General features: G+C 37.9%; 48 protein-coding genes and 1 other annotated feature (1 of these 49 only partly in view). Of the genes, 38 read left to right on the top strand and 10 right to left on the bottom strand.

What is annotated here, in order from left to right; translation table 11 throughout:
* The 14 genes from ACFVT8_RS11440 to ileS form a co-directional block, all read left to right on the top strand.
* Window positions 1–378: the 3' portion of a DUF881 domain-containing protein gene (locus ACFVT8_RS11440; protein ID WP_387079829.1), read on the top strand. Its footprint begins 342 nt before the window's first position; 378 of the gene's 720 nt are visible here — the last part of the coding sequence; its start codon lies beyond the left edge, outside the window; its stop codon occupies window positions 376–378.
* Between the two features lie 3 nt (window positions 379–381).
* Window positions 382–753 (top strand): small basic family protein, encoded by a 372-nt coding sequence (locus ACFVT8_RS11435; RefSeq protein ID WP_323645284.1) that lies wholly within the window; start codon window positions 382–384, stop codon window positions 751–753.
* Window positions 754–849: 96 nt separating this feature from the next.
* Complete coding sequence (gene ftsA / locus ACFVT8_RS11430; RefSeq protein WP_387079831.1) at window positions 850–2,133, top strand: cell division protein FtsA; 1,284 nt, start codon at window positions 850–852, stop codon at window positions 2,131–2,133.
* Window positions 2,134–2,415: 282 nt separating this feature from the next.
* Window positions 2,416–3,573, top strand: coding sequence for a cell division protein FtsZ (ftsZ, locus tag ACFVT8_RS11425; protein ID WP_387079833.1), 1,158 nt, complete (start codon window positions 2,416–2,418; stop codon window positions 3,571–3,573).
* 544 nt (window positions 3,574–4,117) lie between these two features.
* Window positions 4,118–4,951, top strand: a complete 834-nt coding sequence (locus tag ACFVT8_RS11420; protein WP_387079835.1) for a sigma-E processing peptidase SpoIIGA — start codon at window positions 4,118–4,120, stop codon at window positions 4,949–4,951.
* A 13-nt stretch (window positions 4,952–4,964) separates the two neighbouring features.
* Window positions 4,965–5,672, top strand: coding sequence for an RNA polymerase sporulation sigma factor SigE (gene sigE, locus ACFVT8_RS11415; RefSeq protein ID WP_049668349.1), 708 nt, complete (start codon window positions 4,965–4,967; stop codon window positions 5,670–5,672).
* 114 nt (window positions 5,673–5,786) lie between these two features.
* A complete protein-coding gene (sigG, locus tag ACFVT8_RS11410) occupies window positions 5,787–6,560 on the top strand; it encodes an RNA polymerase sporulation sigma factor SigG (protein ID WP_049668350.1) in 774 nt (257 codons plus the stop codon).
* Between the two features lie 733 nt (window positions 6,561–7,293).
* Complete coding sequence (locus ACFVT8_RS11405; RefSeq protein WP_053594630.1) at window positions 7,294–7,530, top strand: PRC-barrel domain-containing protein; 237 nt, start codon at window positions 7,294–7,296, stop codon at window positions 7,528–7,530.
* A 153-nt stretch (window positions 7,531–7,683) separates the two neighbouring features.
* The gene (locus ACFVT8_RS11400; protein ID WP_387079838.1) at window positions 7,684–8,388 is read left to right on the top strand and encodes a YggS family pyridoxal phosphate-dependent enzyme; all 705 of its coding nucleotides are present in this window, start codon (window positions 7,684–7,686) and stop codon (window positions 8,386–8,388) included.
* A complete protein-coding gene (locus ACFVT8_RS11395; protein ID WP_134019084.1) occupies window positions 8,372–8,869 on the top strand; it encodes a cell division protein SepF in 498 nt (165 codons plus the stop codon). Before ACFVT8_RS11400 ends, ACFVT8_RS11395 begins: the two co-directional genes overlap by 17 nt.
* Window positions 8,870–8,889: 20 nt before the next feature.
* Complete coding sequence (locus tag ACFVT8_RS11390) at window positions 8,890–9,171, top strand: YggT family protein (protein ID WP_387079840.1); 282 nt, start codon at window positions 8,890–8,892, stop codon at window positions 9,169–9,171.
* A 158-nt stretch (window positions 9,172–9,329) separates the two neighbouring features.
* Window positions 9,330–10,118, top strand: a complete 789-nt coding sequence (locus ACFVT8_RS11385; RefSeq protein ID WP_387079842.1) for a YlmH family RNA-binding protein — start codon at window positions 9,330–9,332, stop codon at window positions 10,116–10,118.
* A 95-nt stretch (window positions 10,119–10,213) separates the two neighbouring features.
* Window positions 10,214–10,738 carry a DivIVA domain-containing protein gene (locus ACFVT8_RS11380; RefSeq protein WP_053483381.1) on the top strand — a complete coding sequence of 175 codons (525 nt, stop codon included), beginning with the start codon at window positions 10,214–10,216 and terminating at the stop codon, window positions 10,736–10,738.
* Between the two features lie 98 nt (window positions 10,739–10,836).
* Window positions 10,837–11,056 (top strand) — a binding site (T-box leader).
* A gap of 272 nt (window positions 11,057–11,328) precedes the next feature.
* Entirely contained in the window at window positions 11,329–14,097 is a 2,769-nt protein-coding gene (gene ileS, locus ACFVT8_RS11375; RefSeq protein WP_387079845.1) for an isoleucine--tRNA ligase, read from the top strand.
* 154 nt (window positions 14,098–14,251) lie between these two features.
* Here ileS and ACFVT8_RS11370 read toward each other — a convergent pair whose 3' ends face one another.
* On the bottom strand, window positions 14,252–15,430 hold the full coding sequence (locus ACFVT8_RS11370; protein WP_387079847.1) for an AraC family transcriptional regulator: 1,179 nt from the start codon (window positions 15,428–15,430) through the stop codon (window positions 14,252–14,254).
* A gap of 236 nt (window positions 15,431–15,666) precedes the next feature.
* Between ACFVT8_RS11370 and ACFVT8_RS11365 the strand changes: the two genes are divergently transcribed.
* From ACFVT8_RS11365 to pyrE, 14 genes are all read left to right on the top strand, one after another.
* A complete protein-coding gene (locus tag ACFVT8_RS11365; RefSeq protein ID WP_387079848.1) occupies window positions 15,667–16,002 on the top strand; it encodes a hypothetical protein in 336 nt (111 codons plus the stop codon).
* A gap of 23 nt (window positions 16,003–16,025) precedes the next feature.
* Window positions 16,026–17,594 carry a sodium/solute symporter gene (locus ACFVT8_RS11360; protein ID WP_387079850.1) on the top strand — a complete coding sequence of 523 codons (1,569 nt, stop codon included), beginning with the start codon at window positions 16,026–16,028 and terminating at the stop codon, window positions 17,592–17,594.
* Window positions 17,595–18,236: 642 nt separating this feature from the next.
* Window positions 18,237–18,713: a signal peptidase II gene (gene lspA, locus ACFVT8_RS11355; RefSeq protein WP_387079852.1), complete on the top strand. Its 477-nt coding sequence runs from the start codon at window positions 18,237–18,239 to the stop codon at window positions 18,711–18,713.
* The gene (locus ACFVT8_RS11350; protein WP_387079853.1) at window positions 18,713–19,624 is read left to right on the top strand and encodes an RluA family pseudouridine synthase; all 912 of its coding nucleotides are present in this window, start codon (window positions 18,713–18,715) and stop codon (window positions 19,622–19,624) included. Before lspA ends, ACFVT8_RS11350 begins: the two co-directional genes overlap by 1 nt.
* 240 nt (window positions 19,625–19,864) lie before the next feature.
* The gene (gene pyrR, locus ACFVT8_RS11345) at window positions 19,865–20,407 is read left to right on the top strand and encodes a bifunctional pyr operon transcriptional regulator/uracil phosphoribosyltransferase PyrR (RefSeq protein ID WP_387079855.1); all 543 of its coding nucleotides are present in this window, start codon (window positions 19,865–19,867) and stop codon (window positions 20,405–20,407) included.
* Window positions 20,408–20,427: 20 nt separating this feature from the next.
* On the top strand, window positions 20,428–21,738 hold the full coding sequence (locus tag ACFVT8_RS11340) for a solute carrier family 23 protein (RefSeq protein ID WP_387079856.1): 1,311 nt from the start codon (window positions 20,428–20,430) through the stop codon (window positions 21,736–21,738).
* Between the two features lie 323 nt (window positions 21,739–22,061).
* Complete coding sequence (locus ACFVT8_RS11335) at window positions 22,062–22,940, top strand: aspartate carbamoyltransferase catalytic subunit (protein WP_387079858.1); 879 nt, start codon at window positions 22,062–22,064, stop codon at window positions 22,938–22,940.
* A gap of 1 nt (window position 22,941) precedes the next feature.
* On the top strand, window positions 22,942–24,219 hold the full coding sequence (locus tag ACFVT8_RS11330; protein WP_387079859.1) for a dihydroorotase: 1,278 nt from the start codon (window positions 22,942–22,944) through the stop codon (window positions 24,217–24,219).
* Window positions 24,219–25,319, top strand: a complete 1,101-nt coding sequence (locus tag ACFVT8_RS11325; RefSeq protein ID WP_387079860.1) for a carbamoyl phosphate synthase small subunit — start codon at window positions 24,219–24,221, stop codon at window positions 25,317–25,319. Before ACFVT8_RS11330 ends, ACFVT8_RS11325 begins: the two co-directional genes overlap by 1 nt.
* Complete coding sequence (gene carB / locus ACFVT8_RS11320; protein WP_387079862.1) at window positions 25,312–28,509, top strand: carbamoyl-phosphate synthase large subunit; 3,198 nt, start codon at window positions 25,312–25,314, stop codon at window positions 28,507–28,509. Before ACFVT8_RS11325 ends, carB begins: the two co-directional genes overlap by 8 nt.
* A 1-nt stretch (window position 28,510) precedes the next feature.
* The gene (locus tag ACFVT8_RS11315; protein WP_387079863.1) at window positions 28,511–29,284 is read left to right on the top strand and encodes a dihydroorotate dehydrogenase electron transfer subunit; all 774 of its coding nucleotides are present in this window, start codon (window positions 28,511–28,513) and stop codon (window positions 29,282–29,284) included.
* Window positions 29,281–30,195, top strand: a complete 915-nt coding sequence (locus ACFVT8_RS11310; protein ID WP_387079865.1) for a dihydroorotate dehydrogenase — start codon at window positions 29,281–29,283, stop codon at window positions 30,193–30,195. Before ACFVT8_RS11315 ends, ACFVT8_RS11310 begins: the two co-directional genes overlap by 4 nt.
* Entirely contained in the window at window positions 30,192–30,896 is a 705-nt protein-coding gene (pyrF, locus tag ACFVT8_RS11305; RefSeq protein ID WP_387079867.1) for an orotidine-5'-phosphate decarboxylase, read from the top strand. The genes ACFVT8_RS11310 and pyrF overlap by 4 nt, the downstream gene beginning before the upstream one ends.
* Before the next feature lie 2 nt (window positions 30,897–30,898).
* A complete protein-coding gene (pyrE, locus tag ACFVT8_RS11300) occupies window positions 30,899–31,528 on the top strand; it encodes an orotate phosphoribosyltransferase (protein ID WP_387079868.1) in 630 nt (209 codons plus the stop codon).
* A gap of 634 nt (window positions 31,529–32,162) precedes the next feature.
* Here pyrE and ACFVT8_RS11295 read toward each other — a convergent pair.
* Entirely contained in the window at window positions 32,163–33,692 is a 1,530-nt protein-coding gene (locus tag ACFVT8_RS11295) for a cardiolipin synthase (protein WP_387079870.1), read from the bottom strand.
* 891 nt (window positions 33,693–34,583) lie between these two features.
* Here ACFVT8_RS11295 and ACFVT8_RS11290 point away from each other — a divergent pair.
* Genes ACFVT8_RS11290 through ACFVT8_RS11270 form a run of 5 tightly spaced genes read left to right on the top strand, consistent with a single transcriptional unit; the run spans window position 34,584 to window position 40,262 of the window.
* Complete coding sequence (locus ACFVT8_RS11290) at window positions 34,584–35,597, top strand: ABC transporter ATP-binding protein (RefSeq protein ID WP_387079872.1); 1,014 nt, start codon at window positions 34,584–34,586, stop codon at window positions 35,595–35,597.
* Window positions 35,594–36,529 (top strand): ATP-binding cassette domain-containing protein, encoded by a 936-nt coding sequence (locus ACFVT8_RS11285; protein WP_387079873.1) that lies wholly within the window; start codon window positions 35,594–35,596, stop codon window positions 36,527–36,529. The genes ACFVT8_RS11290 and ACFVT8_RS11285 overlap by 4 nt, the downstream gene beginning before the upstream one ends.
* 1 nt (window position 36,530) lies before the next feature.
* Window positions 36,531–37,493 carry an oligopeptide ABC transporter permease gene (gene opp4B / locus ACFVT8_RS11280; RefSeq protein WP_387079875.1) on the top strand — a complete coding sequence of 321 codons (963 nt, stop codon included), beginning with the start codon at window positions 36,531–36,533 and terminating at the stop codon, window positions 37,491–37,493.
* 36 nt (window positions 37,494–37,529) lie between these two features.
* Entirely contained in the window at window positions 37,530–38,429 is a 900-nt protein-coding gene (locus ACFVT8_RS11275; protein ID WP_387079877.1) for an ABC transporter permease, read from the top strand.
* Between the two features lie 15 nt (window positions 38,430–38,444).
* The gene (locus ACFVT8_RS11270; protein ID WP_387079878.1) at window positions 38,445–40,262 is read left to right on the top strand and encodes an oligopeptide ABC transporter substrate-binding protein; all 1,818 of its coding nucleotides are present in this window, start codon (window positions 38,445–38,447) and stop codon (window positions 40,260–40,262) included.
* Window positions 40,263–40,450: 188 nt separating this feature from the next.
* On the opposite strand, the gene ACFVT8_RS11265 is transcribed toward ACFVT8_RS11270, so the two are convergent.
* The 8 genes from ACFVT8_RS11265 to ACFVT8_RS11230 all read right to left on the bottom strand — a co-directional run bounded on the left by ACFVT8_RS11265 (window position 40,451) and on the right by ACFVT8_RS11230 (window position 51,113).
* Window positions 40,451–40,582, bottom strand: coding sequence for a hypothetical protein (locus ACFVT8_RS11265; RefSeq protein WP_387079880.1), 132 nt, complete (start codon window positions 40,580–40,582; stop codon window positions 40,451–40,453).
* Window positions 40,583–40,873: 291 nt separating this feature from the next.
* Entirely contained in the window at window positions 40,874–41,800 is a 927-nt protein-coding gene (locus tag ACFVT8_RS11260; protein ID WP_387079881.1) for an ABC transporter ATP-binding protein, read from the bottom strand.
* Window positions 41,793–42,848: an ABC transporter ATP-binding protein gene (locus ACFVT8_RS11255; RefSeq protein WP_387079883.1), complete on the bottom strand. Its 1,056-nt coding sequence runs from the start codon at window positions 42,846–42,848 to the stop codon at window positions 41,793–41,795. Before ACFVT8_RS11255 ends, ACFVT8_RS11260 begins: the two co-directional genes overlap by 8 nt.
* Before the next feature lie 13 nt (window positions 42,849–42,861).
* On the bottom strand, window positions 42,862–43,782 hold the full coding sequence (locus ACFVT8_RS11250) for an ABC transporter permease (protein ID WP_387079884.1): 921 nt from the start codon (window positions 43,780–43,782) through the stop codon (window positions 42,862–42,864).
* Window positions 43,782–44,711, bottom strand: coding sequence for an ABC transporter permease (locus ACFVT8_RS11245; protein ID WP_387079885.1), 930 nt, complete (start codon window positions 44,709–44,711; stop codon window positions 43,782–43,784). Before ACFVT8_RS11245 ends, ACFVT8_RS11250 begins: the two co-directional genes overlap by 1 nt.
* A 130-nt stretch (window positions 44,712–44,841) precedes the next feature.
* The gene (locus ACFVT8_RS11240; RefSeq protein WP_387079888.1) at window positions 44,842–46,491 is read right to left on the bottom strand and encodes a peptide ABC transporter substrate-binding protein; all 1,650 of its coding nucleotides are present in this window, start codon (window positions 46,489–46,491) and stop codon (window positions 44,842–44,844) included.
* A gap of 1,012 nt (window positions 46,492–47,503) precedes the next feature.
* Complete coding sequence (locus ACFVT8_RS11235; protein ID WP_387079890.1) at window positions 47,504–49,189, bottom strand: methyl-accepting chemotaxis protein; 1,686 nt, start codon at window positions 49,187–49,189, stop codon at window positions 47,504–47,506.
* A 226-nt stretch (window positions 49,190–49,415) separates the two neighbouring features.
* Window positions 49,416–51,113, bottom strand: a complete 1,698-nt coding sequence (locus tag ACFVT8_RS11230; protein ID WP_387081473.1) for an Rqc2 family fibronectin-binding protein — start codon at window positions 51,111–51,113, stop codon at window positions 49,416–49,418.
* A gap of 1,036 nt (window positions 51,114–52,149) precedes the next feature.
* On the opposite strand from ACFVT8_RS11230, the gene ACFVT8_RS11225 reads away from it, so the two are divergent.
* The 5 genes from ACFVT8_RS11225 to priA all read left to right on the top strand — a co-directional run bounded on the left by ACFVT8_RS11225 (window position 52,150) and on the right by priA (window position 57,457).
* Window positions 52,150–53,025, top strand: coding sequence for a YicC/YloC family endoribonuclease (locus ACFVT8_RS11225; RefSeq protein ID WP_387079892.1), 876 nt, complete (start codon window positions 52,150–52,152; stop codon window positions 53,023–53,025).
* A gap of 43 nt (window positions 53,026–53,068) precedes the next feature.
* Entirely contained in the window at window positions 53,069–53,686 is a 618-nt protein-coding gene (gmk, locus tag ACFVT8_RS11220) for a guanylate kinase (protein WP_387079894.1), read from the top strand.
* 4 nt (window positions 53,687–53,690) lie between these two features.
* On the top strand, window positions 53,691–53,918 hold the full coding sequence (rpoZ, locus tag ACFVT8_RS11215; protein WP_053483349.1) for a DNA-directed RNA polymerase subunit omega: 228 nt from the start codon (window positions 53,691–53,693) through the stop codon (window positions 53,916–53,918).
* A gap of 117 nt (window positions 53,919–54,035) precedes the next feature.
* Entirely contained in the window at window positions 54,036–55,046 is a 1,011-nt protein-coding gene (coaBC, locus tag ACFVT8_RS11210; protein WP_387079897.1) for a bifunctional phosphopantothenoylcysteine decarboxylase/phosphopantothenate--cysteine ligase CoaBC, read from the top strand.
* The gene (gene priA, locus ACFVT8_RS11205) at window positions 55,043–57,457 is read left to right on the top strand and encodes a primosomal protein N' (protein WP_387079899.1); all 2,415 of its coding nucleotides are present in this window, start codon (window positions 55,043–55,045) and stop codon (window positions 57,455–57,457) included. Before coaBC ends, priA begins: the two co-directional genes overlap by 4 nt.
* The last annotated feature ends 214 nt before the right edge of the window (window positions 57,458–57,671 follow it).

Here is a 57,671-nt window from a genome sequence, read left to right as displayed (position 1 = left end):
ATGGGGTATGAAATCAAAGAAATTTCACCTGATTTACTAACCCAATTACTAAATACTCTGTTTAAAAACAATGCAGCAAGTGTCTCGATAGATGGAAATCGCGTTGTCCAGACGACAGCCATTCGAGACATAAATGGAAAGACTACAGTGAACAGTGTACCACTGTCTTCACCACCCTTTGAAATTTACGTTGGGACAAGCTCTTTTAAGGAAGCTCAAAAAATGTACAATTCGTTACAAGCCTCAACATTTATCGATTCCTTTTATTTGGATAACTTTAATTTAATAATTGAGGAACCAACTGAGCATTTAACAATCCCAGCATTTGATCAGCCATTGACAAATGATTATTTAACAGAGGTGGAAAAAGGAGAATAATATATGTGGCTACCATTTTTAGGTTTGATATTTGGACTTGCCCTTGGCTTGTTAACAAATATCCAAATACCCTCTATATATGAAAATTATCTGTCAATAGCTGTTTTGGCAGCCTTAGATACATTATTTGGTGGTATTCGTGCTCAATTACAGCAAGTATATGACGATAAAGTATTTGTATCAGGATTCTTTTTTAATATAATTTTGGCAGCGGGATTAGCCTTTTTAGGTGTGTATTTAGGGATAGATTTGTATTTAGCGGCAATTTTTGCTTTTGGAGTACGTTTATTCCAGAATATAGCAATAATTAGGCGTATTTTACTAACTAGGTTAGATGAGAAACGTCACAAAAGGAACAAAAATTCCATAGAATGAGAGAAAAATTGAGCAAAATGCTCGATTTGCTTAGACATTAAGCCGAATTTACAATAGAATGAGAATAAGAGCATTTTTTCAAGGAGGTGCAGTGAATTGAATCAGCAAGATTTATATATTTCTCTTGATATAGGATCATCCTCTATCAAGGTATTAATAGGTGAAATGAGCGACGGTCAATTACATGTAATTGGAGTCGGAAATGTAAAATCTAATGGAGTTCGAAAAGGTGCAATTGTTGATATTGATGCAACAGTTCAATCGATTCGAAAAGCAATAGATCAAGCTGAACGAATGACAGGATATCAAATAAATGAAGTCGTTTTAGGGGTTCCGGCTAACCAGACGATGTTACAGCTAGTTAAAGGTGTTGTCGCTGTAAATAGTGAAAATAGAGAAATTACAGATGATGATTTAGATAGAGTGGTAGAATCTGCACAAGTCATGTCAATACCTCCTGAACGTGAATTAGTAAATATTATTCCTAGACAATTTATTGTGGATAATTTAGATGAGATTAAAGATCCACGAGGTATGATTGGTATTCGTTTAGAAATGGATGCCACAATGATCACAACTTCTAAAACACTTTTACACAATGTTCTACGCTGTGTAGAACGTGCAGGTCTAAGTATTCGAGAAATATACTTACAACCATTAGCAGCAGGTTTTTTTGCATTAACGGAGGATGAAAAAAACCAAGGTACCGCTTTCGTTGATTTAGGAGGCGGCTCAACTACTATCACAGTATTTGAAGAGGGACTGTTAACGCATACGGGTGTCATTCCTGTTGGTGGCGATCATATCACAAAAGATATTTCAATCGTCTTAAAAACACCAACAGAACAGGCAGAACAAATTAAACATCAATTTGGACATGCCTATTATGATGATGCATCAGATGATGAACTCTTCGAAGTACCGATTGTAGGGACAGATTCAACAGATCAGTACAGCCAACGCTTTATTTCAGAAATTATTGGCGCTCGTTTGGAAGAATTATTTGAGTTAGTTATCGACGAGTTAGCCCGTCTAGGTGTTAGGGATTTACCAGGCGGTGTTGTTTTGACAGGTGGCGTTGCAAAGCTTGATGGTATTGCTCAACTGGCACGTCAGATTCTGCAAACGCGTGTTAGAATATATACACCTGACTATATTGGCGTTAGAGAGCCTTCATTTACGACGGCAGTTGGACTTATTCGTTACGCCTATTTAGAAGATGATTTTTATGGAAAAAGTATTAATACGCAGCCTATTGAATATGCAGTTGTAGGATCTCCTGCAGCCACACCTAAAAAGCAAGAATATGCTGCACCTTCAGAATCAAAAGGAAGCGTAATCGGAAGAGCAAAAAAATTATTTGATAAGTTTTTTGATTAACTTCTTTCAGCAGAAGTCCTTTGTACCGAAAGCGTAGCGACAGGTACAGAAGTCTCCCACCTCTATAGGTGGTAAGAGATGAATGCGGATTTAAGCTACTTTTCAGCAGATGTCCAAACACCTGCTGAAAGAAGTTAATGCCTCCGGCGGATGTCACGGAATCGGAAAGGAGTTCTTTGTGCCAGCACAAAGCCGATTCCGGACGCAATTATACCGAGGCATAATTGATCTTGAATGCGTAATGAATGATACAGAGTCGAGTTACCGTGGGAGGAAAAAGAAATGTTAGAATTTGATACAAGTGTTGATCAACTTGCAGTAATAAAAGTCATTGGTGTTGGTGGCGGCGGTAACAACGCTGTCAATCGAATGATAGAACATGGTGTACAAGGTGTTGACTTTATCGCAGTAAACACAGATGCACAGGCGCTAAATTTATCAAAAGCAGAAATAAAGCTACAAATTGGTACAAAACTTACACGTGGGTTAGGTGCAGGTGCTAATCCTGAAGTAGGGAAAAAAGCTGCAGAAGAGAGCCGCGAACAATTAGAAGAAGTTCTACGTGGTGCAGATATGGTATTCGTTACAGCTGGAATGGGTGGAGGAACTGGTACTGGTGCCGCACCAGTTATCGCGCAAATTGCTCGCGATTTAGGAGCTCTTACAGTCGGTGTTGTAACGCGTCCATTTACGTTTGAGGGTCGCAAACGACAAACACAAGCTATCGGTGGTATTGGTGGCATGAAGGAGTCTGTTGATACTCTAATCGTCATTCCAAACGACAAGCTATTACAAATTGTCGATAAATCTACGCCAATGCTAGAGGCATTCCGTGAAGCAGATAATGTTTTACGACAAGGTGTACAAGGTATCTCAGATTTAATTGCAACGCCAGGTCTTATTAACTTAGACTTTGCAGACGTAAAAACAATTATGTCTAACAAAGGTTCAGCGTTAATGGGTATTGGTATTGCTACAGGTGAAAACCGTGCTGCTGAAGCAGCTAAGAAAGCTATTTCAAGTCCTTTACTTGAATCATCAATTGATGGCGCTAAAGGTGTTCTTATGAATATTACTGGTGGCTCAAATCTTAGCTTATTTGAAGTACAAGAGGCTGCAGATATTGTAGCATCGGCATCAGATGAAGAAGTAAATATGATTTTCGGTTCTGTTATTAACGAGAATCTAAAGGATGAAATTATTGTGACAGTAATTGCGACTGGTTTCTCAGAGGAAGCTCTACAGCAACAGCGTAATGTTACAAGACCGACGTTAAATGCAAATAGAAATGCTGCACCGCAACAGCAGGCTCCAATTCGTGAGCAACGTCAAGATGTGCACGTACAGCAAGAGCAACCACGTCAAAATCAACAAAATTATGCGCAGGATGACATGCTTGAGGTACCAGCATTTTTACGTAACCGTAAAAATCGCGGATAAATCAGCATCCGAACTTCTAAAAAGCTCGTATTTTACATTATGTGAAATACGAGCTTTTTATGTTGTTAATATGTCAGACTGTCCTATTAAATAGAGTAGGCTTTTTTGCAAAACGAGGGGGTGATTTCCGTTCCTCTATCGCTGATCCCAAAGGAGTCGCTCAGTCTCTACTCCAATCAACTAATTCACATGACATCCCTTTTAACAAAATGACATCCAACTTTTTAGTTTTATTGAAACACTTTTAGGAATTATCACCAAACTTTTTAAATTTATCGATAAACTATCACGTTTTATCACCCAACTTTTAATTTTTATCGACATCCACCTTCAAAAGAAAAAAAGGATTCACATCCCATCCACATTTAAAACACTACAACAATCAAAAAAATTCCCTTAATAATTTTCAGAGTCAAAAAATTTATTATGTTCAAATGTGTAAGGAAAAGATGTATTTTGTCAAAACATTTTAATGAATTGATGCGATTGTTTGACAATATTTGTGGGAGTAACATGCTAACTTTGTATATAGGAGGCGGCTGTTATGTATGGAGAATGGCTGGTGCTCATTAATACACTTTTTAATCTAGCGATACTCAAGTTTACGGCAAAAGTAACAGGGGTTTTTGTAAAGAACACAAGATTATTAATGAGTTCTATTTGTAGTAGTTTTGTAGCTGTAATAGGTGGTCAAATGCTGTTGACGACGGTACTGAGCTTTATCTTATTAATCGGGATAGCTTTTCGCTTCAAGATTCGAAGTTTTCAAAAACAAGGACCGATTGTTTTAACAGCAACAATCATTATTGGTGGATTATTAACAGCATTACAACCGTATTTAAAGAATCTTTCTGTTGTCCATTTTATAATCATTTGCCTACTATTAGCTGTTGGTAATCTAGTTGCTTTTTATAAGCAATGGGGGTTTGTAAAGCTTGAGCGGTTAAGTGGTCAGTTTGTGTTTGCTACTACGTTAAAAATCTTTGATGTAAAAATACCACTCTCTGCATTCGTAGATACGGGGAATCAAGCGATTGAGCCACTTTCAGGAAAACCTGTTCACTTTGTCTCTTATGCAGCATTACGGCCGCATTTACCTGCAGCATTTTGCAAATCATTGTTAGAATGGCAAGAAACTGATCCGTATAATGTATCCATGTTTTCAGAAGATTATCAGCGTTATATTCGATTTATTCATGTCAATACAGTGCAACAGCAATCGGTTGTACTAGGTTTCCGCTTTGAAGAGTGGCATATAAAGGGGGAGCACTCACAAGTGAAAACGAATGAATATATCGTTTTAACAAAAAAAGCTAAAAATTTTCCACACAGCACAGCAGCAATTTTACATTTTTCAGCGCTTTCAAATAACTCATAGAGGGGGAGAACTATTGCTTCTTAGGCTACTTGCTAGCTTGAAAAAATTTTGGAGTAAGTTTCGGAGTCGTGAAACGTACTATATAGGGGGAAATGATTCATTGCCAGTGCCATTAAGTCGAGAAGAAGAAGTTACAGTCATTGCATCCTTTATGAATGGTGATTTACGAGCTAGAGATACACTAATTGAACGTAATTTACGTCTTGTTGTTTATATTGCTAGACGTTTTGATAATACGGGAACGCCGATTGAGGATTTAATAAGTATTGGCTCTATCGGTTTAATTAAGGCGATTGAAACGTTCAATACTGATAAAAATATTAAACTTGCCACATACGCATCACGTTGTATTGAAAATGAGATTTTGATGCACTTACGTAAAACAAGTCGCATGAAGGGTGAAGTTTCATTAGATGAACCATTAAACTCCGATGCTGATGGAAACGAGTTGTTATTGTCTGATATTTTAGGAACTGAAGAGCATATTATTTTAGACAATGTAGAGAAGAAAATTGAGCGTCAACATATGTTCCATGCCATTAATTTACTAGGTGCGCGTGAACGATATATTATGGAATGTCGTTTTGGTCTCAATGGAAAAATTGAAATGACTCAAAAAGAGGTTGCTGATCATTTAGGTATTTCGCAATCATATATTTCCCGATTAGAAAAGAAAATTATTCAAGATTTACGTGAAAATCTGAATCAGCCAATATCTTAGAGAGGGAAATTTGCCCTACCTAAAATTGGTTGCAGCTTTTGTGCATATTCTCGTTTCTCTCGGACAAACTGATGTAACGGTTTAGTCAGAGAATAACATCCGGAGGAATCGAATATGCGAACTAAAGTAGATCTTTGCGGCTTAGATACATCGACTTTGCCAATTTTAAAGCACGAGGAAATGAAGGAACTCTTCATTCGTTTACAAGCTGGAGAAACTGAGATTAGGGAAGAGCTTGTAATGTGCAATTTAAGGTTAGTGCTTAGTATTGTCGGTAGATTTGCCTACAGGGGTGAGCAGGCAGATGATTTATTTCAGGTAGGCTGTATTGGCCTCATGAAAGCCATTGATCATTTTGATTTGAAGCATAATGTACGATTTTCAACATACGCTGTACCGATGATCATTGGTGAAATTCGTCGCCATCTGCGTGATCATCATGCATTACGTGTTTCTCGTTCTCTAAGAGATATTGCGTATAAGGCGATGCAGGCAAAAGAGCAATGGATAACCGATAATTTACGAGAACCAACGATTGAAGAAATCGCTGAAATGATTGACATGAAAAAGGAAGATGTTTTATTTGCTTTAGATGCCATTCAAGATCCAGTGTCCTTACAAGAACCCATTTATTCAGACGGTGGAGACGCTGTTTATATGATGGACCAATTACGTGATGATGATGTATCGGAAGATCAATGGGTTGCCTACGTGTCAGTAAAGGAAAGTTTACAAAAGTTAGATGATCGTCAACAAATGATTGTTGCAAAGCGTTTTTATTACGGTGAGACACAAACAGAAATTGCAAAAGAATTGGGGATTTCTCAAGCGCAAATTTCTCGTCTAGAAAAAAATGCAATTGAAACAATGCAGAAAGATTATAAGTAAAAACACAATGCGCACCCGAATCTCGGTGCGCATTTTATTTATAAAAAAATGCGTTCCAGCCTACCTGTTTCCTGTGGGCGAGCGTCGAGCCGCTTCCTACAGAATAGAGAATGTGTTATTGATATCTGCTGTGGCTTTGATTACGCATTTAAATATTTATAGTGATGTTATGCTTTCGCATATTATCACTATAAATTAGAGAGTGACGAGCTAGAAGATACATACTAAATGAATTAGTTGATTGTAGTGGAGACTGAGCGACTCCTTGGGGATTAGCGATAGAAGAACGAAGGCTAAAAACATCACGTCCTGTGATAACGCCTTCGTGACCAACATCGGTGCTGTTGCTGTCGCTACGTTGCACTACGCTTTCGCACAGACAAAAACACTTTGCTGACGCTGCATTAACACTACGCTTTCGCTCAAAAAACATCTGTTGGCCCGAGACCCTGCAGCGCAGCGAAGCGGCTCATCGGACGCCCCCAGGAAGCTCTGCTCTGAGCGAAAGCGTAGCGTAAGCAACAAATGTTTTCTGTAGCGAAAGCAAAGCGATCAGTCGGAACGGAAATCAACCACACGTTTTGCCAAAGAGCCAAATTAAATTTAACTATGACAGTTTTACACTTAATCATTTCATTTTCATTTAACCAACAATAAACACATAAATATAAAGAGAAAACATAGTTTGTTGAGATAAAACGATGTTGAAAGTAATTGATTTAGGAGGGATAAAATGCGTTTCTCAATGTTACAGCAAAAAGAAGTTATTGAAGCAGGCAATGGACGCTTTTTAGGATTTGTGGTAGATGCAGAGGTATCCAAAGAAACAGGCTATGTAACGGCCTTTATGATTGCAGAGCCCCGTAAATATCTTGGCCTTTTTCGCGGGGAAGAATCTGTTAGGAAAGTGTATATGAAAGATGTACTTGTAGTTGGAAAGGATGTCATTTTAGTAAAAGCTTTATCCTAAAGAGCAAAATTTCAATGCATATTGGAAATATAAGGAGATTTTAATGCGTTGGTAAGGTAAATTGTACTTTCACATAGGTCAGGCTATTCATTGATAATTCAAGCATTGCTTGTTACAATAAAAGAAACTATTGTTGTAAAGTTGGGAAAAACAGTGACAAAAATCATAGCGAATTTGAAGAAAATTAATGAACTTATACAAACAGCAAAAAAACGTGCAAATCGTGAAGTAGAGAAAGTCCAAATTATTGCAGTGACAAAAGAAGTTTCTGTAGAAAGAACACAAGAAGCAATTGATGCGGGGCTTATTCATTTAGGAGAGAACCGTCCTGAAGGCTTAAATCGTAAAATCGAGGCGATTAAAGCTGATGTACATTGGCATTATATCGGGTCTTTACAAACACGTAAGGTCAAACAAGTTATTAACAGTATTGATTATTTACATGCATTAGATCGTTTGAGTTTAGCACAAGAAATTGAAAAACGAGCAGACAAACCTGTCAAATGTTTTGTACAAGTTAATGTATCAGGCGAAGAATCAAAACATGGTTTATCGATTGAAGAAGTCCTGCCTTTTATTGAATCATTAAAGAGTTTTACAAAAATTCAAGTTGTTGGTTTAATGACAATGGCACCAAATACAGATGAGGATACAATTATTCGCTCTGTTTTTAAGCAATTAAAACAATGTCAACAGCAAATAGCCGAGCAAGGATTCGCACACGCACCTTGTACCGAGTTATCAATGGGCATGTCTAATGACTTTGAAATTGCGGTAGAAGAAGGGGCTACATTTGTTCGAGTTGGAACGGCTCTTGTTGGAAATGAAAGAGGGGAACAGGATGAGCATGAAAAATAAAATTAAAAATTTCTTTTATCTAGAGGAAGAACTAGAAGAAGAAATCACGCAAGCTCCTATTCAACAGCAACAACCCGTACAACAACAGCAACAGATTCAATCTGTGAAGCCTAAAAAAGTTATGAAGGAGCGAAAGGCACCGGTTCAGGAAATTTTTCCGCAGAGTACAACACCTACAAACAACATTGTAAGTTTGCAAGCAGCGATGAATTCAAAAGGTGCAAAAGTTGTATTAGTTGAACCAAGAGTTTATGCCGAAGCTCAGGACATTGCTGAACACTTAAAAAATAAGCGTGCAACGATCGTCAATTTACAACGTATTGAGCGAGAGCAAGGTGTACGGATAATTGATTTTTTAAGTGGCACAGTTTATGCACTTGCCGGTGATATTCAAAGAATCGGTAAAGATATTTTCCTATGCACACCTGAGAATGTAGAAGTGTCTGGCGAAATTTCGAATTTTATTTTAGACGATAATTAATAGCGAGGATTGTAGTTTATATGACTTTTTATTTAATTTTGAAGTATGTGTCAATAGCATTTTATGTCTATTCATTAATGTTAGTCGCATATGTTTTAATGTCTTGGGTGCCAGCTGTCCAAAACTCATCAGTTGGACGCTTATTAGCAAAAGTATGCGAACCTTATCTTGCCATCTTTAGAAAATTCATTCCGCCAATTGGCATGATTGATATTTCACCTATCGTAGCAATATTTCTCCTTAATTATATTCAAAAAGGTCTATTTATTGTAATTTTAAAAATATACGATATGATGCTATAAAAGAAATCCTCACGAACGGTGAGGATTTTTTATTTATTGGGAAAACTAAATTTAAAACGGAAATCAACACCACGTTATGGTTAAAAGCCTATTTTTATAAACCCTTAAAATACCAATGAAATTGAACTAGTAAAAGAGAGATAATAGAGGTGAGTTATATGGAGCATTTAATACAGCATTTTAGGAAAGATGAACAGCCATTTATTGAACAGGTTGTGGGCTGGCAGCATGAGGTAGAGGATCGATATGCTCCAAAGCTTACTGATTTCCTAGATCCTAGACAGCGCTTTATTGTTGCGTCGATAATTGGACAGTATGACACTTTAAAAATAGCTAGTGCTGGGCTCTTTGAGGGTGCAGAAAGACAACGCATGCTTATTTACCCTACTTATTATGAGCCTATGGAGGAAGATTTTCAGCTTACAGTATTTACAATTCAATATCCTGTAAAATTTGTCCAACTACGACATCCAGATGTTCTTGGAGCTTTATTGTCTTTAGGATTGGATCGTGGCAAATTCGGTGATATTCGTGTAAGCGACCATCTAGTACAGTTTGTAGTAGCGAATGAGGTAGCGGAATATGTACGCTTACATTTAACAGGTATCGGCAAAGTAAAGGTACATGTAGAATCGATTAAAGAGACGGAGCCATTGCTTCAAAATGAGGAAGAGTGGCTAGAAGAATCTCACACTGTTTCTTCTATGCGTTTAGATGTTATTATCTCCACTGTTTTACACATTTCTCGTCAGAAGGCTCAAGCATTAATTACAGGTAAAAAGGTACGTGTTAATTGGACTGAACGGGATACAGTTGCTTTTGAATTACAAGAAGGAGATATTCTATCTGTACGCGGAAGCGGTCGAATTAAAATTATAATGACTGAAGGCCGTACAAAAAAAGATAAAATTCGTTTGCAAATCGGTCGATTGACCCAAAAAAGCTGAAAATCAAGTAAATTTCATTAATTTTTACTGCTAAGTTGTTGGAACAATTGTATAATAGAAAGTACGAATGTACATGTAAAGGAGAGAAGGATCGTATGCCATTATCACCTATTGATATACATAATAAGGAGTTTACTAAATCTTTCAGAGGTTATGCTGAAGATGAAGTAAATGAATTTTTAGATCAAATTATTAAAGACTATGAAATTTTGTTACGTGAAAAAAAGGAAGTAGACAGACAACTAGAAATTTCCTTAGAACAAGCGAGACATTTTAACTCATTAGAAGAAACGTTACAAAAATCAATTGTTGTTGCACAAGAGGCAGCTGACGAAGTGCGAAGAAATTCTCAAAAAGAGGCTAAACTCATTGTAAAGGAAGCAGAAAAAAATGCTGATCGTATTATCAATGAGGCTTTAACAAAGGCTCGAAAAGTGACAATTGAAATTGATGAGTTGAAAAAGCAATCAAAGGTATTCCGTAATCGCTTTAAAATGCTTGTAGAGGCACAGCTGGATTTACTAAATGCAGACGATTGGGACCATTTGTTACAATATGATATTGACCTTACTGAAATTCAAACATCCGTTGAAGAAGCACAGGAAGCCGATCAAGTTTAATCGCTGTTATTAGGCATTTCAACACAATAAGTGAAGCTTGACGTGATTGTTTGATTTTCATATACTATGTTAATAGTAATTATTTTGAACACATATGCAAATAGGCAGAGACGAAGACAGTATTTGTTAGGCGTAGTTAAGCGATTTGGGGATAGTGTGAGCCCAAACAAGCAAATAACAATGAACATCACTTCGGAGCTAAATAACTGAATGAAGTAAGTTATTTCGTGACGCACAACGTTAACGTGCTTTAAGTGGTAGTACAATTTTGTACTACAATTAGGGTGGTACCGCGAGTATAAGCTTCTCGTCCCTTTGAGGGATTGAGAGGCTTTTTTTATGTTCAAAAGGAGGAAGGCTTCCATTTTTATTTGTGTTGCTTATACTTTCGTTGTTGAAATGTATTGATTTTGCCAATAACTAGAACTTAGGGATGGCATTTCTCAAAACGTATGCCGTGAATAATACTCCCAAGAAAGCATCCAGTCGTAACGCCCTACGTTAAGGTGATGAGTCTAATAACTGTCGTATGTGAATGAGCGCCTAAGTGCATATGTTTTTTGTTTGTAAACATAAAGGAGGAATTAAAAATGGTTGAGTACAAAGATACTTTATTAATGCCAAAAACAGATTTCCCAATGCGTGGAAACTTACCGGCAAATGAACCGAAGATGCAAGAAAAATGGAATGAAATGGACATTAATAAATTACAGATGGAGCGTACAGAAGGACGCCCAGAGTATGTGTTACACGATGGCCCTCCATATGCAAATGGTGATATCCATATCGGGCATGCTTTAAATAAAGTACTGAAAGATATGATTACACGTCATCGCTCTATGACTGGCTACCATGTAAACTATATCCCAGGTTGGGATACACATGGTTTACCAATTGAGCAAGCACTGACGAATAAAGGTGTAAAGCGCAAAGAAATGTCTGTTGCTGAATTCCGTAAATTATGTGAAGAGTATGCTTACGAGCAAATCGACAACCAACGTACACAATTCCGCCGTTTAGGTGTTCGTGGTGATTGGGAAAATCCATATATTACTTTAAAGCCTGAATTTGAAGCTCGTCAAATTGAAGTTTTCGGAAAGATGGCTGAAAAAGGCTATATTTATAAAGGTTTAAAACCAGTTTATTGGTCTCCATCATCTGAATCTGCACTTGCAGAAGCAGAGATCGAATATAAAGATATTAAATCGCCTTCTATTTATGTAAGCTTTGCGATTAAAGATGCTAAAGATGTTGTCCCAGCAGATGCTAAAATTATCATTTGGACAACAACACCTTGGACAATTCCAGCGAACTTAGGTATTTCTGTAAACCCAGAGTTTATCTATGTGGTTGTTGCAGTTGCCGATAAAAAATTCATCGTTGCCAAAGAATTATTAGAAACAGTTGCTAACGAACTTGAATGGGAATCGTATGAAGTTGTTCAAGAAGTTAAAGGTGAAGCATTAGATCGAATTGTTGCACAGCATCCATTCTATGACCGTGAATCTCTTGTGATGGTTGGAGAGCACGTAACTGCTGAAGCGGGTACTGGTTGTGTTCATACAGCTCCAGGACACGGGGAAGATGACTATCATATTAGTAAGCAATATGGTCTACCAATTCTTAGCCCTGTCGATAATAGCGGTTGCTATACAGATGAAGCACCTGGTTTTGAAGGTGTATTCTACAATGATGCAAACAAATTAATCACAGAAAAGTTAAAAGAAGTAGGCGCATTAGAAAAGCTTAACTTCTTTACACACTCTTATCCACATGACTGGCGTACGAAAAAACCAGTTATTTATCGTGCAACACCACAATGGTTTGCGTCAATCGATGCATTCCGTGATGAGTTACTAGACGCAGTAAAATCAACGACATTTACACCTGCTTGGGGTGAAACTCGTCTTTATAATATGATTCGTGACCGTGGAGACTGGGTAATTTCACGTCAACGCGCATGGGGTGTGCCAATTCCAATTTTCTATGCTGAAAATGGTGAGCCAATTATTACACCAGAAACAATCGCTCATATCTCTGCATTATTCCGTGAACATGGGTCAAATATTTGGTTCCAAAAAACAGCAAAAGAATTATTACCTGAAGGCTTCACACATGTAGGTAGCCCGAACGGTGAATTTACAAAAGAAAACGATATTATGGACGTTTGGTTTGACTCAGGTTCTTCTCACCAAGGTGTGTTAGTAGAACGTGGTATGAAATATCCAGCTGATTTATATTTAGAGGGCTCTGACCAACATCGTGGATGGTTCAACTCATCATTAATTACTTCTGTAGCTATTAATGGCTATGCACCATATAAGGGACTATTAACACATGGTTTCGTACTAGATGGTGAAGGTCGTAAGATGAGTAAATCTTTAGGGAATGTAATTATCCCGAAAAAGGTTATGGATCAATACGGGGCAGATATTCTTCGTTTATGGGTTGCTTCTGTAGATTATACAGCTGACGTTCGTATCTCAATGGATATGTTGAAGCAAGTATCTGAAGTTTATCGAAAAATCCGTAACACATTCCGTTTCTTACACGGAAATGTAGCTGATTTCGATGCAACGAAAGATCGAGTAGCATATGAGGACCTTCGTGAAATGGATCAGTACGTTTATATGCGCCTACAAGATGTTTTAAAAACAGTAAGTGCTGCATATGATCGCTATGATTTCGCAGCTGTTTATCATGCAGTGAATAACTTTGTTGCAGTAGAATTATCTTCATTCTATCTAGATATTGCAAAAGATGTTGTGTACATTGAAGGCCACGACAACAAAGATCGCCGTGCGATGCAAACAGTTATTTATGACACATTAATGACATTAGTAAAAGTAATGTCACCTATTATCCCTCATACAAGTGATGAGATGTGGTCTTACTTACATGCTCAAGGTGTTGTAGAAGAGGTATCTGTACAATTAGCAGACTTCCCAGAGGTAGATGAACATGAAAACTTCGAAAGTCTACGTACAAAATGGGTGAAAATTATTGATGTTCGTGACGATATTTTAAAAGCATTAGAGGAAGCTCGTAATGCAAAAACAATCGGTAAATCACTTGAAGCGAAAGTGACTGTTTATGCGAAAGAAGATGTGGCGGCATTATTAAATGATGCAAGCATTAATTTTGCACAGCTTTCAATCGTATCTGCTTTTGAAGTAGCATCAATTGAAGCTGCACCTGCCGATGCTTTAGCTCTAGAACATGCATCGATTGTTGTAGAAAAAGCAACAGGTGAAAAATGTGAGCGTTGCTGGTCTATTTCTGAAACAGTCGGCTCAAATGAAGCACATCCAACAGTGTGTGCGCGTTGTGCAGAAGTTGTAGAAAAGTATTACGTTTAAAAACAAATAGTATATAAGAATCTGCATTCTATATAATTAATAACGCAAGTCTCCTTAGTATGGGGGGCTTGCTTTTTTTACTTTGTCATTGAGGTCTAGCAGATTCTTTTTTGTAATGGAGTGACTTGAATGCTTCATTTACGTGTGTTCTGAACTACTTAAAAAATATTTCTTGCGTATTGCGGTAGTCTGTTGGCGATATGCCGACATATTTCTTAAAGGTAAGGCTGAAATAATTAGGTGTGTTAAAGCCACAGATGAAGGAGATTTTTTCGATGGTGTAATCGTATTTTCGCAAATACGGTAGTGACTTGATGATACGTGTAAAGGCTACATAATCCACGAAATTGCGACCAGTCTCTTTTTTAAACAATCTGCTAAAATGAGTAGCACTAAAGTTGATATATTTTGCAACATCACTGATCGTCAGTTGTTCATCATAATGCTCCTCGATATATTGGATAGCCTTTTGGAGCTGTTCTTGCTTTGTTAAATCTTCATAAAATCGTATATGAATACTATGAACTGGCGGTTTCCTCCGTGCCTTTCGAGCTTGGCTATAGGATTCCTTGACTTGCATGGCGTCCTGAAAAACTCCACCAATCCCCATAAAAAGGTGGATACAATAATCTTTTTTTAACACTTCAATGACCTCAAGTAAACAAGCTTCCCCCTCAGACCAATGCTTAAATGACGTGTATTCATTAGGAATGCGTATAAGCAACAGCAAATAACGTTCAAAATGTAAGAAGGATAGAGGTGCTTTATTAGCAAAATTTTGGTGAAATACATTTGTTATAACACTGCTTGCATTATGGGTGATAGGTCCATCTTCATTTACATCTATATAGCCCTGGATTAAAAAGACGATATTTGGGATGCAATGCCTCGATAAGAAAGATGATGACTGGATTATTTCCTGCTCGCTTTCAACCTCTCCTCGTATAAGCCGTTTTAAAAAAGCTTCTCGGAAAGGTGAAGTATGGTCTTCCGTAATTTGCTGCGATAACTCAAGCATTGTAAGAGTACTTGCCTGTTTTTCTTTGTAGGATGTATATAGCTTTTTAACAATTCTTAGAAATTTTGCTTTCTGTAATGGCTTTATAAGAAGTGCGGGCAAATTTAGTTCAATTGCGATACCAGTTGAGTAGGTAAGGTGTTCTGCAACAATAGGGATAATTATACTATTAGGATAATTTCTTTTTAGACGATTTATCTTTACCCAGTCAAATAAATGGTTGATTTCATAGACAATGATGGCAGAAGTCTCTGTTTTGGGTTCTTCACAGTTAATAAAGGTATTAGGTAAAAATTCCTCTAACCAGTAGTCCATTTGTTGTTTTTCATTTGAATTTTTAATGTACCAAACAATATTTAATATGCTAACATCTCCTTTCTATTGAAAATGGAAAATGATAAAAATATTTTAACTTAAAATAGCATTTTTTTGTACTAATACAGCAATATTTTGTAACTATTTTAAAGATTAAATAGAATAGAATAATTGTAGTGAATAATAATTTGAAATTTCAGACAATTGTTCACTGATATAGAAAGGGGAGCTGAAATATGGCGGAAGTAGGGAGTCATGATTATGAATACGTGGAAGCTGGAACTGTAGATGTGAAGGATCTTCCACCGCTAGATGCAACTACTAACAAAATTATGAAAGATGAGTTTACTACAGGTTTTAGCTTAACGGTATTTTATTTCATTTTAATTTTTAGTATTCCAGTTATGAACTGGTTCGCTCCGGAGCTTGCTTTCAAGAAAATTTGGGGTGGTATGACAGTTACATGGTTTGTGACAACCGTCGTTATGATGTTAATGGCCTTTATTATTGCGTATGTGCATACAGCATTGTACGAAAAACGCCTAAAGAAATACGAAGTACTAAATAAGTAGTTTTAGCTAAGGGGGTATGTAGAATGATGAAAGCTCTATTAGAACCGAAGATGTTAATGACAATTGCATTAATGGGAACAATTGTATACATTACGTATTTAACGAAAAGAAATGCAACGGCATCCGATTTTTTTGTTGGGGGACGAAGTTTTGGATGGTTTACAAATGGTTCTGCAATTGGAGGGGACTATTTAAGCGCTGCTACATTTCTTGGGATAGCTGGTTTAACTTTTCAATTAGGGTATGACGGCGCTTATTATGCATTTTGCTTTTCCATTGGATTAACGTTGTTAGCTATTTTTGTGGCGGGTCCGTTAAGACGTTTTGGAGCATTTACCGTTGCAGATTTTTTAGCCTATCGTTTTCATAGTAGACGAGCTCGGCTAGTAGCAGTAGCTGTGGTTTTAGCGATTTCTGGTTTTTATGCAGCGCCACAATTATTAGGGGCTGCCCAAATTTTAAGTATGTTTTTTGGGACTTCATATGAATTCGGCATCATCTTTACTTGTATTGTAATGGTTTTCTATGTAGGGATAGGCGGTATGAAAGGAACAACAATCAACCAAGCTTTAGAGCTTTGGATTCGCCTAGGTGCGTTTGTTGTTATGTTGATTGCAGCGATGTATAGTGGTTTGCATTACGATAAAATTTTAGCGGCTATTAATTCATTCAACGGTCCGATTACAGGAACCTCACCATATGCACTAGATGGAAATGATGTTAATTTTGATGGTGCGGCATGGACAGGAACAGGCTTTTACTTCCCGACATTTTGGCAAACCATTAGTATGACAATAGGTTTAGCATTAGGTACAATAGGTCTCCCACATATATTATTAAGATTTTATACGAATCCAAGTGCTAAGGCGGCTCGTAAATCAGCATTGATGGCGATTGGGATTGCCAGTACATTTTTCTTATTAGCTGTATTTTTAGGTGTTGTAGGTCGTTCTATTTTTATTTCAGGTACAGCAAGTGATGAAGTAATGCGTGATCTGGTGCTTGGCGGAAACAATATGGTTATTCCTACAACAGCACTGGCACTAGGAGGTAAATGGCTTCTTGGACTAGTCATAGCAGGTGCATTTGCGGCCATATTCTCGAATTTATCAGGGTTATTTATCACAAGCTCAGGTGCATTAGCCCATGATTTATATGCAAGCATAATGAAAAAGGATATTACAGAAAAACAACGAGTAATTGCAGGGAAAGTAGCAATTGTTTTATTAGGTATTTTATATGGAGCATTGGGCTTACTAGTTAAGGATGCATCCATAGGACATTTAGTGGCGCTAGCCTTTACTGTTGCGGCGAGTACCTTTACACCAATATTTATTTTAGGTATTTGGTGGAGAGGCATGACAGAAAAAGGAGCAATTGCAGGTTTACTCATTGGTCTGGGCGTATCTATGTGGATGATTTTTCTACCAGGAACATTACCAAGCTTCTTACAATTTAAAATCCCAGGCATAGTGACAGTACCAGTAGGCTTCTTATCCGTTGTTATTGTGTCATTATTAGATCGAAAAGTACCCGCAGATGTTAATGATTTCATGAAGCGTGTGCATTCAAAAGAGTCTGAAACAGCCTAAATTTCTGCATCTGTATAACATTGAATAAAAATTGAAAAGCTATTGCCATTACTTATGATGTGATGGCAATAGCTTTTTTTGAGGAACGAAAGCGGCGGAAAGAAGAATCAAAGCGACGGATAGTAAGGTTAGAGCGACTGATAGAAGAGCCAAAGCGACGGATGAAAATCAGAGCGACGGGAAGAAGAGTCAGAGTGACGGATAGTAGAGTCGAAGCGGATAGAATCGTCAAAGTCGTGGATAGAGTAGCCAAAGTCGTGGATAGAGCAGTCAAAGGCGTGGATAGAACCGACAAAGCGACGGAAAGAAGAGTCAAAACGACGGATAGTAAGGTCAAAGCGACGGAAAGAAGAGCCGAAGTGACGGATAGAAAGGTCAGAACGACGGAAAGAAGAGCCGAAGCGGATAGAATCGTCAAAGTCGTGGATAGAACCGACAAAACGATGGAAAGAAAGGCCAAAATGACGGATAGGAGGTCCTGACCGACGGAAGACTCAGTGAACGCCCTCAAGAAAGCGTCAAATCGGAGCAGAAATCTACCCTACATAAAGTGTTGATCTATATTTTCATGCTATATTAGTTATTCTGAGATGGGCTGTTATGGTAGAATAGGTTAGATGTTGAGCGAACGGAGGAGTGTCTGTGTATAAATATTATGGATTGGCCGCATTCGTGATTATTTTAGATCAATGGACAAAATGGCTAATTGTGAAAAATATGGAGTTTGGTGAAAGAATTTCAGTATGGGATCCGTGGTTTGGGATATTGTCTCATCGAAATAGAGGAGCAGCATGGGGAATGTTAGAAGGACAAATGTGGTTATTTAGCATTGTCACGATAGGCGTTATTTGTGCCATCCTTTACTTTTATCATAAAGAGGCTAAGGGTAAACCTATTTTTCAAGTTGGCTTAATGTTTTTATTAGGTGGAGCAGTAGGTAATTTTATTGACCGTATCTTTAGAGGTGAAGTGGTCGATTTTGTAAATGTCTTAATTCCAGTAATTAATTATGATTTCCCAATCTTCAATATTGCGGATGCGGCTTTAACGTGTGCGGTAGTAATATTAATGATTGGCTTAATCGTTGAAGATAAAAAAGGAAAGAAACAGGTGAAATAATGACGCAAGTATCATATACAATGGAAGAACAACAACAGGGGGAGCGTATTGATAAGGCGCTTTCAAGTGTGCAATCAGAGTGGTCGCGAACACAAATTGGTAATTGGATTACCGAGGGTATTGTCAAAGTAAATGGAGAGACTGTAAAGGCGAAGTATAAGGTGAAAGTAGGGGATGTTGTAGAAATTGACGTACCCGAAGCAGAGCCATTAGATGTCATTGCTGAAAATTTAGATCTTGATATTGTTTATGAAGATGCAGATGTCCTTGTTGTGAATAAACCAAAGGGCATGGTTGTCCATCCAGCACCTGGACATATGACAGGTACGCTTGTAAACGGCTTAATGTATCATTGTCAGGATCTATCAGGTATTAATGGCGTTATGCGACCAGGAATTGTTCACCGTATCGATAAAGATACATCAGGATTATTAATGGTTGCTAAAAATGATGCAGCTCATGAATCGTTAGTGAATCAGCTAGTCAATAAAACAGTCACACGTAAATATACTGCGCTAGTTCACGGGCATATTGCACATGATAAAGGAACAATTGATGCACCGATTGGACGCGATCAAAAAGATCGTCAAAAACAAGCGGTTGTCGATAAAGGGAAGCATGCAGTAACTCACTTCCAAGTTATCGAACGCTTTGGCGAATACACTCTTGTAGAATGTCGCTTAGAAACAGGACGAACTCATCAAATTCGTGTGCATATGAATTATATTGGGTTCCCACTTGTTGGTGATCCAAAATATGGACCAAAAAAGACTATAGACTTTGGTGGACAAGTATTACACGCAGGTGTATTAGGCTTCGATCATCCTACTTTAGGTGAATATTTGCAGTTCGAAGCACCAATTCCTGCTGATTATGAACAATTATTAAATGATTTAAGAAATAGGCATTGACGTATAGTAAAAGAAGGTCTATACTAACGAAAGTGAATGAACAACTTAACTAAATATTCACCTTTAATGACAGTCCAGAGAGGCTGAGAAGGTACATGTGAATGTGTTGCGAAAATTTGTGCTGCAAATTTTTTTAACATACTATTTAAACACGTATATAACCCTCTCAGGCCATTCGCCTTGAGAGGTTTTTTTATGGACACATGACCAACAATAAGTAAAAGAGAGGAGGAAACTTACATGGCACAAAATGAGCTATTAGATGGCCCATCTATGGCAAGAGCGTTAACACGCATTGCACACGAAATTATTGAACGCAATAAAGGAATCGATGAATGTATTTTAGTTGGTATTAAAACACGAGGTGCCTTTCTTGCAAGACGCCTAGCAGAACGAATTGAAAAAATTGAAGGTAAACCAATCCGTACGGGGGAGCTAGACATCACCCTCTATCGAGATGATTTAACGACAAAGCATGATAATGAACAGGCACACGTTGAGCAAGTAGATATTGATGACGTGGTCGTTAATCAAAAAATTATTTTAGTCGATGATGTACTTTACACAGGGCGGACAGTACGCGCAGCACTTGATGCAGTAATGGATTTAGGGCGACCTGCACAAATTCAACTTGCAGTCCTGATCGATAGAGGACATAGAGAACTACCAATAAGAGCTGATTATGTCGGTAAAAATGTACCAACATCTGGGACAGAGCGTATTATCGTAAATTTACAAGAGGTAGACGGAGAAGATTGCGTCATCATTTTTAAAGAAGACTAACTATAAAGTGAGGAAACATTATGTCAAATGCAGTATTAGATATTAAGGATAAACCGACCCCAGTCCAACTAGTGACATTAAGTTTCCAGCACATGTTTGCCATGTTTGGGTCCACGATCTTAGTTCCTCAGTTGGTAGGTCTTAGTCCAGCGATTGCCCTTTTAACAAGTGGAATTGCTACACTGTTCTTCTTATTAATTACGAAATTTCAGGTACCAGCATATTTAGGTTCATCCTTTGCTTTTATTGCACCGATTTTACTGGCAGCAGGTGGTTTAAATAAAGATGGTTCAAGTGTAAATCCAGGTCATGCGATGATTGGTGCTATGGCAGTCGGGATTACATATGGTATCGTATCCCTAATCATCTGGAAAAGCGGCTATAAATGGATTATGAAAATATTACCGCCGATTGTAGTAGGACCTGTCATTATGGTAATTGGTCTTGGATTATCAGGGACAGCGGTAAATATGGCGATGAATGTAGATGATAAATATAGCTTTTTACACTTCTCGGCAGCGTTAGTGACATTATTTACAGCGATTATTTTCACGATTTTCTTTAGAGGTATTTTAAGCACAATGCCAATCTTAATTGGCTTAATCGTAGGATATATTTACTCAATGATGATCGGGATTGTAGATTATTCACCAATTGCCGAAGCAAAATTCTTTGCAAAGCCTGAGTTTCTAATCCCAGGTGTTCACTATAACTTTGAAATCACATCAAAACTACTCCTAACAATGGTGCCAATCGTTATCGTAACTATTTCAGAGCATATCGGTCACCAGTTAGTATTAGGTAAAGTTGTAAATCGAGATTATATTAAAGAGCCAGGCTTGCACCGTTCACTTTTAGGTGATGGAATTGGAACATTTATTAGTGCATTAATCGGTGGTCCACCGAAAACAACTTACGGTGAAAATATTGGTGTCCTTGCTATCACACGTGTCTACAGTGTGTATGTCATTGCAGGCGCAGCAGTCGTAGCAATTTTACTTTCATTCTTCGGGAAAGCAATGGCAGTTATTGCAACGATTCCAACAGCTGTACTTGGTGGGGTTTCCATCTTACTCTTTGGTATCATCGCAGCAAGTGGATTACGAATGTTAGTTGATAATCATATCGACTTTGGGAATAGTCGCAACTTGGTCATTGCCTCAGTTATTTTAGTCATTGGCATCGGTGGTGCGAAGTTCGTTATTTCAGAATCACTAAGTATCGAAGGTATGGCATTAGCAGCGATTATCGGTGTTCTTTTAAATGCCATCCTACCGGGTAAAAAAGAAGCGGAAATACCAGTACCGTACAAGCAAAATAAAGATTCATAGAAGTACCTTTTAATGAATTGTCCAGAGAGGCAAAGAAAGGGAAGTTGTAGATAAGCGAGTAGTAGGAATATATCCTGCTGTAGTTTGTCACGCCTCCTTATGCCTCGTTGATGACATCAACGGGGCTTTTATTATCTTCATTCATCCCACTCTTGAAGGTGAGATGAATGAAGATGAAGCCTCCGGCGGATGTCACGGATTTTGAAAGGAATGAATTGTGCTCGCACAATTCAAAATCCGGACGCTATTACGCCAAGGCGAAATTGATTTTTGCGAACGTTATACATAAACGTTCATGAAACACAACCCAGTGGAGGTACATGATGAAGAACTTATTATCGATGGAACATTTAACAAATGAAGAAATTAACCACATTCTAGATCGTGCGCAAGCTTTTGAGAATGGTGAAGCATCATCATTATCTCGCCCATACAACGTAGCAAATTTATTTTTTGAACCAAGTACGCGCACGAAAACAAGCTTTGAAATGGCTGAGCGTAAAGTAGGCTGTATTGTTATCCCTTTTGACGGTAGCTTTTCGAGCGTCTCTAAAGGAGAGACATTGTACGATACGGTAAAGACGTTAGAAATGATTGGTATGGATGCAGTAGTCATTCGCGCAAAGGAAGATGCGTATTACAATGAACTACTTGAAGGCATCAATGTATCCATTATTAATGGAGGTGACGGTACTGGTCAGCATCCGTCGCAATCATTATTAGATCTTTATACAATCAGAAAAGAGTTTGGTTCTTTTGAAGGGTTGAATGTGACAATCGCTGGAGATATAAGCCATAGCCGTGTAGCGAAATCGAATGCGTTAGCGTTACGGCGCTTAGGGGCAAATGTTCATTTCCTTTGTCCAGAAGAGTGGGCAGGCAGTTACGAAGCGCATCATTCTTGGGATGATCTAATCGAAATAAGCGATGTGATTATGTTACTTCGTGTGCAGCATGAACGTCATAAGGTAAATAAAAGCTTCTCAAAAGAGAGCTATCATCAAGAGTACGGTTTAACAATTGAACGTGAGAAACAAATGAAGGAAAAGGCAATTATTATGCATCCAGCACCGGTCAATCGTGATGTAGAAATTGCTTCAGAGTTAGTAGAATGCGAGCGTTCTAGAATTTTCGAGCAGGTTCGTAATGGTGTCTATACAAGGATGGCTATTGTTGAAACAATTTTAAAGGGGAGAGAGTAACATGACAAAGGTTCTTCAAAATGTACAAATGCTAAATGAACAAGGCGAGCTACAAACAGTAAATATCGCTATGACGGATGGCAAAATTACTGCGATAGGTCAAAACGTTAATGTAGCAGACGCAGAAATGATCGAAGGAAATGGGTTAGTTGTTGCACCAGGCTTTGTCGATGTACATACACATTTACGTGAGCCGGGCTTTGAACATAAAGAAACAATCGCTACAGGGTCAGCATCAGCTGCAAAAGGTGGCTTCACAACGATTTGTGCGATGCCAAATACAAAACCAGTGCCAGATTCAGTAGAAAATATGCAGTTGATTAACGGTCTTATTAAAGAAAGTGCAGTTATTCGAGTACTTCCATATGGTTCATTAACAAAAGATATCTCAGGTGAGGTTCGTACAAGTATTGAAGAGTTAAAAGCACATGGGGCTGTCGCATTTTCAGACGATGGTGTTGGTATCCAGCTTGCGTCAACAATGTATGAGCAAATGAAGGTTGCCGCACAGCACAATATGGTAGTTGTTGCACACTGCGAAGATAACTCGTTAATCTACGACGGTGTGATGCATGAAGGGAAGCGTAATCAAGAGCTTGGTTTACCAGGAATTCCATCGATTTGTGAATCCGTTCAAATTGCGCGCGATGTTCTATTAGCAGAAGCAGCTGGAGCACGCTACCACGTATGTCACGTATCAACAAAGGAATCTGTACGTGCAGTACGTGACGCGAAAGCAGCAGGTATTCGTGTCACTGCAGAAGTTTGTCCACACCATTTATTACTTGAAGAAATGGATATTCCATCAGATGATGCAAACTGGAAAATGAATCCCCCGCTACGTGGAGCAGATGATAAAGACTCACTTCACGCAGCTATGCTAGACGGCACGATCGATTGTATCGCTACAGATCATGCTCCACATACAGTAGAAGAAAAATGCTGTGGTATGGTTGGTGCTCCATTTGGCATTGTAGGCTTCGAAACAGCGTTCCCACTGCTTTACACACAGTTTGTAGAAACAGGCAAATGGACATTAAAACAGTTGATTGACTGGATGACTGTCAAGGCAGCACAAATTTTTGATTTACCATATGGAACATTAGAAGTTGGCGCTTCGGCAGATATGATTTTAATTGATTTAAATAAAGAGCAAACAATTGATGCAGAAGGCTTTGTATCAAAAGGACGCAATACACCATTCAATGGTTGGGTTGCAAAAGGTTGGCCAGTGCTAACAATTTTTGAAGGCAATATCGTATACCAGGAGGCAGAGTAATGAAAAAACGTTTACTTATTTTAGAAGATGGCACAGTATTTACAGGTACAGCGTTCGGTAGTGAGAGAGCTTCACAAGGTGAGGTTGTATTCACGACAGGGATGACAGGTTATCAGGAAACAATTTCAGATCCTTCTTTCTACGGACAAATCGTAACGTTAACTTACCCTTTAATCGGTAATTACGGTATTAACCGTGATGATTTTGAATCGATCACACCTGCTATTCGTGGATTTGTAGTTCGTGAATTAGCAAAAACACCTTCAAACTTCCGTTGTGATTTAACAGTAGATGAGTACTTAACTTCAAAGGATATCCCGGGCATTGAAGGAATTGATACACGAAAATTAACACGCATTATTCGCAGTAAAGGTTCAGTAAAAGCTATTTTAACAGCGGCTGATGAAGAAGTGAATGTGGATGAGGTTGTAGCAAAATTACAGGCAACACCAGCGATTACACATCATGTTCGTGAAGTATCACCGAAAGCAGCTTACCCATCACCAGGTCGTGGCAAACGAGTAGTATTAATTGATTACGGTATGAAGCACGGTATTCTTCGTGAGTTAAACAAACGTGATTGCGATGTGCTTGTTGTCCCTTACAATACACCGGCAGAAGAAATTCTAGCGTGGCATCCAGATGGAATTATGCTGTCAAACGGTCCAGGTAACCCTGAAGACGTAGTTGAAGGCATTGAAACTGTACGTAATTTAATCGGAAAAGTGCCAATGTTCGGTATTTGCTTAGGTCACCAAATCTTCTCGCTAGCATGTGGTGCACAAAGCTTTAAATTACCATTCGGTCACCGAGGTGGTAACCATCCGGTAAAAGATTTACGCACTGGTCGCACAGACTTGACATCTCAAAACCATGGTTATGCGATCGATATCGATTCGTTAAAAGATACAGATTTAGAAATAACACATATCGCATTAAATGATGGTACTTGTGAGGGTGTACGTCACAAGAAATATCCAATCTTCACGGTGCAATATCACCCAGAAGCATCACCGGGTCCAGAGGATTCAAATCACCTATTTGATGAATTTATCGAAATGATGGAAGTAGAAGCAGGGAAGGGGAAACAACATGCCTAAACGTACAGATATTGAAACTATTTTAGTAATCGGATCAGGTCCAATCGTTATCGGACAAGCAGCAGAATTTGACTATGCGGGAACACAAGCTTGTCTTTCATTAAAAGAAGAAGGCTATCGCGTTATCTTAATAAACTCAAACCCTGCAACAATTATGACAGATACAGAAATTGCCGACAAAGTATATATTGAGCCAATTACACTTGAGTTCGTATCACGAATTCTACGTAAAGAGCGTCCAGATGCAATCCTACCAACACTTGGTGGTCAAACTGGCTTAAACATGGCCATTGAATTAGATAAATCAGGAATTTTAGATGAGCTTGATATTGAAATTCTTGGAACAAAATTAGAAGCAATCCATAAAGCAGAAGACCGCGATTTATTCCGTAATTTAATGTATGAGCTAGGTGCTCCAGTACCTGAATCAGATATTATTCATAACTTAGACGAGGCGAAAAACTTTGTAGCGAAAATTGGCTACCCAGTAATCGTTCGTCCTGCCTTCACACTTGGTGGTACAGGCGGCGGTATTTGCTACAACGATCAAGATCTAGAGGAGATCGTTACATCAGGTCTAAAATATTCACCAGTAACCCAATGTTTACTAGAAAAATCAATCGCTGGTTATAAAGAAATCGAATATGAAGTAATGCGTGATGCTGCCGACAACGCTATCGTTGTATGTAACATGGAAAACGTTGACCCAGTTGGTATTCATACTGGTGACTCTATCGTAGTGGCACCTACTCAAACACTTTCAGACCGAGAAAACCAAATGCTGCGTAATATTTCATTAGATATTATCCGAGCACTAAAAATTGAAGGTGGCTGTAACGTACAGTTAGCCCTTGATCCATACAGCTTTAATTACTATGTGATCGAAGTAAACCCTCGTGTATCACGTTCGTCAGCGTTAGCATCAAAAGCAACAGGTTATCCAATTGCAAAGCTAGCAGCAAAAATCGCAGTTGGTTTAACATTAGATGAAATCAAAAACCCTGTAACTGGTTCTACGTATGCTTGCTTTGAGCCAGCATTAGACTACATCGTGGCGAAAATTCCACGTTGGCCGTTCGATAAATTCGAATCAGCAAAACGTAATCTTGGTACACAAATGAAAGCGACTGGTGAAGTAATGGCACTTGGTCGTACATTTGAGGAAGCTATGCTAAAAGCAGTGCGCTCTCTTGAAACAGGTCAAGTTCACTTAGAGCTAAAACATGCTGAAGCGAACTCTGATTCTTGGATTGAAAAACGTATTCGCAAAGCAGGTGACGAGCGTCTATTCTTCATCGGTGAAGCACTTCGTCGCGGTGTAACAATTGAGCAAATCCATGAATGGTCTGCAATTGATTTATTCTTCTTAAATAAATTCAAAAACATCGTAGATATGGAACAAACACTTACTGACCATAAAAACGATAAAGATGTGTTACGTACAGCAAAACGTCTAGGCTTTGCAGATAAGAAAATTGCCGAGCTTTGGGAAACAACTCCAGAAGAAGTATATGCGTATCGTAAAGAAAACGGCATTATCCCAGTATATAAAATGGTTGATACATGTGCAGCGGAGTTTGAATCTGAAACACCATACTTCTATGGCACATATGAAGATGAAAACGAATCGATTAAATCAGATAAGCCGTCAGTTGTTGTACTTGGTTCTGGTCCAATCCGCATTGGTCAAGGGGTTGAATTCGACTACGCAACAGTACACTCAGTATGGGCAATTCAAGAAGCGGGCTACGAAGCGATTATTATTAACTCGAATCCAGAGACAGTATCCACTGACTTCTCGATTTCAGATAAATTATACTTCGAGCCATTAACAATCGAAGACGTTATGCATATTATCGACCTTGAGCAACCAATTGGAGTAGTTGTACAATTCGGTGGTCAAACAGCTATTAATCTAGCTGATAAATTAGCTGCCAATGGCGTGAAAATTTTAGGTACATCGCTTGAAGATATCGACCGTGCTGAAAACCGAGATAAATTTGAGCAAGCATTACGTGACCTGGACATTCCACAGCCACAAGGTGAAACAGCTGTATCTACGGAGGAAGCTCTTGCTATTAGTGAACGCCTAGGGTTCCCTGTACTAGTTCGTCCTTCATACGTGCTAGGTGGACGTGCGATGGAAATCGTCTACAACCAAGAAGAATTAAAACACTATATGGAGAACGCAGTAGAAGCCTCTCCGGATCACCCAGTATTAGTAGACCGCTACTTAACTGGTCAAGAAATTGAAGTAGATGCCATTTGTGATGGTGAAAATGTCTTAATTCCAGGTATTATGGAGCATATCGAACGTGCAGGGGTTCACTCTGGTGACTCGATCTCTGTATATCCGCCACAAAAATTAACACAAGCGCAAAAAGATACGCTAGTGGATTATACAACTCGCCTTGCAAAAGGTCTTGGTATCGTAGGCTTAATGAACATTCAATATGTAATTTCACAAGGTGAAGTATTTGTCATCGAGGTTAACCCTCGTTCATCTCGTACAGTACCGTTCTTAAGTAAAATTACAAACATTCCGATGGCAAATATTGCAACGAAAGCGATTCTTGGTAAATCAATCGTAGAACAAGGCTATCCAACCGGTTTAGCGCCAGAGCAAAAAGGTGTCTTCGTTAAAGTACCAGTATTCTCATTCGCTAAATTACGTCGTGTTGACATTACACTAGGGCCTGAAATGAAATCAACAGGTGAAGTAATGGGTAAAGATGCAACTTTAGAAAAAGCACTTTACAAAGGCTTAGTTGCAGCAGGTATGGAAATTCGTACAGAAGGAACAGTATTGTTCACTGTGTCCGATAAAGATAAAGAGGAAGCAATTGAACTTGCAAAACGCTTCTCAACAGTAGGCTATCGTATTGTTGCAACTGAAGGTACAGCTAAAGCGTTTGAAGCTGCAGGCGTACGCACAGATATAGTTGGCAAAATCGGTGCAAAAGGTGAAACATTAATCGATTTAATTCAAAACGGTGAGGCACAGCTTGTTGTCAACACTTTAACGAAAGGCAAGCAACCGGCACGTGATGGCTTCAGAATTCGCCGTGAGTCTGTAGAAAATGGTGTACCTTGCTTAACTTCACTAGACACAGCGGAAGCGATGGTTCGAGTTATTGAATCAATGACATTCACAGCAGAACAAATGCCAAAAGCGGAGGTAGTACATTAATATGATTCGTCAAGAGAAAATGACGGTCGTCTCTCAAAAGCAAATTGCGACAAACATTTTCGAATTGACACTTCGTGGAGAACTGGTTCAGGATATGACACCTGGCCAGTTTGTCCATGTAAAGGTGTCAGATTCATTGGAGCCGCTTTTACGTCGACCAATAAGTATTGCAAACATAGATAAAGACAACAACGAGTTTACAATGATTTACCGTGCGGAGGGTCGCGGAACAAACGTGTTAGCGACAAATCGTGAAGGGCAGCTTGTCAATGTACTTGGTCCAATCGGTAATGGGTTCCCTGTTGAAGCAGTAAAAGAGGGAGGCACAGCTCTACTAGTTGGTGGGGGAATCGGAGTACCTCCATTACATGAGCTTTCCAAGCAATTAAATGCACGTGGTGTTAAAACAATTCATGTGCTAGGCTTTCAATCGGAAGATGTATGTTTCTATGAGGAAGAATTCAGTGCCCTTGGTGAAACACATTATGTAACGGTTGACGGTTCTAAAGGAACAAAGGGCTTTGTCACAAATGTTTTAGAGTCACGAGCACCAGAATTCGATGTCTTTTATTCTTGTGGTCCACTACCTATGTTAAAAGCGCTTGAAGGCTTTTATCCAGAAAAAGAAGGTTATTTATCATTTGAAGAGCGTATGGGCTGCGGTATCGGTGCTTGTTTCGCATGTGTATGTAAAACAACAGATCAAGTAGCAAAAGACTATGTCAAAGTATGCTCTGACGGTCCAGTTTTCCCGAAAGGTACGGTGGCATTATGAGTCGTTTAAACATGCAATTACCAGGCTTAGAGTTAAAAAATCCAATAATGCCAGCATCCGGCTGCTTTGGCTTTGGACGCGAATATGCACAGCTTTATGATTTATCAAAGCTTGGCGCTATTATGATTAAAGCTACGACTGTGGAAACACGTCCCGGCAATCCAACTCCACGTGTAGCAGAAACAGCAGCAGGGATGTTGAATGCAATTGGTTTACAAAATCCAGGTATTGAAAAAGTAATGAATGAAGAATTGAAGTTCTTAGAAAAGTATGATGTACCAATCATTGCAAATGTTGCTGGTACGGAAACAGAAGATTACGTAGAAGTAGCACGACGTATTTCAACTGCAGGAAATGTGAAAGCATTAGAGCTTAACATTTCTTGTCCGAACGTTAAATGTGGTGGTATTCAATTTGGTACAGACCCAGCTACGGCACGTGAGCTAGTTGCAGCTGTCAAAGCTGTTTCAGAAGTGCCTGTATACGTGAAATTATCGCCTAATGTAACGAATATCGTAGAAATCGCACAAGCTGTTGAAGCGGGTGGTGCAGATGGCATTACAATGATTAATACACTAATCGGTATGCGTTTAGACGAGCGTACAGGTAAACCAGTGATTGCTAACGGTACAGGCGGCTTATCTGGTCCTGCCGTAAAGCCAGTAGCAATTCGCATGGTCTATGAAGTGTATAAGGCTGTCAATATTCCGATAATTGGGATGGGTGGCGTGACAGAAGCTCAGGATGTTATCGACTTTATGTCGGCTGGTGCATCTGCAGTTGCTGTTGGAACAGCAAACTTTGTCGATCACTTCGTTTGTCCAACTATTATTGATGAACTACCAGCAAAGCTCGATAAATTAGGGGTAGAGCATATTTCAGAAATTATCGGAAGGAGCCATCGTTCATGAATACAAAACCAATACTTGCACTAGATTTTCCTGGAGAAGCAGAAGTATTTAACTTTCTAAAGCACTTTAATGAGCCTCTTTTCGTGAAAATTGGTATGGAATTATATATGCAGGAAGGTCCGGATATTGTACGTAAGGTAAAAGATCTAGGTCATGATATTTTTCTAGATTTAAAATTACACGATATTCCTAATACAGTTGGCTCTGCTATGAAAGGCTTAGCAAAATTAGGGGTAGATTTAGTCAACGTTCATGCGGCTGGTGGACGTCCAATGATGGAGGCAGCGCTTGAGGGGCTTGAAGCGGGTACTCCAGCAGGACGTGAACGTGCGGCATTAATTGCCGTAACACAGCTTACTTCTACTACAGAAGAACAAATGCAGGCAGAGCAAAAAATTGTTTTATCTTTACAGGAGTCTGTCTTACATTATGCAAGCTTAACAAAACAAGCTGGTTTAAATGGTGTCGTCTGCTCTGTACATGAGGCAAAAGCTATTGCTGAAGCATGCGGTGAAGATTTCTTACGTGTAACACCTGGTATCCGATTAGCAGGTGGCGACGCGCACGACCAAAAGCGCATTGCAACACCTGACGGCGCAAAACGTGATGGTTCTTCGTTAATCGTCGTTGGACGTGCCGTTACAGGTGCAAAAGATCCAGTAGCAGCATATAAAATCGTAAGTGAATTATGGGAGGCATAAATATGACATTACAAAATGAAATCGCACACGCTATGTTAAAGGTAGGCGCAGTAGAATTAAATCCAACAGAACTATTCACATGGGCATCAGGCATCAAATCTCCAATCTACTGTGATACACGTCTGACAATTTCTGACCCTGTAATTCGTAAGCAATTAGCAAACGGTTTAGCATCTCTTATTAAAGAAAACTTTGGTACAACTGAAATCGTAGCAGGTACAGCAACAGCGGGCATTCCACATGCAGCTTGGGTGAGTGATATTTTAGAATTACCTATGGTTTATGTACGCTCTAAAGCAAAAGAGCATGGACGTGGTAACCAAATCGAAGGAAAATACGCAGCAGGTCAAAAAGTCGTAGTAGTAGAAGACATCGTTTCTACAGGCGGCTCATCGATTACAGCTGTAGAAGCCTTACGCTCTGCAGGCTGTGAAGTACTAGGCGTTGTTTGCGTTTACACATACAACCTTCCGCGCGCTGAACAAGCATTTGAAGAGGCAGGCGTAAAATATGTATCTCTAACAAATTTCGATTATTTAATTGAAGCAGCTAATGAATCAGGTGCTATTCAAGAAGGAGACATTCCGTTCTTAAAAGACTGGCATGGAAAATTAAAAGCAGGCGAGCTTTAATTAAAAGAGGTGGTATGAATTTTTTCATACCACCTTTTCAATTGTTTGTTGAAAAACTATTGCGTCAAAGAAATTAAAGTTTCCTATTAAACAAAGTGTAGTTCTTAGTCAAAACGAGGGGTTGATTTCCGTTCCGGCTGGGCACTTTTATCGCTGACGCTACGCTTTCGCGCAGATAAAACATTTGTTGTTGCTGTCGCTTCGCTTTCGCACAGAGCAGAGCTTCCTGGGGGCGTCCGATGAGCCGCTTGAGCCAACAGATGTTTTTTGCGCGAAAGCGTAGTGCTAACGTAGCAACAGCAACAGCACGATGTTGGTCACGAAGGCGGTTATCACAGGACGTGATGATTTTAGCCTTCGTTCCTCTAATCGCTAATCCCCAAGGAGTCACCAGCCTCCACTCCAATCAACTGATTCACATAACATACGTTTTAACAAAATGTCGCCCAACTTTTAAAGTTTATCGACTAACTCTCACGTTTTATCGACTAACCTTTGAATTTTATCGATAAACTTTCACGTTTTATCACCCAACTTTTCATTTTTATCGACATCCACCTTCCAAAGAGCAAAAAAGGATTCATACACAAAATTGTGTGTGAATCCTTTTACTTTTACAGTCTCTGTTATTCATTTACAGTAGAGGAGAAATGAGTCGCATAAGAGATTCAAGCATACGTTTTTGAATACTTCGCTTTTGAAATGACGCCCATGTAATTTCTATGGAATCTTTAAAATCTTGTTTAAAATCATTTTTTATATCTAGAACCGTATTAGATTCATAAAGGACTGCAATGATTTCATAATTAAGCTCAAAACTACGAATATCCATATTTGCTGTACCAATTGATGCAACTTCATCATCAACAAGTACAATCTTAGCATGCATAAAAGCATCTTTATAAGAGTAAATAGAGACTCCAGCTTTTAGAAGCGGTGTAAAGTATGATTGGGATGCTTGATCACTAATGATGCTATCACCTTTTCCAGGATATAAAATACGGACATCTACCCCGGAAAGTGCACTCAAACGTAATAATGTTAATGTTTCCTGATCAGGAATGAAGTATGGAGTGGCAATCCAAATTGACTTTTTTGCAGAACCCATAATTTTCAATAAAGAATTCCGAATACTTGTATCATCTGAGCTAGGTCCACTTGCAATGATTTGTACGGCACCTTCTGCCTGATGAATTCCTTGACTTGGAAAGTATGTGCTATCCATAAATTGATTCCAAGACGTAGTATTTAAACTACTAGTGGCATAGAGAAAATCTTCTAGGAAAATGGCCTGCAGTTTATATAATGCTTTTCCTTCTATTTTTAAATGGCTATCACGCCAAATTGGAAACTTCTTCGAACGACCAAGATATTCATCCCCGACATTGAGCCCACCCGTAAACCCAATCGTCCCATCTACAATTACAATTTTCCGATGGTTACGATAATTTACGGTTTCTAATAGCCAAGGTGAAAGAATAGGATCAAATTCAACTACTTCAATTCCTGCTTCTTTCATTGGTTGTAAGAAACGTCTACGTAATTTACTACTGCCGAGTCCATCGTAAAGAAAGCGTACGATCACGCCAGATTTTGCTTTTCTTATTAAGGCGTCTTGAATTGTTGTACCGATTTCATCTGATCGATAAATATAGTATTGAATATGAATATGATGTGTAGCATTTTCAATTGCTTGTAGGATTTCAGTAAATGTTTCATCACCATTTGTTAAGAGTTTTGTTGCTGTCTCATTTGCAATTGGACCACCGCCAAATTTTTGGATAACTTGTGTCAAATAGGTTGATCGTTCATTTAAAGGGGAAGAGGGTTCTAAATTAAAACTTCTTCCTTCTAAAATTCCTCGGAATAACTTCCTCTTTTCTTCTGAACGATGTAAATGTTTTTTTCTTCTCCAGCGACTTCTTCCGAACAGTAAGTACAGAAGTAACCCGATAACAGGGAGAATGGCTAATACTAAAAACCAAGCCAATGTACTTTGTGGGGAACGGTTTTCAATAAAAATAACGAAGGAAATTCCTATAATTGTGATAGGCAATAGTATGCCTATTAAGGTATATAAGGAAATAACGGACTTATTTAAGACTACAAGCATAATTGCTGCAATTGTAAATACAAATAGTAATTGGACAACGCGATTCTTCATATGTATACATTTCACCTATTCTTTCTTACATATAAGCTTCATAAGAGGAAGTTGTACTTTATAGTTTTATGATAAATTGTTTTCTTTTTTTTTACAATATAGACATTTCCACATTAATTTCTTCTATAGAAAATCAAGTATCTATAATATTACCCATTAAACACTCCTATTTAAATTAATGATTAATCTATTTAAAAAGTCTTTTATTTGAAGTTTTTAGAATATATTACCTGTATATTTGCATATATTATTTAAAATGCTAATTATTTTTGGGGGAAAAGTATAATCAAGAAGTACGTAAAGGATTAGGTAAAAAGAAATAAAAAAGTTACTTTTTTAATATATTAAAATTGTTATTAAGTTTTTAACACTTTAAACGAGAAAACTATTTATTTAAAACAAATATATAGAAATTAAATATATTTTAAGAATAAGAATTTAAAGTTATAACCTGTTAAATAGAGATAAACAAGGGGTTTAAATGTTATTTTAGTAATAAAAGTAAGTATGAACGATTTTTATATTTAAATAATAAAAATAGCTGAGTTTAGATAGAAGGTTGAAAAAAGGACAAACAATTAAGTAAAGAGAAAATTAAGTTTAGAAAATTATTTTGTAAAGATGTATGGAGAAATTTGTTTGTAACTTTGTAATATTTAGAAAAATACACTTGATTTAATGTATTATTTCCAGATAAAATAATATCACAGTTAATTTTCAGATAATTCAATCAGTATATCGGTTTTCTGGAAAAGTAAAAAAAATATTAATTTGTTTTTAAATGTAAATGGAGGTGTAAATAAATTTTTCAATAAAATATAATTCTGAAATAAATTTAAAAGATAAGTGTAATTATTTTTCAGAATATTGAATATAGGAGGGAGATATTGTTTGGATACAGCAAACGACTTATTAACAATTAGAAATCTAACTACAAGTTTTCGCATTAAAGAAACTTACCACGCTGCTGTAGAGGATGTCTCACTTTCGCTTAAAAAGAATGAAGTATTAGCAATCGTTGGGGAATCGGGTTGTGGTAAAAGTACGTTAGCAACTACTATTGTAGGCTTGCACAATGAGATTAACACAAAGGTTACGGGTGATATTTTTTATAATAATCAAAATTTAACACAATTAAATGAGCAGAAATTTAATAGTTTACGCGGTAATGATATTGGTTTTATTTTCCAAGACCCTCTTTCAGCTCTCAATCCATTAATGAGGATAGGAGAACAGATTGCAGAGGGGCTTATGTATCATACAAAGCTCTCAAAGCAACAACGCGAGGAGAGAGTATTAGAATTATTAAACCAAGTAGGTATTTCTAATCCGGAACGTGTGGCAAGACAATTCCCTCATCAATTATCTGGGGGGATGCGTCAACGTGTCATGATTGCCATTGCATTGTCGTGTAAACCATCCATTTTAATTGCAGATGAACCGACAACGGCTCTAGATGTGACTATTCAAGCTCAAATACTTGACCTACTTAAAGCACTACAGTTAGAAACCGAAACAGGTATTATCTTAATTACGCATGATTTAGGCGTTGTGGCAGAAATGGCTGATCGAGTTGCAGTGATGTATGCAGGTGAAGTAGTAGAAGAAGCACCTGTTCAGGAATTATTTAATAATGCAAAACATCCTTATACTCGTTCTCTATTGAATTCTATTCCACAAACACATAGTGAAAATGAAAGACTTGAAGTTATTCAAGGTATGGTGCCATCACTGGTGAATTTACCACGGGAAGGTTGCCGATTTTCAGCACGAATACCATGGATAGATGCATCTGCACACGAAAGTAAACCACAATTACATGAAATTGCACCAGGACATTTTGTTAGATGTACCTGCTGGAAACACTTTCATTTAGAAGGTGAAGAAGGAGGCGGGCCTGTATGAGCTTTATGCAAATTAATGATTTAAACGTTCATTACCCTATTCGAGGGGGCTTTTTTAATACAGTAATCGATAAGGTTTATGCGGTTGATGGCGTCACAATGAAGTTTGAAAAAGGAAAAACATATGGTTTAGTAGGAGAATCTGGGTCTGGGAAATCCACTACAGGAAAGGCGATTATTGGTTTAGAAAAAATCACGTCAGGTCAAATTTTCTATGAAGGTGAGAATGTTACAAACCAGCGCAGAAATCGTAATTCAGCTTATAACAAAGACATTCAAATGATTTTCCAAGATTCTCATTCAAGTATGAATCCTAGAAAACGGGTATTAGACATTTTAGCAGAGCCTATTCGGAATTTTATGAAGCTTAGTGATCAAGAGGAGCGCAAGCGCATAAAAGAGTTGCTGGCAATTGTAGGGATGTCTGAAGATGTATTGTTAAAGTATCCACATGAATTTTCTGGCGGTCAAAAGCAACGTCTTGGAATTGCTCGTGCTGTTGCTTGTAATCCAAAAATGATTATTGCTGATGAACCTGTATCAGCACTTGATTTATCCGTACAAGCACAGGTGCTAAACTTTATGAAAGATATTCAAAATGAGTATGGGCTTACTTATTTATTTATTTCACATGATCTAGGTGTTGTAAAACATATGTGTGATCATATATCCATTATGTATAAAGGGCGCTTCGTAGAAACTGGTACGAGACATGATATATATGGGAATCCACAACATATTTATACAAACCGTCTCTTGTCGGCCATTCCAAATATTGAGCCAGAGACACGCTTGGAACGGAAATTAATTCGACAAAAAGTAGAAGAGAACTATCAAAAAGAGCAACATCAATATTACGATGAGCATGGAAAAGTATACCCGCTAAAATCCATTTCAGAAACACATATGGTTGCGATGACAGGGGGTATATAAAATGTGGAAAACGATTGTTAGACGAGCAATTTTGATGATTCCTCAAATGTTTGTGCTAAGTTTAATTATCTTTATTTTGGCAAAGCAAATGCCGGGTGACCCATTTACAGGATTGATTACACCAGAAACAGACCCTGCACGTATCGAAGAATTAAGAATTAAGGCAGGATTTTACGATCCTTGGTATGTGCAATATTATCATTGGATAACAAATGCCTTCCAAGGAGATTTAGGACAAAGCTATACATATAAAATTGCGGTGTCCACATTGATTGGTGAGCGTGCATTAAATACATTTTGGCTCGCTCTACTAAGTGCTATTCTCGTTTATGCGATTGCTATTCCATTAGGAATGATTGCTGGTCGCAAGCAAGATACATTATACGATAAGTCGATTACACTTTATAGCTTTATAAGCTATGCAATACCAACTTTTGTATTGGGTTTAATTTTCTTATATATTTTCGGTTATCGTTTAATGTGGTTCCCGACAAGTGGAACAGTTGACGTAGGTATAGAATCGGGAACACTGGAATACTATTGGAATCGCATCTATCATTTAATTTTACCCGCGATGACATATGCAATTTTAGGTACAACAACGATTATTCAATATTTACGTTCAGAAATCATAGATGCCAAGACACAGGATTACGTAAAGACAGCACGTAGTAAAGGCGTACCGATGAAAAGAATCTATAGAAGACATATTTTCCGCAATTCTTTATTGCCAATTGCAGCCTTCCTTGGCTTTACAATTACAGGCTTATTAGGCGGTTCGATTTTCATAGAAACAATTTTTGGCTTCCCAGGCATGGGGCAATTATTCATCCATTCCATAACGAGCCGCGATTATAGTGTGATTACAGCTCTCGTTATGCTTTATGGCTTCTTAGCATTATTAGGTAGTCTACTGTCAGATATTATTATGAGCATTGTTGATCCACGTATCCGCATAGACTAACTGTTAAATTTAATGTTTAAGGAGAGGTGAATAAAAATGGAACAAAAAAATGACACATTGACAGTTGAAAATACTCCACCAACAGGGATACAAGTTATATTACGTGAATTTCGAAAAGATAAATTAGCATTAGTTTCATTCATCGGTATGAATTTACTGATTATTACAATATTAATTATGGCAATGTTTATGGACCAAGATGAAATTTTAAAAATCAAATTATTAGAGCGTTATACAGAGCCAGGTATAAATGGTTATTCCCTTGGGGCTGATGAAGCTGGTCGGGATATGTTAGGACAGCTTATTATAGGCGCGAAAAACTCCATTTTAATTGCGATAGCTATTACTCTTATTGCTAATACAATAGGGATTGCGCTCGGTATTATAATGGGCTATTATGGCGGCTTTATTGATAATTTATTTATGCGAATCATCGACTTTCTCATGACATTACCAACTTTAATGATTATAATTGTAATAGTTACAATTATTCCCAAATACGGGGTTTTTGAGTTGATATTGATATTGAGTGCCTTTCAATGGATTGGGACAGCACGTTTAGTCCGCAGTAAAGCCTTATCAGAAGGACGCCGTGATTATGTGAGTGCCTCTAAAACAATGGGGACTAAGGATTTTGTCATCATGTTTAAGGGGATACTACCAAATTTAAGCTCGTTGCTAATTGTAGAATTAACATTAAATTTCGCAGGGAATGTTGGTATTGAAACAGGCCTATCGTTTTTAGGCTTTGGTTTACCACCATCTACACCTAGCTTAGGAACTCTTGTAAGCTATGCAACGAATCCAATTGTACTATCTACTAAGTGGTGGGTATGGTTGCCCGCATCAATATTAATTTTAATCTTGATGCTTGGTATAAATTATGTCGGTCAAGCACTTCGTCGTGCAGCTGACGCAAAACAAAGAATTGGATAAAGGGGAGGATTTACGATGAAAAAAAATTGGTTATTACTATCCGTTATTTTTGCAGTGATGTTTGTATTGGCAGCCTGCAATAACGATGGTAAAGAGGCGGCTAAAACTGGAGATGGCAACAAAGAGAAACCGACACAAACTGAAACAGATACAAATAAAGAGGATACAGCTAAGTTTCCGATGGAAGTAACGAATGAAGGCGATGTTATTAAAGGCGGTACGTTAAAGGTAGCGCTTGTAACAGACACTCCTTTTAAAGGTGTTTTCATTCAGGAATTATCTGATGATGCTTACGATAGTTCAATCTTGACTTACGCAAATAATGAAATTTTTGAATTGGATGGGGATTTCCAAATAAAAGATACAGGTATTACAAAATTAGAGGTTGATAAGGACAATAAGAAGGCGAAAATTACTATTCAAGGTGACGTTAAGTGGTCTGATGGTAAACCTTTGACAACTGATGACTTAATTTATCCTTACGAAATTATTGGTCATCCTGATTACGACGGAAAGCGCTACGATGACGATTTCCAAAATATTGTTGGTGCACAAGAATATCATGCTGGAAAAGCAAAAACAATTTCTGGTATTAAGAAAATCGACGAAAAATCAATTGAAATTACGTTCAAGAAAGTATCACCAGCTATTTATTCAGTAGGGGATGGGTTATGGGGTTATGCAGCGCCGAAGCATCAGCTAGAGTCAATCCCTGTTAAAGATGCCCTAATTGCTTCAGATGCAGTTCGTAAAAATCCTGTAACACTTGGCGCTTTTAAAATTGACAAAATTGTAAATGGAGAGTCTGTTCAGCTTGTAGCAAATGAATATTATTTTAAAGGCAAGCCAAAGTTAGATAAAGTGGTGATCGAAGTTGTTCCTTCAACTTCAATCGGTGAAGCTATGAAAACTGGGAAATATGATATTGCAGATCATTACCCAACAAATCAATTTGACAGCATAAAGGATCTATCAAATATAGCCATTGTAAGCCGCCCAGAGTTGTCATACTCTTATTTAGGATTTAAAGTGGGTAAATACGATAAAGCAAATCGTAAGAATATTTTTGATGAGAAGTCAAAAATGAATGATGTAAATTTACGTCAAGCGATTGGCTATGCGATGGATATTGAATCTGTTACAAAAAAGTTCTATCAAGGTCTACGTGTAAGAGCAAACTCATTAATTCCACCAGTATTTGCATCTTACTATGATGGTTCGTTAGAGGGTTATCACTATGACTCTGAAAAAGCAAAAGAATTACTTGAAAAAGCTGGTTATAAAGATGTAGATGGTGACGGAATCCGTGAAGATAAAGACGGTAAAAAATTCACTATTCGTTTAGCTGCAATGTCTGGTTCAGACACAGATGAAGCGATTGCCGAATACTATCGCCAAAACTGGAAGGAGGTTGGGTTAAATGTTGAATTGACGACTGGCCGTTTAATTGAATTCAATAGCTTCTATGATAAAGTTGAGGCTGATGATCCAGAAATCGATATGTATATGGCCGCGTGGAAAACAGGTACGAACCCATCTCCGGCAGGTTTATATGGTGAGGCGGCAGAATTTAACATGAGTCGTTTCGTTTCTGCTGACTTAACAAAAATGTTAGAAGACATTGATTCGGAAAAGGCGATGGATCCGGATTTCCGTTCTAAAGCATTCCGTACATGGCAAGAATATATGAGCGAAACAGCAACGACAATGCCAATGTACTTCCGTACGGAGCTTGTTCCAGTAAACAAACGCGTGAAAAATTACAATATTGATTACTCAAATGCAACAGAGCTTCAAAATATTGAATTAACAGCAGATGCTCCAGTAAAATAAGCTAATCATTGAAAAAACAGTCTTTCTTCAACATAGAAAGACTGTTTTTCATCACTGAATAGTTATCAATTTAGTTTAATAATAAAAAACACCCGTTGGAAAATCTCCAATGGGTGAAATTAAAAGTGAGACATAGCATGTACGTATCTATAAGTTGCAAGTCTGGAATTACACTAGAAGAAGTGGATTTATGACTGTATAACACATGGCTTTGGACTATGACAAGGACCTGGGTATGCAGAAGCAGATACTGTGCTGACATTAATTAAAAATGCAGTGAGACATAAAGTAGAAATGATAAGCTTAATACTCTTTTTCATAGTTAATCTCTCCTTTATACTTAATAATTACATTATAGTATATTAATGGTAAAATTGAAATACATTTTATTGAAAAATCTGTAAAGTATTATATTTCTGAATTGTTTATAGATGCGCGAAAAGAACAATGGAAACTGGTTCATAATAGAATTAGAAGTTTATATGTCCAAGCTTTTCAGTATGCTAAATGCTTAATAAAATACTACTATTCGACGTAAGTTTTTAAGTATTGGAGCAATAAAAAAACTCCCATCACAGTGTTTATAGTACTGTTGACAGGAGTTAAGGTTATTATCGATTAGCAATCCAAGTTTTCACAAGATCGGCAGTACCATAAACGTAATGCTGCTCGCCTACTTCATGGTAAGATGCGCTATCGTCAACTTCCGTATGCTTGTACGGAATTCGTTGACGGCGTTTTTCTGACATTGGGTCAGGAAGTGGAATTGCTGATAATAATGATTTTGTATACGGATGAACAGGGTGATTGTAAATATCATCTGCTTTACCGATTTCCATGATTTTACCACGGTACATAACAGCGATACGGTCACTGATATACTTAACCATTGATAAGTCATGGGCAATGAAAAGATATGTTAAGCCACGTTCTTTTTGTAGTTCTTTTAATAAGTTAACAACTTGCGCTTGAATCGATACGTCAAGTGCAGAAATAGGTTCATCGGCGATAATAAACTTTGGATCTAAGCTTAGCGCACGAGCAATTCCAATACGTTGACGTTGACCGCCAGAGAATTCGTGTGCATAACGGTTTGCATGCTCCTTGTTTAAGCCAACAGCCTCTAACAGTTGATTAACTTTTTCACGACGCTCTTTTTTATCTTTGTAAAGACCGTGAATCGTAAAGCCTTCACTAATGATTTCTCCAGCTGTCATACGCGGGTTTAATGAAGCATATGGATCTTGGAAAATCATTTGCATTTGACGATTGAATTTCTTTAATTCATCTTTGGATTTTTTCCCATGGACGTTCTCGCCATCGAAAATAATTTCCCCATCTGTAATGTCGTACAGACGAATGATGGAACGACCAGTTGTTGATTTACCACAGCCTGATTCTCCTACAAGACCGAGTGTTTCACCTTCGTATACATCGAAGCTAATACCGTCAACAGCTTTAATAGGGTTACTTGCTGAACCGAAATGCTGTTTTACATTTTTTATTTCAAGAATTTTTTTTGCGCCCGATTTAGTCATTTGATTGTGCCTCCTTTGCTAAATATCCTTCAATACGTTTAGCAACCGCATCTGGAAGCGGAATTTTTGGTGCATCAGGATGCATCAACCAAGTTTTGGCAAAGTGTGTTTCACTTACTTGGAACATCGGTGGCTCTTGCTCATAGTCAATAGCCATTGCAAATTCATTACGAGCGGCAAACGCATCGCCCTTTGGAGGGTTAGTAAGATCTGGTGGTGAACCAGGAATCGTGCGTAATAGCTCATCAGTATCGTTATCTAAGTCTGGCATTGAACCAAGCAGACCCCATGTATAAGGATGCTTAGGATTATAGAAAATATCATTAACAGTACCATATTCAACGATTTGACCTGCATACATAACTGCAACACGGTCGGCGATGTTTGCCACGACACCTAAATCGTGGGTAATGAAAATGATAGATGTTTTCGAATTTTTTTGGATTTCTTTCATTAGCTCTAAAATTTGCGCTTGAATCGTAACGTCTAACGCTGTTGTTGGTTCATCGGCTATTAGAAGCTTAGGATCAGCTGCAAGTGCGATAGCAATAACAACACGTTGACGCATACCGCCCGAAAATTCATGCGGGTATTGGTTATAACGTTTTTCAGGGAAGGGGATACCTACCTGCGTTAAAAGTTCGATTGCACGTTTTTTAGCATCAGCTTTTGATACTTTTTTATGTTGTAAAATAACTTCAGTTATTTGACGTCCGACCTTCATAGTCGGGTTTAAGCTTGTCATTGGATCTTGGAAAATCATTGCAATTTCATTTCCACGTACTTTTGACATTTCTTTATCGCTTAAAGGTACTAAATCGCGGCCATTAAATAAAATTTGTCCTGACTCATAAATACCAGGTGGCTGTGGAATTAGTTTCATTAATGCGTTACTCGTAACACTCTTACCAGAACCGGATTCACCAACAATTGCGAGTGTTTCACCTTCTTTTAAGTCAAAGTTTACACCACGAACAGCATGAACAAGCCCTGCATACGTTTTAAAGTTTATTTTTAAATCTTTTACTTCTAGAATTGTTTTACTCATTTCGGCCACCTCCTTATTTACGTAGTTTTGGATCTAATGCATCACGTAAGCCGTCACCAACTGCGTTAAACGCAAAGATTGTTAGTGAAATGAACAATGCTGGGAATATTAAACGCCAAGGGGCATTTGTAATTGCACCATTACCTTCAGAAGCCATTGTTCCCCAAGAGGCTTGTGGAGCAGGAACTCCAAGTCCTAGATAACTTAGGAAAGACTCTGTAAAAATAGCAGATGGCACTGTTAATGTCATTGTTACTAAAATTGCACCAAGTGCATTAGGAACTAAATGTTTAAGAATTAAATGTCCTGTTCTTGCACCTAAAGTACGTGCAGCCAAAACATATTCTTGATTTTTAATAGCTAATACTTCACCGCGAACAATACGGGCCATATTGATCCATCCTGTAATGGATAGTGCGATAATCATTGGTATGATACCTTGTTGTAATACTACTAAAAGCACGATTACAACTAAAAGGTAAGGTATAGCTGTTAAGACATCGGCAATACGCATCATAATATTGTCAACACGACCGCCTGCTAACCCAGAAATACTTCCCCATAATACGCCAATGATTAAGTCAATGATTGCAGCAGCAAACCCGATGAATAAAGAAATACGAGCGCCAGCCCATACTCGAACGAAAATATCTCGACCTAAATCATCTGTACCAAACCAAAATTCTGATGATGGTGGGGCATTAAAAACACCTAATTGCTCACTATAGTGGTATTGTGAAAAGATCGGCACTAATATAGCCATTAAAAATATAATTATTAAAGCTATTAAACCGAAAATTGCCATTTTATTATGGGAAAAACGAATAAATACTTCCTTCCAAAAGGAGACTGATTTATCAGCTAATCTTTCAGTTGCTTCATGATTTCCGCCAACAATTTTAAACTTATCTTTTTCGATTTGTTGCTGTGTCATTACTTTTTCGCTCCTTTCAGCTTAATTCGCGGATCGATTACACTATATAAAATATCTACGATGAAGACCGCAAACAAAAGAATGATTGAGAAGAACACAGTTGTTCCCATAACAACTGTATAGTCACGGTTCGTAATACTTTGTACGAAGTGTTTACCTAAACCAGGAACCGCAAAAATTTGCTCTACAATGAAGCTACCTGTAACAACCCCAGCTGTTAATGGACCTAAATAAGTAACGACTGGTAATAGGGCATTACGTAATGTATGGCGGAAGACGACTGTCCATTTACCTAAACCTTTTGCACGAGCCATTTTTACGTATTCACTATTATTTTGTTCAAGCATACTTGAACGTGTTAGCTTAGCTATAAAGCCCATATGCGTTAATGCAATAGCTAAGGCTGGCAATATACTATAATTAAAGCCTTTCCATCCACTAATCGGGAATAACTGAAGTTTGTATGCAATGAAATACTGCATGAGTCCAGCTAAAATGAAAGATGGAACGGAAATGCCCAGCACCGCAAAGGTCGTTGCCAAATAATCTGGGAACCTATTATGATAAAGCGCTGCCACTACACCAATTAATACACCAAATCCAATTGCTAGCAGCATAGCTTCAATTCCTAAAGTTAAAGATACCGGGAAGCCTTCTGCAATCATATCATTCGTAGAACGCGCTTTATATTTCATAGATTCACCGAAATTAAAAGTGGCCGCATCGATTAAATAATCTTTGTACTGAATATACCAAGGGTTATTTAATCCATACGTTTCGTTTAACTTTTCCTCTATTTGAGGAGGGAAATTACGTTCAGATGCAAATGGGTTACCAGGAGCAAGACGTAATAGGAAAAACGTAGCCGTTACGATGACGAAAAGCGCGAGAAGTATATACATCAGCCTTTTCAAAATATATTTAATCACATAAAACTCCTCCTTCTATTTGTCAATTATCTGACAAATAAGTGCCTTCGTATTTTAAAAAGAGCTGACTCGAGCCGCAAGGGCTATGAGGCAGCTCTTCGCATAGAGCTTAAAAGAAATTGTAAAAAAATTATTTAATCTTTACGTCTTTAATGTGGATGTCACCAGTTGGGTTTGTATCTAAGTTTTCGATACCTTTTTTAACTACAGATAAGTGAGTGTAGTAGTAAATAGGTGCAACTGGGAATTCTGTCATAGCAATTGCTTCTGCTTGTTTTAAATAATCAAGACGTTTAGCTTCGTCTACTTCAGCAACAGATTTTTTCAATAATTCTTTGTATTGAGCATTTTCCCAACCTGTTTGGTTGTTACCGTTTTTAGCTGTATCGAACATTTCAAGGAATGTATATGCGTCTACATAGTCAGCTACCCAGCCCATACGACCAATTTGATAGTCACCAGTTTTTAATTTTTCTAAATAAACTTGCCATTCTGAGTTATCCAACTGAGATGTAATACCAAGTTTTTTGCTCCATTCTTCTTGAACATATTGAGCGATTGCTGCATGCCCTTCAGAAGTGTTATATGAAATGTTAACTTTAATATCTTTAGGGTCTTTAATACCAAGTTCTTTCATACCTGCTTCAAGAGCAGCTTTTGCTCCATCAACATCATTATCTTTGAAGAAACCACGGTCTTTTTCAAATCCAGGAACGCTGAACGGAACCATACCTAGAGCCGGTTTTTGCTCACCTTTAGTTACGTTGTCAATTAATTTTTGACGATCGATTGCTAGAGTAAGAGCTTTACGGATATTAGCGTTAGACATAATTTTATCTTTTGTATTGAATTTATACCAATAAATACTTGCTTCGTCCTTGATTTTTAACGAACCATCTTTTTTGAATTCATCAATTACATTAAGGTCTATTGTTTGGAATGGTTTACCGATATAGCTAAGCTCGCCACCTTTAAACTTAGTAGCAACAGTTGATTCTTTTTCAACAAAAGAAACATTTACAGTATCGACATCAACATTTGATGCATCCCAATAATCTTCATTTTTTGCAAGAACGATAGAATCGCTATGTTTCCAATCGCTTAATTTATAAGGACCATTTGTTACGTAATCTTTACCTGCGTCAGCGTACCATTCTTTATTAGCTTCAGTCACTTTTTGGTTAATTGGTAAATAAGTTTTGAATCCTGTTAATTCTAGGAAATAAGGAGTTGGGTTTTCTAAAGTTACGACTAAAGTTTTGTCATCTTCAGCTTTGACACCAACAGCATCAGCAGAACCGCCTGCTTCGTTGTATGCTTGAGCCCCTTTAATTGGGTAGAAAATAGAAGCATACTGTGAAAGATTTTCTGGATTTAATGCCCATTTCCAAGCATATTCGAAGTCACCTGCTACAACTGTATCGCCATTTGACCATTTTGCATCACGTAAATGGAAAGTATAAGTTTTTTTATCATCACTTATATCCCATTTCTCAGCCATACCTGGAGTAGGAGTACCTTCTTGGTCTACAACAACTAGACCTTCAAAAATGTTAGTTAAGATTGCACTAGAATCAGTATCCGATGCAAGTCCTGGGTGTAAAGATGGTGGTTCTGAAGCGATTGCTAAGTTAAGCTCTTTCGATTTTGAACCAGAATCTTTGTTGCCGTCTGAAGATGATGAATTATCAGACTTATCACCACCGAAGCCACATGCAGCTAGTACTAATGAGAACACTGCAAGGACCGTTAATAATAAAAACTTTTTGTTTTTATTCATGTGAATCCCCCTTATACAATTTTAAGCCTTCTGTGAAGCTCTTATTTAATATACCAAAAAAATCATTGTGCACAAAATAAAAAAGATTCAAATTTATATAGTATTATCTGACATTTAAGAAGATAATAATTTTTTTCTATTTATTACTTTAAAGAATGAAAGCACTTTCATAATAAAAAATTGATGTTTATTTGTTCTGAATATCAAAAATAAAATAAAAATAAAAAAATGACACATTATACCGAAAATTCATATTCTTTAGATAATGATATTGTTATTTTAAAAATGAGTCAAAAGTCATAGTGTGGAACTATAAGATATTTGTATATATTTGTAGAAAATCATTGTAAAACTGAGGGAATTAGAATCTAGGTCATATATTTTTTGGCAATTTATAATCTCAAAGAATGAATATTTTTATCTATTAATGATATATAAGAAACTTGTTTTGTATTTATCTAAGATTAACTAGTATAAGAGAGAAAAATGAAGAATTAGAGTGAAATGTGCTTTCCTTAAAGAAAAAATGCACGGTATTTTAGTGAAATATGTTTTATTGAAATAATTTAGTCATTACTTGAATATACAGCAATGTATAAAAAAACGGTGCATTGAATCAATTATATGTAAGAATAATTAGGAAAATGATAAATGGAAAAACATACCTACTCTTAGGTGTTTCTATGATGTTGTTTTTTGGAGAAATCCATTTGTCTCACTTAGGAGGAAAGCTTCTACATAAAGTTACTAAAATATTGTGTAGGTAGAACTTAATGAGTAGAAAATTACTTAACTTCTCTATATGGTCGATTTTACCATATTGACATTACTGAATGGTGGTTTTCCTAAAAATGGGTGAATATTTCCTGAAATAAGTGAAAGGTTATCATAGTGCTATACGTGTAGTCTCTACTGCTGATGCTGCTTTGCATTCGCATTTTTGCTATCAGGGATGCAGAGAAACATTAATAAAGCAGAGCATTTCGATTAAAGAAATGCTCTGCTTAAATGTTTAAAGCTTAAATTGATTGATTTGGTCTTGTAAGTCCAAGGATTTTTCGCTTAAATCTGTTGCTACATGATTTACTTGTTGCATTGTCACTGCTTGTTCTTTACTAGCTTCTGCAATAATCTGCGTATTGTCTGCACTAGAAGAAGAGCCATGAGCTATTTCTGCAACAGAGGCTGCTACTTGTTCAGCACTTGCAGAGATTTCTTCAGAAGTAGACGAAATGTCTTCTATTTGAACTGTCATCGTAGTGATTGCTTTTACGATTGCTTCGAAAGAGTTACCAGCATCCCCAATAATTTTCACACCATCTGTGACAGAGTGTAGCCCATCTGTGACGGCTTTTTCTACATTTTGCGTATCTTCTCGGATTTCTTGCGTTAAGGTAACGATTTGATTGGCAGATTGCTTTGATTCTTCTGCTAGCTTTCGAACTTCGTCAGCTACAACGGCGAAGCCTTTGCCATGTTCACCTGCACGCGCAGCTTCAATTGCAGCGTTGAGCGCTAATAAATTCGTTTGATCTGTGATGGCTGTAATTACTGTAGTGATATTGCCTATTTCTTCTGATTGCTTACTTAATTTTTGAACGAGCTTGTTAATTGTTTGAGTAGAATCATAAATTACGTTCATTTGTTGTTGAGCTTCATCTACTGTACTATTACCGTTATTCGCCAACCCAGTTGTAGTCACTGCACTTTGATGAAGTTGTTGAGTTGCCTCTGCTATACGTTGTACACCTACTGCTGTTTCATCCATTGCATGTGCACTCTCGTTGGCAGCGATTGTAGCGGTAGATGCTGCATTCGCTGTCTCGTCAATGCGTATAGTAATTTCATCAGTAGAAGTAGAAATCTCTTCGATAGAGGCGGATAGTTCTTCAGCAGAAGCTGATAAATGTTCCGCATTGCCTTGGATATGTGTTAATAAACCTCGTAAGCTACTTTTCATTACGTTAAAGGCTGTAGAAAGCTGACCAATTTCATCTTTAGATTGATGGGAGATATCTTGATGATATAATTCACCATTAGCAATATTATTTGCAGCAATAACTACGGATTTTAAAGGGCGTGAAATTGTACGCTGTACATAATACATCAGAGATATCCCAAGAATTACACCAATGATGATAGCAATGATGGAGATTGTTTGAGAATTGGATACAGCTTGTTTAGATTCTTTCGTGACAATATCAAGTTGATTTTTTTGATAACTTACAATTTTCTCTGACACTGCTAACAAATCTGTATTTGCTTTTTGAACATCGCCATTAACTTTTTGTATCGCTTCTTCTAATTTTCCGGCATCATGAAGTGCTAGTGCTTCTTCAGCTGCTTTGTTAAAACCTTCATTATATGTATTTAAATCTATTGCATAAGTCTCCATTTCGGATGAATCAGATTTTTCCATGATCTCTATTACATGCGTATCTAGCTTTCTAGCATACTTTGTAAAGTTATCTTTATTAGCTGCTGTGTCTTCGAGGAGTATTGCCCGAATGTAAAGACCTTGCATTGCTCGTTCAGCTTGAATATTATCAGCTAATTCTACTAGCGCTACACGATTTTCTAGCGCGTTGTCTACTTTCTTGTTAATGTTTGAGAATTGGATAAACATAATCACCAATGAAATAATTAAAGTCAGAATGATGGTTAAAAAACCAAAGCTTAATTTTTTGCCTACAGACATAGAGATACGTCCTTTCTGGAATGCTATTTACTTTTTATTTAAATTTAGCCATTTATAAGGGGGGAAGTCAATAAATAGTTCGGAATATTCACGAGTTTTTTTAGCGGTATTATAATAAGAAACAATAGCTTTAAAAATCAATAAAGTTAAAGGGAAATATAATATATAGTAAGTGGAAATCGCCATAAAAAAAGAATACGATACATTTCATATCGTATTCCAATGTTTAAGATTGTTTTTTTAATTGTAAAATGACAGCTTCATCTGGATCGATGTATACAGTCTTTTGTTCAAAGTAAATAACAAAACCAGGTTTAGCCCCATTTGGTTTTTTTACCTGACGTATTTCTGTGTAATCTACTGGAACAGAGGAAGAGTCTCTTGCTTTTGAAAAATAGGCAGCAAGTGTTGCAGCTTCTCGTAATGTTGTTTCGTCAGGTTCACTTGTATGGATGACAACATGTGAGCCTGGAATATCCTTCGTATGCAGCCAAATATCTGTGCGTTTAGCAATTTTAAATGTAAGCATGTCATTTTGTTTGTTATTTTTTCCAACAGAGATCGCTACACCGGTTGAAGAAACATAACGTTCAGGTTCAGGCTTCGCTTGTTTTTTCTTTTTTCGTGCATGACGTAACTTCAAATAACCTTGTTCTGCTAATTCTTCGCGAATTTCTTCAATATCTCCAGGAGCAGCTTGTTGTACCTGCTGAGCAAGCATTTCGAAATAGGCAACTTCTTCTTTTGTTTTTTCTAACTGTTCTTGAACCATAATAAGGGCATTTTTTGCTTTTGTGTATTTTGTGTAATAGCTTTGAGCATTTTCAACAGGTGTTTTACGTTCGCTCACTGGAATGATGATTTCTTCATCTCCAGTTTCACTATAATAGTTAGTGACAGTTACTTCCTTTACACCTTTTTCAAACGCGTAAACATTCGCCATCAGTAATTCTCCATATAATTGGAACTGATCTAGCTTAGATGCGCGTTCGTAGTCTTTATTTAGCTTTTTAGTTTTTAATATAAGCTTGTCAATTTCATTTTGTAGCCATCGCTCCAAATCGCCTGCCTGCTGTTTAACGCGATCACGCTCAGCTCGAGCAAAGAATACACGGTCAAGTAGCTCATGTACATTTGGATAAATCGTTACATCTCCTTGTAAATGTGTTAGTGCTATTGGTGAGAAGTACGTTTTATTATTTGCGATTACATACATCGGCTTTGTTCCACCATTATTAAAGGAAGCTATAAAATTTTTAAAGCAATTTACACGATCATCTGTGTCTGTTAATCGGAATAATAATTCCTCAGCATGTACAGGTGAGAAACCAATAAATTGCGAAACTACTTCCTTAGCCGTTTTTGCTTCAGAGAAAAACAGTGTAAGTTGTTCGTCAGTCACTGCTAGAGGGTGCCATTTATTCTGTGCGGGCGGTGCGATATAAGGCTGCCCAGGTAAAACTGTACGGAAACTATTCACGGAAGGTGGCAAATGCTTTAAGCTGTCGACTATTTTTCCCTGCTCCTTATCTATTAACAACAGGTTACTGTGACGGCCCATAATTTCAGCATGTAGCTCCCTTACTATAGGGTCACCAATTTCATTTTTACTTTCAATTTCTACTATTATAATGCGATCAAAATCGTGCTGTTTAATAGAAGAAATAAAACCACCCTCTAAATGCTTTCTCAAGAGCATACAAAACATAGGGGGTTCTGCTGGATTGTCAATAGATTGCTCAGTAAGGTGAACACGTGCGTAAGAAGGATGAATCGAAAAAAGTAATTTTTGATTGCTTCCGTTCGCACGGATATGTAAAACAACCTCCTGAGCGTTTGGTTGATGTATTTTAGTGATCCGACCTGTTACTAATTGTTGTAGGTCGGCTGTCATTGAATAAGTAAATAAGCCATCAAATGCCATATGAATTCCTCTTTCCAACGATATAAGCATCCTTGGTACTTTCGTATTTATTATTTTAATAGTGTAGCAAGCTTTTCCGCCAGAGTGTGTGGTTGATTTTCGTTCCGGCTGGGCGCTTTTATCACTGCCGCTACGCTTTCGCGCAGATAAAACATTTGTTGCTGACGCTACGCTTTCGCACAAAAATCATTTGCAGGCCAAAGCACAAAGCCGTTTCCGGACGCAATTATGTCGAGGCATAATTGATCAGGTGTATTGATTAACCACTTTTATCTTCTCAAATTATTTAGAGTGTAACTGAATTAATTTGAGAAGAAATGTTGATTAGAAAACATTGTTTTGAGCAATTAAAGGGTTTTTGTTGATATTTTGCTTATAAGTGCCCGTTTTTAGCAGATTGTAGTGAAGGGCTACTTGACTCCCGCGGGAAAGCGAGACAGACGAGACCCTGCACGAAGCGGAGGAAGCGGCTCGACGCTCGCCCGCAGGAAGCCCTGCTCTGCGCGAAAGCGAAGCGTCAGCGACAAATGTTTTCTGTAGCGAAAGCAAAGCGGCAGCTACAAAGCAAGTAGCCCGTATCGGAAATCTGATTCCCCCGATGAGTCGCCTGTTCTTCACTTTAATCAACTTCTAGACATGGCATACATTTTAACAAATGTCATCTCTATGCTTTGCTAATGAGTTTTTTCTTATGTTTATCATAGCATTTTTTAGGTGAATATTAAAATATAGCTTCATATGTGGTAGAATTAGCTTTTTCTCTATCTTCATTCAGTGGGTGGCCAACCACCCACTGAATGAAGATAGAGGCCTCCGGCGGATGTCACGGATTTTGAAAGGAATGAATAAAGGATGTTAGCCTAAAATCTTCGCATCCTGCGAAAACGGCTAACTGACCTGCATCGTGCAGGCATGGGCACAATTCAAAATACGGACGCAATTACGCTAAGGCGAAATTGATCAATTTTTTTTACGTCATAAATGACAGAGCTTATGTTATAATAATCCCAGTATGCAAAGAAAGGTGTGACGAACCTTGGTGCGTAGTATGACTGGTTTTGGCAGAGGTGTCACAACAACAAGAGACTTTCAATTAACCGTAGAAATGCGCTCGGTCAACCATCGATTTTTAGAAATTAATGCAAAATTCCCGAAAGAATGGCTTGAAGCAGAAATTTTTGCAAAGAAATTAATTTCGCAAGCTTTGTCACGTGGCAAAATTGATGTGATGGTTTATGTTAAGGATTTAGATAACGTCGAGCAATCTATTGAAATTAATTGGTCATTAATTGAAGCGTATCGTAAGGCAAAAGAGCAATTAGCAAGTAAAGTACCACTAGAAGAAAAATGGACGATGCAAGAGCTGCTATCGCTTGAACAAGCGCTTGTACAGGAAAAGCCACAGCTTACACCTGAGGATTTACTTGGTGCTGTTGAAAAGGCTATTACGCAAGCACTTGAACAGCTGATTCAAATGCGTGAGCGTGAAGGGCAAGAATTGCATGATGTTGTTGTACAATATAAAGAACAGTTAATGGAACAAGTGAACCACATTCGTTCATGCGCCTCTTTTGCTGTTGAAAAATATCGTACACGATTATTGGAACGTATTACTGAAGTGGCAGATGGAGCATTGTTAGAAGATCGACTACTTGCTGAAGTAGCGATATTTGCAGAACGTGTGGACATCACCGAAGAATTGGACCGATTAGATAGTCACTTTAATCAACTGAAAGAAACATTAGAAGAAACGATTTCGGTTGGCCGTAAATTAGACTTTTTAATGCAGGAAATACACCGCGAGATCAATACGATTGGTTCGAAAAATCAATCAACAGAGGCGGCCATCGCAGTAGTTCAGGCGAAAACAATTTTAGAAAAGATGCGCGAGCAAGTTCAAAATATCGAATAGCTTGCCTGTATCTGTTATAAATTAAGGGAGATATAGAGAATAAATGATAAAAGAACGTGGATTATTAATTGTTCTGTCTGGCCCATCTGGTGTAGGTAAAGGGACAGTGCGAAAAGAATTATTTTCTCAGCCGAATACGAATTATGAGTATTCCATCTCGATGACAACACGAAATCCTCGCGAAGGTGAAGTAGATGGTGTAGACTATTTTTTCAAGACACGTGAAGAATTTGAAACGTTGATTGAACAGGGTGGCTTATTGGAGCATGCTGAATTTGTAGGGAATTATTACGGAACGCCGTTAGCCTACGTAAATGAAACACTTGATGCAGGACGTGATGTGTTTTTAGAAATCGAAGTGCAAGGTGCTGCACAAATCCGCGAAAAGGCACCAGATGCATTATTTATTTTCTTAGCCCCACCAAGCTTAACGGAATTAAAAGACCGTTTAGTTGGTCGAGGGACGGAAACAGCAGACGTTATTGCAAAGCGAATTGCAACTGCGAGTGAAGAGCTCGAAATGATGAGCCTTTATGATTATGTAGTTGAAAATGATGAAGTGACAAATGCCTGTGATCGTATAAATGCGATTATTAAAGCCGAGCATTGTCGTAGAGAACGTGTTGAAAAAAGATATTTGTCAATGTTGAGAGGAGAATAAACCTATGTTATACCCATCAGTAGATACATTAAAAAAAGAAATCGATTCAAAATACTCTTTAGTAAGCCTAGCATCTAAACGTGCTCGTCAAATGCAAGAGGAACAAGACACTGAACGCTTACACAAGTACGTTTCCCATAAATACGTAGGGAAAGCACTTGAAGAAGTAGCGGCAGGTGTACTTACGAAAGTATCTCAGGATGAGTCAACTGTTTACGAAGACGAAATCTAACATTGGTGTAAATTGCAAAAATGTTAAAGTTTGCAGTGGATTTTTGATTATACAGAATGCCGAAAGCTCCCGAGGAATTTTCCTTTGGGAGCTTATCATTTGAAAGGACGATTGTGCATGAATAAAAATATTTTACTTTGTGTTTCAGGTGGTATAGCGGTTTATAAGGCTGTTGCTCTAGTTAGCAAGCTATCTCAGGCAGGTGCAAATGTAAAGGTTATCATGACAGCATCAGCAAGACAGTTTGTGAATCCGCTGAGCTTTCAAGTTATGTCCAAAAATGATGTTTTTTTTGATACTTTTGATGAAAAGGATTCAAGTGTTATTGCCCATATTGATTTGGCGGACTGGGCAGATTTAATTTTAGTTGCGCCAGCTACCGCAAATGTCATAGGGAAATTGGCGAATGGTATAGCAGACGATATGGTAACAACGACTTTGCTTGCAACAACTGCCCCTGTATGGCTTGCACCAGCGATGAATGTACATATGTATGACCATCCAGCTGTAAAACGAAATTTGTCTCAATTACAATCTGATGGCTATCAATTTATTGAGCCTTCAGAAGGTTTTTTAGCATGTGGCTATGTAGGCAAAGGTCGTTTAGAGGAGCCAGAAAAAATAACGGCGATCGTGCAAGAATTTTTTTCGGAGAATGGTAAACCATTAGCAGGAAAAACGGTAGTGGTTACAGCTGGAGCCTTTTATGTACCATTGGACGAGCACCATGTTATTAGTACACAGTCGAACAGTAAAATTGGTCAGGCAATAGCAAAAGAGGCAAAAACACTTGGGGCAAATGTAATCCTAATAGATGAGAAAGAAACAAGTGTGCATAAACTCATTGAACAGCTTGAGGATTATAAAAAACAATATCCATCTGCATTTTTTATCCATGCAGCAAATACGCCTACAATTGAGGGTGCACCAATACTGTCCGTGGAAGGAATGACCGCAATAACCTTTGGACAAAAGGTTATTGGTGAACCAATGTTAACAATTATGTCTGACGCGTGGATTGATTATAGTGACACGGCAGAAGTAAATGGTCAATTGTGGGATACGACAAATGCCATGCAGTTTGCTCAAGCATTTTGGACATATGTATTACAGGGTGAGAAGCGATGAGTTTGTTGATTGCAGAAGTTATAGTGGACGTTTCAACATACCATGTAGATCGTCCGTTTGATTATGAAGTGCCTACAGAATGGGCACATATTATAGAGATGGGCTGTCGTGTAAAAGTACCGTTCGGACCAAGAAATGTTCTAGGTTTTGTGGTCGGATTAAAAAATGAAACAGATGTACCATCTAACAAATTAAAGTCGATTGCACAAATTTTAGATCTAGAGCCTGTATTAACCGAAGAAATGCTGTTAATGGCTAAGTGGCTAAAAAACGAAACGATTTGTTATGAAATTGATGCCTTACAGGTCATGCTCCCATCAGCACTTCGAGCGAAATATGAAAAAATCATAACGCTACTAGAAGAGAAAGACGCTTTGCCAGATGAGGTGCAAGCTATTTTTGGTAAGCGACAACAGGTTAATTTCAAAGAATTTGAGCGTGCTGAATTACTTCCTTTATTAAAGCACCTTATCACTGATAAAATTGTAAAAATTGAAAATGTTGTGAAGCAGCAAGGCAATGTGAAAGAAATACGGATGGTCAAAATTTCAGATCATCAGCAAGATATCGATAAGGCAATGGAAGGTGCAGCAAGAGCAGCTAAACAACGCCAACTGATTGAATGGATGGGCAAGCATCTTGGAGAGGTCCTTTTGCCACAGAAAGTCTATGAGGAAACAGGTGCATCTACCGCGGTATTACAGTCAGTAATTGAAAAAGGAGCGGCTCGTTTTATTCAAGAAGAGGTGTATCGAGATCCCTTTACGAAGGAGGTTTCCCGTACACAATCTTTACAATTGACGGAAGAGCAGCACATTGCACTTAAGTCTATTAATAGGTCGATGGAAGAACAGACTGCGAAAACTTTTTTACTACACGGCGTCACGGGAAGTGGTAAAACTGAAATATATTTGCAAGCGATACAAAAGGTGTTAGATGAAGGTAAGGAAGCCATTATGCTAGTGCCTGAAATATCATTAACACCACAAATGACAGAGCGTTTTCGTAGTCGTTTTGGTGAGATGGTTGCTGTCATGCATAGTGGCTTATCTGTCGGTGAAAAGTATGATGAATGGCGTAAGATTCAGCAAGGAAAAGTAAGTGTTGTTGTTGGAGCTCGTTCAGCAATTTTTGCACCTTTTACAAATTTAGGTCTCATTATTTTAGATGAAGAGCATGAATCAACATACAAGCAAGAAGATTCACCACGTTATCACGCTAGAGATGTAGCGATTTGGCGAAGTGAATTTTACAAATGTCCGGTTATATTAGGTAGTGCAACACCCGCACTAGAATCATTTGCGAGAGCAAAGAAGGGCGTATATAGTTTACTATCTTTAAAGCAACGTGCTTTGCATCAACCGTTACCAACTGTTTTTATTGCCGATATGCGAGAAGAACTTCAAAAAGGGAATCGTTCTATGTTTTCGGAGCAACTTATTGATGCTATACGCGTAAGGCTTGAGAAAAAAGAACAGATGGTGCTGTTTTTAAATCGTCGCGGCTATTCTTCTTTTGTGCTTTGTCGTGATTGTGGCACGGTTGTACAGTGTCCGAACTGTGACATCTCATTAACGTATCATAGAACAACTGAGAAATTAAAATGCCATTATTGCGGTTATGAGGAGCGTGTTCCTCAAATATGTCCACAATGCCAGAGTGAGCATATCCGTTATTTTGGTACGGGAACACAAAAAGTCGAGGAAGAAATTTATAAGCTGTTTCCTGAGGCAAGGGTTCTTCGAATGGATGTTGATACAACAAAGCAAAAAGGTGCACATGAAGAAATTTTGCAAGCATTTGGGGAAGGACAGGCAGATATTTTGCTAGGGACGCAAATGATTGCGAAAGGTCTTGATTTTCCTAATATTACGCTTGTTGGTGTACTTAGTGCTGATACATCTTTACATCTACCTGATTACCGTGCAGCGGAGCGTACATTCCAATTATTAACGCAGGTTAGTGGTAGAGCTGGACGTCATGAAAAGCATGGTGAGGTTATTATTCAATCGTATACACCAGAGCATTATGCAATTGAATTGGCAAAAATACAAGATTACGAGCCATTTTACGAACGTGAGATGTTTTTACGTCGCCGCTCTAGCTATCCACCGTATTATTATGTAGCACTTGTCCAAATATCTCATGAGGATGTCATGATGGCGGCAGAGTATGCTGGACGTGCAGCAGATTGGCTAAAAGAAAACTTATCAAACCAGGTAGCAATTATTGGTCCAACAACTGCAAGTATTAGTCGTCTCCAAAATAGATATCGCTATCAATGTTTGATAAAATATAAAATTGAACCAAATCTCATTCCTGTATTACAGCGCCTTCTAGCGATGTATCGAGCGGAATGGATTAAACAAGGTATACTAATGACGGCAGATTTAGATCCGTCAACTATATAAAATGCTCCATCACCAGATCGGACATGACATTTTGTTTAAACATATGTCATGCGGATAGGTTGATTGTAGTGTGGGCTGGGCGACTCCTCGGGGATCAGCATCACAGATGATGACCTGCAGCGAAGCGACAGCAACAAATGTTTACTGTGCGAAAGCGAAGCGACAGCAACAAATGTTTACTGTGCGAAAGCGAAGCGACAGCAACAAAGCGCCA

It is taken from the genome of Lysinibacillus sp. NPDC058147 (assembly GCF_042884205.1).
Classification (GTDB): Bacteria; Bacillota; Bacilli; order Bacillales_A; family Planococcaceae; genus Lysinibacillus.
The sequence above is the reverse complement of the archived record's forward strand: the minus strand, read 5'-3'. Positions and strand labels throughout refer to the sequence as shown.

What these genes read in the sequence shown, in the direction of transcription:
- pyrE (WP_387079868.1), top strand. Translation starts at nt 30,899, where the DNA reads ATGACATTACAAAATGAAATCGCACACGCTATGTTAAAGGTAGGCGCA.
- ACFVT8_RS11370 (WP_387079847.1), bottom strand. Translation starts at nt 15,430, where the DNA reads ATGGACTACTGGTTAGAGGAATTTTTACCTAATACCTTTATTAACTGT.
- ACFVT8_RS11275 (WP_387079877.1), top strand. Translation starts at nt 37,530, where the DNA reads ATGGAACAAAAAAATGACACATTGACAGTTGAAAATACTCCACCAACA.
- ACFVT8_RS11405 (WP_053594630.1), top strand. Translation starts at nt 7,294, where the DNA reads ATGCGTTTCTCAATGTTACAGCAAAAAGAAGTTATTGAAGCAGGCAAT.
- pyrF (WP_387079867.1), top strand. Translation starts at nt 30,192, where the DNA reads ATGAATACAAAACCAATACTTGCACTAGATTTTCCTGGAGAAGCAGAA.
- rpoZ (WP_053483349.1), top strand. Translation starts at nt 53,691, where the DNA reads ATGTTATACCCATCAGTAGATACATTAAAAAAAGAAATCGATTCAAAA.
- ACFVT8_RS11420 (WP_387079835.1), top strand. Translation starts at nt 4,118, where the DNA reads ATGTATGGAGAATGGCTGGTGCTCATTAATACACTTTTTAATCTAGCG.
- ACFVT8_RS11335 (WP_387079858.1), top strand. Translation starts at nt 22,062, where the DNA reads ATGAAGAACTTATTATCGATGGAACATTTAACAAATGAAGAAATTAAC.
- ACFVT8_RS11435 (WP_323645284.1), top strand. Translation starts at nt 382, where the DNA reads ATGTGGCTACCATTTTTAGGTTTGATATTTGGACTTGCCCTTGGCTTG.
- ACFVT8_RS11385 (WP_387079842.1), top strand. Translation starts at nt 9,330, where the DNA reads ATGGAGCATTTAATACAGCATTTTAGGAAAGATGAACAGCCATTTATT.
- ACFVT8_RS11255 (WP_387079883.1), bottom strand. Translation starts at nt 42,848, where the DNA reads ATGAGTAAAACAATTCTAGAAGTAAAAGATTTAAAAATAAACTTTAAA.
- ACFVT8_RS11315 (WP_387079863.1), top strand. Translation starts at nt 28,511, where the DNA reads ATGATTCGTCAAGAGAAAATGACGGTCGTCTCTCAAAAGCAAATTGCG.
- ftsZ (WP_387079833.1), top strand. Translation starts at nt 2,416, where the DNA reads ATGTTAGAATTTGATACAAGTGTTGATCAACTTGCAGTAATAAAAGTC.
- ACFVT8_RS11325 (WP_387079860.1), top strand. Translation starts at nt 24,219, where the DNA reads ATGAAAAAACGTTTACTTATTTTAGAAGATGGCACAGTATTTACAGGT.
- ACFVT8_RS11340 (WP_387079856.1), top strand. Translation starts at nt 20,428, where the DNA reads ATGTCAAATGCAGTATTAGATATTAAGGATAAACCGACCCCAGTCCAA.
- ACFVT8_RS11395 (WP_134019084.1), top strand. Translation starts at nt 8,372, where the DNA reads ATGAGCATGAAAAATAAAATTAAAAATTTCTTTTATCTAGAGGAAGAA.
- ACFVT8_RS11270 (WP_387079878.1), top strand. Translation starts at nt 38,445, where the DNA reads ATGAAAAAAAATTGGTTATTACTATCCGTTATTTTTGCAGTGATGTTT.
- ACFVT8_RS11310 (WP_387079865.1), top strand. Translation starts at nt 29,281, where the DNA reads ATGAGTCGTTTAAACATGCAATTACCAGGCTTAGAGTTAAAAAATCCA.
- ACFVT8_RS11380 (WP_053483381.1), top strand. Translation starts at nt 10,214, where the DNA reads ATGCCATTATCACCTATTGATATACATAATAAGGAGTTTACTAAATCT.
- ACFVT8_RS11330 (WP_387079859.1), top strand. Translation starts at nt 22,942, where the DNA reads ATGACAAAGGTTCTTCAAAATGTACAAATGCTAAATGAACAAGGCGAG.
- ACFVT8_RS11260 (WP_387079881.1), bottom strand. Translation starts at nt 41,800, where the DNA reads ATGACTAAATCGGGCGCAAAAAAAATTCTTGAAATAAAAAATGTAAAA.
- ACFVT8_RS11365 (WP_387079848.1), top strand. Translation starts at nt 15,667, where the DNA reads ATGGCGGAAGTAGGGAGTCATGATTATGAATACGTGGAAGCTGGAACT.
- gmk (WP_387079894.1), top strand. Translation starts at nt 53,069, where the DNA reads ATGATAAAAGAACGTGGATTATTAATTGTTCTGTCTGGCCCATCTGGT.
- coaBC (WP_387079897.1), top strand. Translation starts at nt 54,036, where the DNA reads ATGAATAAAAATATTTTACTTTGTGTTTCAGGTGGTATAGCGGTTTAT.
- ACFVT8_RS11350 (WP_387079853.1), top strand. Translation starts at nt 18,713, where the DNA reads ATGACGCAAGTATCATATACAATGGAAGAACAACAACAGGGGGAGCGT.
- ACFVT8_RS11295 (WP_387079870.1), bottom strand. Translation starts at nt 33,692, where the DNA reads ATGAAGAATCGCGTTGTCCAATTACTATTTGTATTTACAATTGCAGCA.
- ileS (WP_387079845.1), top strand. Translation starts at nt 11,329, where the DNA reads ATGGTTGAGTACAAAGATACTTTATTAATGCCAAAAACAGATTTCCCA.
- pyrR (WP_387079855.1), top strand. Translation starts at nt 19,865, where the DNA reads ATGGCACAAAATGAGCTATTAGATGGCCCATCTATGGCAAGAGCGTTA.
- ACFVT8_RS11390 (WP_387079840.1), top strand. Translation starts at nt 8,890, where the DNA reads ATGACTTTTTATTTAATTTTGAAGTATGTGTCAATAGCATTTTATGTC.
- ACFVT8_RS11235 (WP_387079890.1), bottom strand. Translation starts at nt 49,189, where the DNA reads ATGTCTGTAGGCAAAAAATTAAGCTTTGGTTTTTTAACCATCATTCTG.
- ACFVT8_RS11250 (WP_387079884.1), bottom strand. Translation starts at nt 43,782, where the DNA reads ATGACACAGCAACAAATCGAAAAAGATAAGTTTAAAATTGTTGGCGGA.
- carB (WP_387079862.1), top strand. Translation starts at nt 25,312, where the DNA reads ATGCCTAAACGTACAGATATTGAAACTATTTTAGTAATCGGATCAGGT.
- sigG (WP_049668350.1), top strand. Translation starts at nt 5,787, where the DNA reads ATGCGAACTAAAGTAGATCTTTGCGGCTTAGATACATCGACTTTGCCA.
- ACFVT8_RS11360 (WP_387079850.1), top strand. Translation starts at nt 16,026, where the DNA reads ATGATGAAAGCTCTATTAGAACCGAAGATGTTAATGACAATTGCATTA.
- opp4B (WP_387079875.1), top strand. Translation starts at nt 36,531, where the DNA reads ATGTGGAAAACGATTGTTAGACGAGCAATTTTGATGATTCCTCAAATG.
- ACFVT8_RS11285 (WP_387079873.1), top strand. Translation starts at nt 35,594, where the DNA reads ATGAGCTTTATGCAAATTAATGATTTAAACGTTCATTACCCTATTCGA.
- ACFVT8_RS11240 (WP_387079888.1), bottom strand. Translation starts at nt 46,491, where the DNA reads ATGAATAAAAACAAAAAGTTTTTATTATTAACGGTCCTTGCAGTGTTC.
- priA (WP_387079899.1), top strand. Translation starts at nt 55,043, where the DNA reads ATGAGTTTGTTGATTGCAGAAGTTATAGTGGACGTTTCAACATACCAT.
- ACFVT8_RS11265 (WP_387079880.1), bottom strand. Translation starts at nt 40,582, where the DNA reads ATGAAAAAGAGTATTAAGCTTATCATTTCTACTTTATGTCTCACTGCA.
- ACFVT8_RS11230 (WP_387081473.1), bottom strand. Translation starts at nt 51,113, where the DNA reads ATGGCATTTGATGGCTTATTTACTTATTCAATGACAGCCGACCTACAA.